This is a genomic window from Hyphomicrobium sp. CS1BSMeth3, assembly GCF_900117415.1.
GTDB lineage: Bacteria > Pseudomonadota > Alphaproteobacteria > Rhizobiales > Hyphomicrobiaceae.
In genome coordinates, this window is the sequence record NZ_FPEI01000006.1 from 2,150,375 (window position 1) to 2,207,916 (window position 57,542).

The 57,542-nt window shown below is 62.6% G+C and carries 50 protein-coding genes (2 of these 50 running past the window's edge); 31 read left to right on the top strand and 19 right to left on the bottom strand.

Features of this window, described 5'->3' with window-relative positions; genetic code table 11:
• A protein-coding gene (locus CS1BSM3_RS24995) for a M20 family metallopeptidase (RefSeq protein ID WP_072392433.1) crosses the window boundary here: on the bottom strand, positions 1–302 show its 5' portion. The gene continues 1,117 nt to the left of window position 1, outside the view; the window shows 302 of its 1,419 coding nt (coding positions 1–302); it begins with the start codon at positions 300–302; its stop codon lies off the left edge, out of view.
• Positions 303–365: 63 nt separating this feature from the next.
• On the bottom strand, positions 366–1,262 hold the full coding sequence (locus tag CS1BSM3_RS25000) for a polysaccharide deacetylase family protein (protein WP_072392436.1): 897 nt from the start codon (positions 1,260–1,262) through the stop codon (positions 366–368).
• A 312-nt stretch (positions 1,263–1,574) separates the two neighbouring features.
• On the opposite strand from CS1BSM3_RS25000, the gene CS1BSM3_RS25005 reads away from it, so the two are divergent.
• The gene (locus CS1BSM3_RS25005) at positions 1,575–2,561 is read left to right on the top strand and encodes a LysR family transcriptional regulator (RefSeq protein WP_072392439.1); all 987 of its coding nucleotides are present in this window, start codon (positions 1,575–1,577) and stop codon (positions 2,559–2,561) included.
• A 158-nt stretch (positions 2,562–2,719) separates the two neighbouring features.
• Here the strand turns inward: CS1BSM3_RS25005 and CS1BSM3_RS25010 are convergent, their stop codons facing one another.
• Entirely contained in the window at positions 2,720–3,427 is a 708-nt protein-coding gene (locus tag CS1BSM3_RS25010; protein WP_072392442.1) for a GntR family transcriptional regulator, read from the bottom strand.
• Between the two features lie 85 nt (positions 3,428–3,512).
• Between CS1BSM3_RS25010 and CS1BSM3_RS25015 the strand changes: the two genes are divergently transcribed.
• The 6 genes from CS1BSM3_RS25015 to CS1BSM3_RS25040 all read left to right on the top strand — a co-directional run bounded on the left by CS1BSM3_RS25015 (position 3,513) and on the right by CS1BSM3_RS25040 (position 9,282).
• On the top strand, positions 3,513–4,523 hold the full coding sequence (locus CS1BSM3_RS25015; RefSeq protein WP_072392445.1) for an ornithine cyclodeaminase family protein: 1,011 nt from the start codon (positions 3,513–3,515) through the stop codon (positions 4,521–4,523).
• 98 nt (positions 4,524–4,621) lie between these two features.
• A complete protein-coding gene (locus CS1BSM3_RS25020) occupies positions 4,622–5,449 on the top strand; it encodes an ABC transporter permease (protein ID WP_072392449.1) in 828 nt (275 codons plus the stop codon).
• A complete protein-coding gene (locus CS1BSM3_RS25025; protein WP_072392451.1) occupies positions 5,449–6,516 on the top strand; it encodes an ABC transporter ATP-binding protein in 1,068 nt (355 codons plus the stop codon). Before CS1BSM3_RS25020 ends, CS1BSM3_RS25025 begins: the two co-directional genes overlap by 1 nt.
• Positions 6,517–6,542: 26 nt before the next feature.
• Entirely contained in the window at positions 6,543–7,577 is a 1,035-nt protein-coding gene (locus tag CS1BSM3_RS25030) for an ABC transporter substrate-binding protein (protein ID WP_174263782.1), read from the top strand.
• A 68-nt stretch (positions 7,578–7,645) separates the two neighbouring features.
• Positions 7,646–8,464 (top strand): ABC transporter permease, encoded by an 819-nt coding sequence (locus CS1BSM3_RS25035; RefSeq protein ID WP_348532920.1) that lies wholly within the window; start codon positions 7,646–7,648, stop codon positions 8,462–8,464.
• A gap of 95 nt (positions 8,465–8,559) precedes the next feature.
• Entirely contained in the window at positions 8,560–9,282 is a 723-nt protein-coding gene (locus CS1BSM3_RS25040) for a haloacid dehalogenase type II (RefSeq protein ID WP_072392455.1), read from the top strand.
• A gap of 211 nt (positions 9,283–9,493) precedes the next feature.
• On the opposite strand, the gene CS1BSM3_RS25045 is transcribed toward CS1BSM3_RS25040, so the two are convergent.
• The 7 genes from CS1BSM3_RS25045 to CS1BSM3_RS25075 form a co-directional block, all read right to left on the bottom strand.
• On the bottom strand, positions 9,494–10,267 hold the full coding sequence (locus tag CS1BSM3_RS25045) for an amino acid ABC transporter ATP-binding protein (RefSeq protein WP_072392457.1): 774 nt from the start codon (positions 10,265–10,267) through the stop codon (positions 9,494–9,496).
• A gap of 24 nt (positions 10,268–10,291) precedes the next feature.
• Entirely contained in the window at positions 10,292–10,942 is a 651-nt protein-coding gene (locus tag CS1BSM3_RS25050; protein WP_083528889.1) for an amino acid ABC transporter permease, read from the bottom strand.
• Complete coding sequence (locus CS1BSM3_RS25055; RefSeq protein ID WP_072392459.1) at positions 10,939–11,607, bottom strand: amino acid ABC transporter permease; 669 nt, start codon at positions 11,605–11,607, stop codon at positions 10,939–10,941. The genes CS1BSM3_RS25050 and CS1BSM3_RS25055 overlap by 4 nt, the downstream gene beginning before the upstream one ends.
• A gap of 24 nt (positions 11,608–11,631) precedes the next feature.
• Positions 11,632–12,480 carry a transporter substrate-binding domain-containing protein gene (locus tag CS1BSM3_RS25060; RefSeq protein ID WP_072392461.1) on the bottom strand — a complete coding sequence of 283 codons (849 nt, stop codon included), beginning with the start codon at positions 12,478–12,480 and terminating at the stop codon, positions 11,632–11,634.
• 95 nt (positions 12,481–12,575) lie between these two features.
• Positions 12,576–13,964 carry an aspartate aminotransferase family protein gene (locus tag CS1BSM3_RS25065; RefSeq protein ID WP_072392463.1) on the bottom strand — a complete coding sequence of 463 codons (1,389 nt, stop codon included), beginning with the start codon at positions 13,962–13,964 and terminating at the stop codon, positions 12,576–12,578.
• Positions 13,965–13,991: 27 nt separating this feature from the next.
• Positions 13,992–15,161, bottom strand: coding sequence for an aminotransferase class V-fold PLP-dependent enzyme (locus CS1BSM3_RS25070; RefSeq protein ID WP_143149347.1), 1,170 nt, complete (start codon positions 15,159–15,161; stop codon positions 13,992–13,994).
• Between the two features lies 1 nt (position 15,162).
• Entirely contained in the window at positions 15,163–16,464 is a 1,302-nt protein-coding gene (locus CS1BSM3_RS25075) for a serine hydroxymethyltransferase (protein WP_174263783.1), read from the bottom strand.
• Positions 16,465–16,652: 188 nt separating this feature from the next.
• Here CS1BSM3_RS25075 and CS1BSM3_RS25080 point away from each other — a divergent pair, with 188 nt between their 5' ends.
• Positions 16,653–17,552, top strand: coding sequence for a LysR family transcriptional regulator (locus CS1BSM3_RS25080; protein ID WP_072392465.1), 900 nt, complete (start codon positions 16,653–16,655; stop codon positions 17,550–17,552).
• Positions 17,553–17,577: 25 nt separating this feature from the next.
• Here CS1BSM3_RS25080 and CS1BSM3_RS25085 read toward each other — a convergent pair whose 3' ends face one another.
• Positions 17,578–18,510, bottom strand: a complete 933-nt coding sequence (locus CS1BSM3_RS25085) for a 2-hydroxyacid dehydrogenase (protein ID WP_072392468.1) — start codon at positions 18,508–18,510, stop codon at positions 17,578–17,580.
• A gap of 21 nt (positions 18,511–18,531) precedes the next feature.
• Positions 18,532–19,662, bottom strand: a complete 1,131-nt coding sequence (gene alr, locus CS1BSM3_RS25090; protein ID WP_072392471.1) for an alanine racemase — start codon at positions 19,660–19,662, stop codon at positions 18,532–18,534.
• A gap of 346 nt (positions 19,663–20,008) precedes the next feature.
• Here alr and CS1BSM3_RS25095 point away from each other — a divergent pair, with 346 nt between their 5' ends.
• From CS1BSM3_RS25095 to CS1BSM3_RS25135, 9 genes are all read left to right on the top strand, one after another.
• Positions 20,009–20,620 carry a GntR family transcriptional regulator gene (locus tag CS1BSM3_RS25095; RefSeq protein WP_244540609.1) on the top strand — a complete coding sequence of 204 codons (612 nt, stop codon included), beginning with the start codon at positions 20,009–20,011 and terminating at the stop codon, positions 20,618–20,620.
• A 34-nt stretch (positions 20,621–20,654) separates the two neighbouring features.
• Positions 20,655–21,011, top strand: coding sequence for a 2-dehydropantoate 2-reductase N-terminal domain-containing protein (locus tag CS1BSM3_RS25100; protein ID WP_072392477.1), 357 nt, complete (start codon positions 20,655–20,657; stop codon positions 21,009–21,011).
• Positions 20,962–21,729: an NAD/NADP octopine/nopaline dehydrogenase family protein gene (locus tag CS1BSM3_RS25105; RefSeq protein WP_174263784.1), complete on the top strand. Its 768-nt coding sequence runs from the start codon at positions 20,962–20,964 to the stop codon at positions 21,727–21,729. Before CS1BSM3_RS25100 ends, CS1BSM3_RS25105 begins: the two co-directional genes overlap by 50 nt.
• Positions 21,726–22,466 carry an amino acid ABC transporter ATP-binding protein gene (locus CS1BSM3_RS25110; protein WP_072392483.1) on the top strand — a complete coding sequence of 247 codons (741 nt, stop codon included), beginning with the start codon at positions 21,726–21,728 and terminating at the stop codon, positions 22,464–22,466. The genes CS1BSM3_RS25105 and CS1BSM3_RS25110 overlap by 4 nt, the downstream gene beginning before the upstream one ends.
• 91 nt (positions 22,467–22,557) lie before the next feature.
• Complete coding sequence (locus CS1BSM3_RS25115) at positions 22,558–23,391, top strand: transporter substrate-binding domain-containing protein (protein WP_174263785.1); 834 nt, start codon at positions 22,558–22,560, stop codon at positions 23,389–23,391.
• A gap of 67 nt (positions 23,392–23,458) precedes the next feature.
• Positions 23,459–24,187, top strand: coding sequence for an amino acid ABC transporter permease (locus tag CS1BSM3_RS25120; protein WP_083528892.1), 729 nt, complete (start codon positions 23,459–23,461; stop codon positions 24,185–24,187).
• Positions 24,184–24,891: an amino acid ABC transporter permease gene (locus tag CS1BSM3_RS25125; RefSeq protein WP_072392492.1), complete on the top strand. Its 708-nt coding sequence runs from the start codon at positions 24,184–24,186 to the stop codon at positions 24,889–24,891. The genes CS1BSM3_RS25120 and CS1BSM3_RS25125 overlap by 4 nt, the downstream gene beginning before the upstream one ends.
• A 24-nt stretch (positions 24,892–24,915) precedes the next feature.
• On the top strand, positions 24,916–26,256 hold the full coding sequence (locus tag CS1BSM3_RS25130; protein WP_072392495.1) for an aspartate aminotransferase family protein: 1,341 nt from the start codon (positions 24,916–24,918) through the stop codon (positions 26,254–26,256).
• Between the two features lie 27 nt (positions 26,257–26,283).
• On the top strand, positions 26,284–27,576 hold the full coding sequence (locus CS1BSM3_RS25135) for an aminotransferase class I/II-fold pyridoxal phosphate-dependent enzyme (protein ID WP_072392498.1): 1,293 nt from the start codon (positions 26,284–26,286) through the stop codon (positions 27,574–27,576).
• A gap of 122 nt (positions 27,577–27,698) precedes the next feature.
• Here CS1BSM3_RS25135 and CS1BSM3_RS25140 read toward each other — a convergent pair whose 3' ends face one another.
• From CS1BSM3_RS25140 to CS1BSM3_RS25150, 3 genes are read right to left on the bottom strand one after another with little or no spacing between them, the layout of a single operon-like run.
• Positions 27,699–30,830: an efflux RND transporter permease subunit gene (locus tag CS1BSM3_RS25140; RefSeq protein ID WP_072392501.1), complete on the bottom strand. Its 3,132-nt coding sequence runs from the start codon at positions 30,828–30,830 to the stop codon at positions 27,699–27,701.
• A 7-nt stretch (positions 30,831–30,837) separates the two neighbouring features.
• On the bottom strand, positions 30,838–33,969 hold the full coding sequence (locus CS1BSM3_RS25145) for a multidrug efflux RND transporter permease subunit (protein ID WP_143149348.1): 3,132 nt from the start codon (positions 33,967–33,969) through the stop codon (positions 30,838–30,840).
• Entirely contained in the window at positions 33,966–35,234 is a 1,269-nt protein-coding gene (locus tag CS1BSM3_RS25150) for an efflux RND transporter periplasmic adaptor subunit (protein WP_143149349.1), read from the bottom strand. Before CS1BSM3_RS25150 ends, CS1BSM3_RS25145 begins: the two co-directional genes overlap by 4 nt.
• A 516-nt stretch (positions 35,235–35,750) precedes the next feature.
• On the opposite strand from CS1BSM3_RS25150, the gene CS1BSM3_RS25155 reads away from it, so the two are divergent.
• From CS1BSM3_RS25155 to CS1BSM3_RS25190, 8 genes are all read left to right on the top strand, one after another.
• Positions 35,751–36,629: a MurR/RpiR family transcriptional regulator gene (locus tag CS1BSM3_RS25155; protein ID WP_083528893.1), complete on the top strand. Its 879-nt coding sequence runs from the start codon at positions 35,751–35,753 to the stop codon at positions 36,627–36,629.
• A 222-nt stretch (positions 36,630–36,851) separates the two neighbouring features.
• Positions 36,852–37,691: a metallophosphoesterase family protein gene (locus tag CS1BSM3_RS25160; protein ID WP_072392506.1), complete on the top strand. Its 840-nt coding sequence runs from the start codon at positions 36,852–36,854 to the stop codon at positions 37,689–37,691.
• 21 nt (positions 37,692–37,712) lie between these two features.
• Complete coding sequence (locus CS1BSM3_RS25165) at positions 37,713–38,834, top strand: ABC transporter ATP-binding protein (protein WP_072392509.1); 1,122 nt, start codon at positions 37,713–37,715, stop codon at positions 38,832–38,834.
• A complete protein-coding gene (locus CS1BSM3_RS25170) occupies positions 38,831–39,769 on the top strand; it encodes a carbohydrate ABC transporter permease (protein WP_072392512.1) in 939 nt (312 codons plus the stop codon). The genes CS1BSM3_RS25165 and CS1BSM3_RS25170 overlap by 4 nt, the downstream gene beginning before the upstream one ends.
• Positions 39,766–40,602, top strand: coding sequence for a carbohydrate ABC transporter permease (locus CS1BSM3_RS25175; RefSeq protein ID WP_072392515.1), 837 nt, complete (start codon positions 39,766–39,768; stop codon positions 40,600–40,602). The genes CS1BSM3_RS25170 and CS1BSM3_RS25175 overlap by 4 nt, the downstream gene beginning before the upstream one ends.
• A 21-nt stretch (positions 40,603–40,623) precedes the next feature.
• Entirely contained in the window at positions 40,624–41,913 is a 1,290-nt protein-coding gene (locus CS1BSM3_RS25180) for an extracellular solute-binding protein (protein ID WP_083528894.1), read from the top strand.
• A gap of 597 nt (positions 41,914–42,510) precedes the next feature.
• Entirely contained in the window at positions 42,511–44,229 is a 1,719-nt protein-coding gene (locus CS1BSM3_RS25185) for a Na/Pi cotransporter family protein (RefSeq protein WP_072392518.1), read from the top strand.
• Between the two features lie 410 nt (positions 44,230–44,639).
• Positions 44,640–45,950 (top strand): acyltransferase family protein, encoded by a 1,311-nt coding sequence (locus tag CS1BSM3_RS25190; RefSeq protein WP_072392521.1) that lies wholly within the window; start codon positions 44,640–44,642, stop codon positions 45,948–45,950.
• A 163-nt stretch (positions 45,951–46,113) separates the two neighbouring features.
• Here the strand turns inward: CS1BSM3_RS25190 and CS1BSM3_RS25195 are convergent, their stop codons facing one another.
• The 3 genes from CS1BSM3_RS25195 to CS1BSM3_RS25205 form a co-directional block, all read right to left on the bottom strand.
• On the bottom strand, positions 46,114–46,971 hold the full coding sequence (locus tag CS1BSM3_RS25195) for an alpha/beta fold hydrolase (RefSeq protein ID WP_072392524.1): 858 nt from the start codon (positions 46,969–46,971) through the stop codon (positions 46,114–46,116).
• Between the two features lie 89 nt (positions 46,972–47,060).
• Entirely contained in the window at positions 47,061–47,978 is a 918-nt protein-coding gene (locus tag CS1BSM3_RS25200; protein ID WP_072392527.1) for an MBL fold metallo-hydrolase, read from the bottom strand.
• A gap of 56 nt (positions 47,979–48,034) precedes the next feature.
• On the bottom strand, positions 48,035–49,276 hold the full coding sequence (locus CS1BSM3_RS25205; RefSeq protein ID WP_072392530.1) for an NAD(P)/FAD-dependent oxidoreductase: 1,242 nt from the start codon (positions 49,274–49,276) through the stop codon (positions 48,035–48,037).
• A gap of 213 nt (positions 49,277–49,489) precedes the next feature.
• Between CS1BSM3_RS25205 and CS1BSM3_RS25210 the strand changes: the two genes are divergently transcribed.
• Positions 49,490–51,064 (top strand): winged helix-turn-helix domain-containing tetratricopeptide repeat protein, encoded by a 1,575-nt coding sequence (locus CS1BSM3_RS25210; protein ID WP_072392533.1) that lies wholly within the window; start codon positions 49,490–49,492, stop codon positions 51,062–51,064.
• Between the two features lie 119 nt (positions 51,065–51,183).
• Here CS1BSM3_RS25210 and CS1BSM3_RS25215 read toward each other — a convergent pair whose 3' ends face one another.
• Positions 51,184–52,143 carry a LysR substrate-binding domain-containing protein gene (locus CS1BSM3_RS25215; protein WP_072392536.1) on the bottom strand — a complete coding sequence of 320 codons (960 nt, stop codon included), beginning with the start codon at positions 52,141–52,143 and terminating at the stop codon, positions 51,184–51,186.
• Positions 52,144–52,286: 143 nt separating this feature from the next.
• Between CS1BSM3_RS25215 and CS1BSM3_RS25220 the strand changes: the two genes are divergently transcribed.
• The 5 genes from CS1BSM3_RS25220 to CS1BSM3_RS25240 all read left to right on the top strand — a co-directional run.
• Positions 52,287–53,294, top strand: coding sequence for an ABC transporter substrate-binding protein (locus CS1BSM3_RS25220; protein ID WP_072392539.1), 1,008 nt, complete (start codon positions 52,287–52,289; stop codon positions 53,292–53,294).
• Positions 53,295–53,357: 63 nt separating this feature from the next.
• Positions 53,358–54,524, top strand: a complete 1,167-nt coding sequence (locus CS1BSM3_RS25225) for a UxaA family hydrolase (protein WP_072392542.1) — start codon at positions 53,358–53,360, stop codon at positions 54,522–54,524.
• 1 nt (position 54,525) lies between these two features.
• Positions 54,526–55,680 (top strand): mandelate racemase/muconate lactonizing enzyme family protein, encoded by a 1,155-nt coding sequence (locus CS1BSM3_RS25230; protein ID WP_072392545.1) that lies wholly within the window; start codon positions 54,526–54,528, stop codon positions 55,678–55,680.
• Between the two features lie 54 nt (positions 55,681–55,734).
• Complete coding sequence (locus CS1BSM3_RS25235) at positions 55,735–57,072, top strand: FAD-dependent oxidoreductase (RefSeq protein WP_072392555.1); 1,338 nt, start codon at positions 55,735–55,737, stop codon at positions 57,070–57,072.
• Positions 57,073–57,135: 63 nt separating this feature from the next.
• A protein-coding gene (locus CS1BSM3_RS25240) for an ABC transporter ATP-binding protein (protein ID WP_083528895.1) crosses the window boundary here: on the top strand, positions 57,136–57,542 show its 5' portion. It continues 445 nt past the right edge of the window; 407 of the gene's 852 nt are visible here — the first part of the coding sequence; it begins with the start codon at positions 57,136–57,138; the stop codon falls past the right edge of the window.

The window sequence follows — 57,542 nt, forward strand, 5'->3', positions numbered from 1 at the left end:
CCCTCGAGCCCGCCAACCACGTCGCCGTGCCCGTACATGAGGACGGTCGGGAGAGAGGGATCTTCGCGGCGCTCCGCAATCAGGAAGGGCCCCGTGGCATCGGGATGCCGCATGACCTCGCAGGTGAAGCCCTGTCTCTCCAGCGACAGGGAGAGATCTTCGCGCAGATAGTCTTCCAGCGCTCCCTTGCGCTCCGGATCACGACTTTCCGTCCGATAGGAGATACGACGCTTCAAGAGCGCCAGCAGGCGCCCGGATTCAAGCTCGTCCATTGCCAGGTCAATGGCTCTGTCGCGGCTCATCGGGCACCTCGACCCAACGTCGTCATTGTCGGGGGCTCAGCTCTGTAGTTGGGGTTATCCGGGTTATTCTGAATGCTCCTTGGCCCACTCCACGATCTCGGCGTGGGTCGCGAACCAGACATCGCCAAGAGCCTTGGCGTGCTTGATGATCTCCTCGACGATCCAGATCCTCGAGCGGTACGTGATCACATGAGGATGCATCGTGAGCTCGAAGAGCCCGCCCTCGGCATGGGCAGCGTCGAGCTCCCGCCGGAAGATGTCGAAGACATCGCTCGGGGGTGTATACGGTCGCAAACCCTGATGCCGGTGCATCATGAAATAGACGGCATCATCGCGAACCCACTCGAAAGGAATCTCAACGACACCGCTCGGCTTGCCGTTGAGCATCAGTTCATAGCAGTCATCGTCGGCACCGAGCGACGAGTCGTACGTGAAGCCGAGCTCCACGAGAAGCTGCAGCGTATTCTCGCTGAAGTCGGCCGAGGGACTACGAAGACCTTTTGGACGCACACCGCAGATTTTCTCCAGCGTGTCGATCGAGCGCTCCATCAGATCGCGCTCGTCCTTGTAGTTGAGGACTGAATTCAGCTCGTGAATCCAGCCATGGACGCCGATCTCATGTCCGGCTGCGGTGATGGCTCGCTGCTCGTCCGGATGAAGCAGAGCCGTCACCGCAGGAACGTAGAAGCTTGCCGGAACGCCGTGACGCTCGAGCAGAGACAGGATGCGCGGGATGCCGATGCGATTGCCGTATTGGCCCCATGCCAGCCGGCCTATGGACTTGCCACCATCCCGGAGCTCGCTCGTTTCATGATCGGAATCGAAGGCCAGAGCGACCGCGAGGCGCGCGCCGTTCTTCCACTTGGTTGGGCGCAGCCGCCTTCCGGCTCGCACGCGATCCACCAATCCCTGCCAGTGGCTGTCGGGCCACTGCCACGGCTGCATATCCGAGATTTGCATTTTTGCCTTGGCCTTGCTCGTGGAAGGAACGAGCCGACATCGGTGCGATAAAGCCATGCTGGAACATGAGCTTAGCCCCGCTCGGCACTAGAGGAAAAGAGTGCATGGCGAGCCACCCGATGTCCAATTTATTGTTTCAATGTGAGCTAGAGACGGCGCTTATATCTCAGGCAGGAAGCCGAGATCGGAATAGGGATTGCCCACAATTCCAGCCGGCCCCTGCTTGACCGGCGACTGTTTCAATGCACAGTCAGCAGAGTGCTCGGCAGGAGCCGCACGCTTGGACGCAGTATTCGTGCGGATAATAAAACCGTGGAAATCAAGCAGCTCAGGTACTTCGTCACTGTAGCGAATGCCGCCAGCTTTACGCGGGCGTCCAATATCTTGCATGTCTCGCAGCCTGCGCTCGGATTGCAGATCAAAAAGCTTGAGGATGAACTCGGCGCCTCCCTGTTTCATCGGCACTCGCGCGGCGTCGAGGTCACGGAGGCGGGCGCGGAGCTTCTCAAGCACGCCGAGCACATTCTCGAAAAGGTCACGGCGGCGACTGCTGCGCTACGCGCGCCCCGCATCCAGGCCAAACAGCGTGTCCGCATCGGCATGGCGCCCAGCATCGCGGCGATGTTCGCGCAAGAAGTGAGCGCTGCGATAGCACAACATCCGGGCGTTCAGTTGGATCTCGTCGAAGCCACTTCTACGATTCTTTCGGAGATGGTCCTTTCCGACAGCGTGGACTTCGCGTTGTCCTGTGAGACGCTGCCGCTGCCGCCGACCAATCGTGAGCATCTTCTCGACGAGCCGCTGTTCTTCGTTCGCTCCGCTCATGACGGCGTACCGCGTGAGACAAGCATCACGTTCAAGGAGGCGGCTCGGCATCCGATCGTGATCGCGGATCCGATGTTGTCACGCGTTCTGCTGACCAAGCTGGAGGCAACCGCGGCCGCGCTCAATGTCTCGCTCGATGTGCGTAAGGTTCTGCCATCCGTCGATGCCGTCAAAGCGCTCGTCGAGGACGAGGGCGCTTATACCGTCATGCCCTATGTCAATGTGCGGCGCGAATGCGAGAGGGGATGGCTGCACGCGCAGGAGATAGTTTCGCCGACATTGTCGCGCGTCGTATTCTTGCTCACGCCGCCGAACCACGGCTTATCGCACGGTGCGACCAGTTGTTGTGCGATAGTTCGGGAGGTCATGGCGGTGAACCAGATGCACTATTGTCGTCCAGCGCATCTGGCCTCAACGGCGCAGCCTGGCGCGGTCCGGGTATCTCCTCGACCGCGTGTGCCACTTCTCGTCTAGCGACTGGCACCCTGCACATAAGCCTCAGCGCGATAACCGCCTTGAGCGTGCGGCCTGTCGGCTATTTAAGCGCGTCGAATGCGTCCGACTGCCAGGCCTCCAGCAAGCCGGATCGCGCCAGGGCGGCCCGCAGGAGCACCACCTCCGCAAGCCGCTGGTCAAGATTGCTCAGCCGGCATTGATCGCATCAGGCGCGTGTACGAATTCTGGCAATGGCTTTCACACAGTCGAGCGACCAGCTTCGCGTCGCCCGCTGCAACAGCATTGAAGAGCTCCCAATGATCCTGTTGAGCGGCTGCGACAGATTTCAAGTTGGCACTCATGCGAATGTACGGCGTGAGGCTGTCATGGATGCTCAGCAGGACCCGGCAGAAGTGAACGCGCTTCGAGCACGCGAACAGTCGCTGGTGAAAGCGCCGATTGCCCTCATAGAAGGCCGAAACATCCAGCGGCTTGCGCTTAGCCGTCTTGTCGAGTGCGGTGAGGACCTCCTTGAGCTCGACTAAGTCCTGCTCGGTGCGATTCAGCGCAGCAAAATAGCCGGCCTTCTTCTCGAGCATGCTTCGGATCTCGAACAGCTCCGCTATTTCTTTCGTATCGAGAGCTGCAACGAAGTAGCCTCGTCGAGGGCGCAATACGACAAGGCCCTCGGCATCCAACCGGCGCAGCGCTTCACGCACGGGCAGGCGGCTCATGCCAAGCTCGGCGGAAACTTTTTCCTGACGTACCGGAGCTCCTCTCCGAAGTTGGCCACTCAGGATGGCCTGTAGCAACTTTTGATACGCGTAGTCCGGCAGGCTCGCGGGCAGCTCACCTGCGGCGTTGCCCAGTAGCGGGTCAGCATTTGATCGATCTGCGGGCGCCATGCGTTTTTCAGTTGTAAATTGGATCCAATTTACTAAGCTCCAATCTGTCACGGTCAGTCCCGCTTGTCGAGCCCATGGAATCCCAATGGCACTTTTCCTGAACGAGCACGATGTTGAGCAGCTTCTCGATCTGAAGTCCTGCATGGGGCCGCTGGAGCAGGCCATACGCGAACAGGGCAAGAAGATCGCAACGAACAAGCCCCGGCAGATACTCCAGACGCCGAAGGCTGGCCTGTCGGTTCTTCCCGGCGCCGTCCCGGGCCTTGGGAGCCTTGGTTACAAGACCTATACAGTCGCCCCAGACGGCGTTCGCTTCTGGCTCTTGCTGTTCAAGGAAGATGGGGAGCTGCACTGCCTCATGGAGGCCGAGCATATCGGTCTCATTCGAACCGGCGCTGCGTCGGGGATCGCAACCAAGTACATGAGCCGCGAAGACAGTAAGGTCGTCGGCATCCTCGGAACGGGCTACCAATCCCCCACTCAGCTCGAAGCTGTATGCTCAGTGCGCAAGATAGAGAAGGTTCTAGCGTACAGCCGCACCCGGGAGAAACTTCTCGAGTTCTGTACCGGCATGACCAAAAGGCTTGGCATTCCCGTGGAGCCTGCCGACAGCGTCGAGACCGTGGTGCGCAACTCGGACATCCTGAATACCGTCACGTCCTCGCCCGAGCCGGTCGTGAATGGTGCGTGGCTGAAAGAAGGCACACACGTCAATCTCGTCGGCGCCATGAAGAAGTCGAGCCGCGAAATCGATACTCTGACGATCCAGCGTTCAGACTTCATCGCTGTCGATGACTGGGTTCAGAGCCATGACGAATCCGGCGAGTTCATAAAAGCCACGCAGGAAGGTTATCTTGGCTGGCATCGCATCCAGGAGCTTTCGGATATTGTCGCAAGCGAGGGCTCGCGGCGCCCTTCCGCTGCGTCGATCTCGCTGTTCAAGTCACACGGCACAGGCCTTTGGGACATTGCCGCAGCCTCCGTCGTGTATGAGCGCGCGAAAGAGCGAGGGCTCGGCGTAGATCTTCCGATCACGCAGGAGGCCAAGCCCCTGCGACGAGGGCACTCCGACCTCGTTCGCCAATGGGCGAAGTAGTCACGGACCTCCCCGAGGCTGGCTCGCGTCCAGCCTCGGGAGGGTGTCAATAGATCCTGCGAACAGCCAGGCTGCGTCTCGAAGGCCAACTGGTGGCAATGACGAGAGAAGCACTGATAGATAGTGGGCGTATCGCGCGTTTTCTGCTCGCGGCGGTGATCGTTTTCGTATTCATCACGCTGCTGACGCCGGTTGTTCTGGTGGTCTGGGCCTCATTCTTCGATAGCTCGTTTCTCTCGTTCCCGCCCCCCGGATACACACTGAAATGGTTCGCCCAGGCAGCCGAGCACGGTGCGTTTCTGAGAGGTTTCGAGACGAGTGCCAAGGTCGCGTTCGGCGCCACCTGCCTCGGCGTATTCCTCGGTACTGCCGCAAGTCTCGCTATTGTTCGCAGTGGTCTTCCTGGGATGAAGCTGATCCAGGGGATGTTGCTCTCGCCGATGATCGTCCCCAACATCGTCATCGGCATAGCACTCTACGTGTTCTTCATCCGGATCGCGGACGGGATCGGCATCGACCTCACAAACGGTCTCTGGGGTCTTATCTTGGCGCACACCCTGCTGACCATTCCTTGGACGGTCCGCTTGGTGTGCGCCAATCTCGTCGGGCTGAATAGATCGATCGAAGAGGCCGCTGCCAATCTCGGCGCAAGTCCGCTCCGCGTCTTCACGCGTGTAACTCTCCCGATGATGCGCTCCGGCGTGATCGCGGCCGCGCTCTTCAGCTTCATCATATCCTTCGAGAACCTCGAGGTCTCACTTCTGCTGGTCCAGCCGGGCTCCACGACTTTCCCGATCGCCGTTCTGCAGTACCTGGAATTCAAGATGGATCCCGCAGTCGCCGCCGCAACGACCGTCCAGGTGCTCATTGTTGCTTCCGCTCTCCTGATTTCCGATCGATACGTCAAGTTGAGCCGAGTTGTCTGATGGGGACCTTGTCCGTTCGCAACCTGACCAAGCGCTACGGAGCAATGGCGGCCGTCGACAATGTATCCCTGGATGTAGAGGGATCGGAGCTCGTCGCGCTGCTGGGGCCGAGCGGATGCGGAAAGACGACCCTGCTCCGCATGATTGCTGGATTTATCGCGGCGAGCGAAGGGGAAATTTTCATCGGCGGGCGGGATGTCACGTATCTGCCCCCGCACAAGCGCGATACGGGTATGGTCTTTCAGAGCTATGCTCTGTTTCCGCATCTCACTGTATTCGAGAACGTTGCCTTCGGGCTTGAAATGCGTGGTGCGCCCAAGGACGAGATTCGCACGCGCGTCGGCGATGCACTCAAGCTCGTGCGTCTCGACAGCTATGGTGAGCGCTATCCGCGCCAGCTTTCAGGTGGGCAGCAGCAGAGAGTAGCCATCGCACGCGCGCTGGTCATTCGCCCGGATGTCTTCCTCCTCGATGAGCCACTTTCCAATCTCGATGCAAAGCTCCGCCAGAGCGTTGGTCTCGAGATTCGCTCGCTTCAGAAGATGCTTGGCCTCACGACCGTTTTCGTGACGCACGATCAGAACGAAGCGTTGGCGCTTGCCGACCGTCTGGTGGTGATGGATCAAGGGATTGTGCGCCAGATCGGCTCCGCCGATGAGCTGTATCTGCGGCCTAGTTGCGTGTTCGTCGCGAGCTTTCTCGGGCAAGCCAACCTGATCCGCGGCCACGTCCAGGCCCCTTCGCTGTTCCGCACGAACGACGGTCTCGCGATCAAGTGTGATACCTCGCAGTTCGGCTCGGGCAGTCCCGCCGTCCTCTGCCTTCGGCCCGAGCATATAGAAGTCGGCACGGACGCAGCGGCCTTGGATAACAGCTTTGCAGCCTCCGTGCAGGCCGCGACATATCTCGGCGCGTCGACCGATCTGACAGTTCGCACAGACGAGAACTCGACAGACCTGCTCGTGCAGGTTCCAAACAAGATTGCATCTTCGGTGGCTGTGAAGACCGGTGAGAAGACATTTGTCGGATGGAGCACGCAAGCCGCGCTCCTTATCCGAGAGGATTGACGATCACCCTACGAACGGAGAGTGGAATGAGCAGAGTTAGTCGACGCGATCTGTTGAAGTACTCAGCCGCCGCCGCTGCCATGCCGATGACGAGCATTCTTCCAGCGCTGGCCAACGACAAGCGCGTTGTTTTTGGCACATGGGGAGGAGACAGCGAGCGCATTCTGCGTGAAACGATGGCCGTGGTGGCGAAAGAGCGCTACGGCATCGAGGTCGTTTTTGACGTCGGGACGCCTTCGGCCCGCAAGACGAAGCTCATCGCGCAGGCCTCGAGACCCCGCAACACGATGGATATCCCGTGGCTCGTTGATAGCGACATGTATCAAATGAGCGCCCGGAAGATCGTCAAGAACATCGTCCCTGCCGATATTCCAAACTATGAGAACTTGATCGAGGACTTCAGGACCGACTACAGCGTACCGAACTGCTATGGCGCGCTGGTGCTTGTCTATAATAACTCCGTGACGCCGCCAGCCTCGATCAAGGATCTCTGGCGCAAGGAGTACGCGGGCCAGATCGGCGTCACTGACCTGTCCTATGACAAAATCATTCCCATGGCCTCTGTTGCATTCGGCGGCAGCACGAGCAACTACGCGCCGGGATATGAAGCTCTGCTGGAGCTCAAGAAGAATGGCGTGCGCGTGTACGCCTCGAACGAGGCCGTCGGCGCCGCGCTGAAGAGTGGCGAGGTTAAGATCGCTCTCATGTGGAAGGGGCGCGCCTATACCTGGCAGCAGCAGGGCGTGCCGATCTCATACGTCACCCCGTCGGAGGGAGCCTACCCCACGTTCTTCGTCATGGGCGTGACGAGCAATACCGGCGTTCCTGAGCTTGCGAACCAGGTGCTTGGCGCGGCGCTCGATCCTGAGGTGCAGGTCGCGGTCGCGCGCGTCATCGGACAGGTGCCGACGGTGAAGAACGCCAAGCTGCCGCCGGATCTCGAAGCCGGCATCGGTTTCAGCGAAGCCGATCGCGCCAAGTTCATCAAGGCCGATCACGCCTATGCAGCCGAGAAGGCGAGCGAGGCTAGAGAGTTCTGGAACCAGAAGTTCAAGGGTTGACGGAGAAGACGGTGGCAAACGCGCGAAATCCTTGGACCGCCGTTGCCTTGGTGGGACCAGCCTTGTTGGTGATACTGACTTGTCTGGTCCTGCCGCTCTTCACGCTGTTCCGCTACAGCCTCAACCGGTTCACGCCGAGCGAGCTGATGACCGAGGCGCTGACGGCGGAGAACTATATCAAGTTCTTCACTGAGCCATATTTTCTCGGCGTTCTCGGCACTACGCTGTTTCTTGCCACCGCAAGCACTGTGCTCGGTATCGTGCTCGGATTTCCGTTCGCATATTGGCTCGCCAGAACACATACGAGATGGAAGAGCCTGATCATCATCGCCGTTCTATTCCCGCTTCTGGTGGGCAATGTAGTGCGTGCGGCCGGCTGGACAATCTTCCTCGCGCGCGACGGGTTGCTCAATGCACTTCTTGTCGGGCTTGGGCTGACAACAGAGCCCATCCAGTTCATGTACACGTATGGAGCCGTCTTCATTGGTCTGCTCAGTGTCGTCCTGCCATTCGTCATACTGACGCTGCTCGGCGTCCTCGAGGGCATAGACTTCACCTTGTATGATGCGGCACGCAATCTCGGAGCACCTCCGCGCACGGCATTCCGCAGGGTCATTCTGCCACTGGCCATACCCGGAATATCCGCGGCCGCGGTTGTCATTTTCACCATCGGCATGAACTCCTACGCGACGGCAATCATCCTCGGTGGCGCCGAGTTCCAGATGATGGCGCCGGCTGTCTATCAGCAGTTCGCGCTGCTTTCGAACTGGCCCTTCGGCGCAGCACTAGCCTTCATTCTGGTGAGCGTGACCGCCATCGCCTCCATTGCCGCCAGCATTGTTCTGGCGCGGCAGAACAAGACATTGACGCAGCTAGCTGAGCGCTAGAGATCCGATGTGCATAGCGGGATCGCGATCGTCCACTACGTCCGAACGGTTGTTCGACGTCATGCGTCTCCGCACAAGCGAGAAGGAGGAGACCGATGCGTCTCACTGATTTCAAGGCCCTGACCTTCGACTGCTATGGCACGCTGATCGATTGGGAAAGCGGCATCATGGAAGGCCTGAAGCCTCTGCTCGAGAAAGTGACGCACCCACTGACACGCGATCAAGTGCTGCAAGCGCACGCGCGCCACGAGTCGACCCAGCAGCGGCACACACCGGCGAAGGTGTACCGCGATCTGCTTCCCATCGTTTACAAGCGCCTCGCCGAGGAGTGGGGTGTGGTGGTGAGCCACGAGGAGTGTGTCGCCTATGGGCTTTCCGTCCGGAATTGGTCCGCATTCCCGGACAGCCAGGAAGCACTGCGCTATCTCAAGAAGCACTACAAGTTGGTGATCCTGTCGAACGTCGACAACGAGACCTTCTCGTTCAGCAACAAGCGGCTTGGTGTCGATTTTGATGCAATCATTACGGCTGAGGACGTCGGCGCCTATAAGCCGAGCCCTCTGAACTTCGAATGTTTGACGGAGGTGATGGCAGGAATCGGCATCCAGAAGGCCGAAATCTTGCACACCGCCGAGAGCCTGTTTCACGATCACAAGCCTGCGAACGCCCATGGCTTGCACTCATGCTGGATCCATCGGCGACACGAGAAGGAGGGCTTCGGGGCGACCATGCATCCCGGAGATCTACCGAAGTACGATTTCTATTTCACGAGCATGGGCGCCATGGCCGCCGCCCACATGGAGCAGAGCAGGTCCTAGTCTAGGTTGCGACATGCCTAGCCTGCAAAAGCTCGGCCACATCGAGATCAAGACACTCTTCTCCCTTCACCTGGAAGACCCGACTGCTTGATACCGCCGAACGGCGCCACTTCGATCGACACCGATCCCCGTGTTGGCGGCTATCGCCAGCACTTCGCTGCGAGGCTCAGACCCGCACGCCTTCGCGAAGCGCTCCCAGTGCCGTCGACGTTCAGGTGTCCAGATAGTCACCCTGATACCGACGCAGAAATTGCTTGAAGCGATCGGACTTCGGGTTCGCGAGGATGTTCGCCGGCGGCCCTTCCTCGACGATGGCACCATGATCCATGAAGATGATGCGATCGCCGACATCGCGGGCAAAATGTATTTCATGCGTCACGATAATCATCGTCATGCCTTCTTGAGCGAGCTGACGCATCACGCGGAGCACCTCACCGACGAGCTCGGGATCTAGCGCGCTCGTCACCTCATCGAACAGCATGACCTTCGGCTGCATCGCCAGCGCACGCGCAATACCGACGCGCTGCTGCTGCCCACCTGATAGACGCGCCGGATACTGATCGGCCTTATCGAGCAGCCCGACTTTCTTCAGAAGATCGCGCGCCAGCGCCTCAGCCTCCCTTCGCGCTATCCCCTTGACCTTCAGAGGCCCCATCATGACGTTCTGAAGCACGGTCCGATGCGGGAACAGATTGAAGCTCTGGAAGACCATCCCGACCTGCTCGCGCAGCTTCGCATTCTCAGCTTCCTTGCGCCTGCGCCTCTTTCCACCTTCCGTGGTCGTATAGCCGATGGCCTCGCCGTCGATGCGAATCCCTCCGCCTTGAAATTCTTCGAGTAAATTGATGCAGCGGAGCATGGTCGATTTGCCGGAGCCGCTCGGCCCAAGGACAACAACGACCTCGCCTTTCTCGACGTCGAAGCTGATCCCCTTCAAGACCTCGAGCTCGGCATAGGACTTGCGAAGATCCCTTATCTCGATCATGGGCATCAGAAGTCCTTACCCTGCTTACTGGACGACGGCGGCACGTCGCTCCCAACGGCGCGCGAGGAGCGAGAGCGGGTAGCAGATGATGAAATAGATCGCCATGACGCCGAGAAAGATCTGAAACGATGCGAGCGTCCGCTCGACGACCTCTCGGGCAGCATATGTCAGCTCCCAGACGCCGACGACCGAGACATAGGAAGTCTGCTTGATCGCCGTCAGCGAATTGTTGAGCAGCGGCGGAATTGCGATGCGTGTCGCCTGCGGTAGTACAATCTCTTTCAGAATGCTGAAGCGGCGCATGCCGAGGCTGCGCGCGGCAGCGATCTGCCCCGAAGGCACAGACAGGATGGCGCTGCGCACGATCTCCGCGACGAAGGCACTCACATAGATGATCTGCGCGACGCCCACTGCGACGTACGCGGGCACACGATATCCGAGCGCCGGAAAGGCGTAGTATCCCAGCAGCATGATGACGAGGATGGGAATGCCGCGCAGTACGAAGATGTAGGCGGTGATGAGGCTCTGGCCGATCCGCCCAACTGACGTCGCGACGATGCCGATGACAAGGCCCAGGAGATTGCCCGCGATCAAAACTACTACCGACAGCTCGAGCGTCACCAGAGCGCCCTTGAGCAGGTAGGGGAGATTGTTGATAAGGACGTTCGGCATCATCCGATCCGCTCCAACACGCGACGCTCGATGATCCGCAAGACCGCGCCAAGTGCCCCTGTCAAGGCGAGGTAGATCAAGGCGATCGCGAGGAATATCTCCAATGTTACGGCCAATCTCTCGATCGAGACCTTCCCCACCATCGTCAGATCGACCACGCCGATAGCCGACACCAGCGATGTGTCCTTGACCAGGATGATGAGCTGATTGCCGATCGGACCGAGAATGCGAAGGCCCGCTTGCGGCAGGATGACATTGCGGAGCGCCGTGGCCCACGTCATGCCCATTGCGCGGGCTGCATCCCATTGGCGCTGACTGATGGACTCGATGCCGCCACGATAGATCTCGGCCAGAAACGCGGCGTGCTGCATGGCGATGCCGATCACGCCGCACATGAATTCCGAAGGGTACAATCCGAGTAGCGGCAGGCCGAAATAGATCAGGTAGATCTGCAGAAGGAGCGGCGTATTGCGCATGAACTCGATGTACGCGCCCGTCACCGCATGAATGATCGAGCCGCCCCACATTCGCAGCGGCGTGAGCAGCAAAGCACCAAGAAGCGCCAGCGGGATGGCCGCGAGCGCTACGCTGATTGTCACCGCGAAACCGGAAACAAGGCTCGGATAGAGCCTCGCCCAGATCGCGAGCAGGTTCACGAGAAAATCCATCGAGCTTGAACGCGGCTGGCTACGTCACGCTCGCGCACGCTTCGGCTCGACACCGAACCACTTCTTATAGATGGCCTTATACTCGCTGAACCGACTACCGCCCAACATCTCCGCGACGATCGTGTCGAGGAACAGCCACCACTTGAAGTCCTCATGGCGGAGGAAGATGCCGTTGCCGGTCACATCCGTCAGCCATTCGTCGAGAATCCGGTACTCGGGATTGTCCTTCATGTAGTAGAGCGCGACCGGCGCATCGAGCTGACAGGCCGTGGCGCGGCCGAGCTTCACCGCATTGAACTGTGCGGAGATCGCGTCGAACGTCAGAAACTTGGCGTTCGGATAGAGCCGCTTGCCCCGCTCCTCCTGCACCGGCGCCGTGAGATGCGCCACCGTGTGCTCGGGCTTGTTGAGGTCGGCGATGGTCTTGACCGGGCTGTCCTTGCGAACGACGAGCACGATGCCGCTGTCGATGTAGGGCCGGGTGAAGGCAACCTGAAGCACGCGATCCGGATAGATCGTCGTTACCATGATGCCGAAGTCGATCGTGCCATTCTGCGTGTTTGGCCAGCGCGCGGCAAAGCCCTGCTTGAACAACTCGATCTTCGTTTCGTCACCGAAGATGCCCTTCGCGACGAGCTTTGCCACGTCGATGTCGAAACCGACGATTTCACCCTTCTCATCGATGAAGCCGAATGGCGGCGCCTCGCTTGTCACGCCGACAATCACCTTCCCGCGCGCCCTGACTTCGTCGAGCTTGGACTTCACTGCGGAACCTGTGACCTGAGCCGATGCCGTGGGTGCCTGCGCAAGCACAATGCCGGCGCTGGCGGCCGTTCCGACGCCAGCAGCTACGAATTCACGCCTGTTCTTCATGAACTCCACCTCCACACTAAAGGCATGCCAAGACCCCGCCTCCCTCCGTAGGCGTCGAGCTTCCCTCCCATGAACGTCTCAGACTTTTATTGTTCTTATTCAGCGGCCACTGGCCGATCCCCAATCGACAGGGAACTACTCTCTCTTATGTCGACTTCCTTCGGGAAGCCGTCCATGGCGCGCTTGATGGCAATGTCCATGCGGCCCACCACATCCTTGATCTCGGCCTCGGTGATGATCAGCGGCGGCGCAAACCGGAAGTAGTTCTTCACGCAGATCGCAGCGATGCCTTCGAGCGCGCAGTTATAGCGAATGCGCTCGGCCATCAGGGGATCCGGCGCTTTCGTCTTCTGATCCTTGACGATGTCGAGCATGCGATAGAGGCCCTTGCCGCGTACATCGCCGATGCACTCGTATTTGTCCTTGAGCTTGTTGAGCTCGGCCGCGGCGATCTCGCCGAGCCGCGCCGCGCGTCCCGCAAGGTCATCTCGGATGACGATGTCGAGCTGCTTTAGGGCAACGGCCGAGACCATTGGATCCCCGGGATAGGTGCCCGACCACGGCAGTCCTGCATGTCCCCGCGTGCGCTCCGCTATCTCGTGGGTCGTGATGGTGCCGCAGATGGCAAGGCCCGCCGACAGGCCCTTGCCCCAGGTGACGATATCCGGTGTCACGCCGTAGTGCTCCATGGCCCACATCTTGCCGGTGCGTGCGGGCGCGAGCTGGCACTCGTCGAGAATGAGCAGAGCGCCCCAGCGCTTGGCCATCGCGGCAATGCGCGGGAGCCACTCCGGCGGTGGGACGATCATGCCGCCGGGCACGGGAATTGTTTCAACGATGATGCCCGCGATCTCCTGGCTCGTCGTGAACTCGAGCATTTCCTCGCTGAACTTCTGGCAGGCGATATCGCAGCTCGGATACGTGAGATTGACCGGGCAGCGGTAGCAGTAGGGCGGCTGCAGCGCGTTGGACTTGGCGGCGGGCATGAGCGGGCCAAGACCCTTGCGTCGGTTGCCGCCGACCGTCGTCATGGCCTCGACCGCAAGACTGCCGCCGTGAAGGCCGCGGACCATGGAAACGATGTCGAACTTGCCCGTGTAGGCGAGCGCCATGCGCATGGCGATCTCGTTGGCTTCCGAGCCCGTGACCGCGAAGTTGACCACTTTGAGCTGGCCGGGCGCGTGCTCGGTCAGGCGTTCGGCGAACTCGACCGTCCAGGGATTCGTGTACCAGGAAGACTGGTGAATGAAGGTGCCCGCCATCTCCTTGATGACCTCGGTCAGCTCGGGATGGGAATGCCCGAGGACCATGCACATCATCCCCGAGCTCATGTCATAGTATTCGTTCCCATCCATATCGATGAGCTTTGTGCCCTTACCGCCCTTGAAGACAATGCGCGGGGTGTAGCGCCAGCCGAAGACGGACTTGGCATCGCGAGCTTGATAGTCGGCGTGCTGGTTCGAGAAGCGGAAGGATTTTTCCATGGCTGGCACCTTGCTGGCGTGAGATCCTCAGTTCGGGAGCGATGCGCTCCCCATTCCGATTGCCGCCTTCCCTCGCTTCAGAATTCCGGCGAAGCGGTCGATTTCCTCGGCAGTGTTGAACATCCCGAACGAGACGCGCACGCCGTCGCGCTCCGGCGAGACCCGTACCTTCTCGCTCGCGAGATAGGGAACCCAGGAGGCCGGCGTCAGCTTCAGCACAATGATGTGGCAGCGCTGATCGCGCGATCGCGGCCCCACGATGTCGATGCCGATCTCATCGAGATGCGCCAGCAGGCGATCACCCAGATCGAGCACATGCTGATTGATGCTCGCGCGCCCCACTCTCTCGATCAGATCCAAAGCCGCGTCGAGCGCATGGATGTCAGGAAGGTTGTAGTTGCCGATCTCGAAGCGGCGGGCGCCAGGCTTCAGCTCCATATTGTCGGCGCGTGCGACAAGATCGGATGGCGGATGAGCAAGGGAAGCAACGGCCAGATAGGCGGGCTTCAGATCGGCAAGCGCGCGGCTCACGCACAACACGCCCAATCCCTGCGGTACGAGAAGGCCTTTGTGGCAACCGAAGGCCACCATCGACGTCGGCATCGACGCCACGTCCAACGGCACGACACCGATGGACTGCATGGCATCGACGATCAGAGCGATGTTCCTCTCGGCGCACATCTGACCGATCCCGGCGATATCGAAGATCTGACCCGAATGAAACGTGACGTGCGAAAGCGAGAGCGCGCGCGTCCGCTCATCAATGTGCGGGACGAAGCTCTGCGCACCCATGGACGCTCCCATGGGGACAAACCGCACCTCGACACCCTTCGACGCGAGATTGAGGAAGGCATAAGCGTTGTTGGGATGATCCCCCTCGACGAGAAGGACGTTGTCTCCAGCCGTCAACGGCAGCGCATTGGCCGCGATGTTCAGACCTTCGGAAGTGTTCTTCGTGAAAGCGATCTCGGAAGGCTCGGCACCGATGAAGGCCGCAACGCGCGCGCGGACCTTTTCGACGCGCTCAAGCCATCTTGGTTTGGGGCCGGCCGTTTCCAGGCCTTCACTGTAGAAGCGCTCGAGCGCGGCCTTGACGCTGACCGAAAGCGGCGACTGATGGGCTGTGTCGAAGTACAACATCTGGCGCGTAACCGGAAATTCCCGCCGCACAGCCTCGATGTCGAAGTTCGCGCCCAATTCAGCTCTCCTGCGAGACGAAGGAAGGGACCGGATGAGCGAGCGCCATGGCCAAAAGGCGCTGCCGCATGGGCTCATCGAGCGGCGTATTGGGACCGCGCCCCAGAATTCGACCAATCGAGGCACCCAGCTCGCGAAACTCGCTTTGCGAGAAGCCACGGATGCTCATAGCGACGGTGCCAATGCGGAACCCGACACCGCGGCCGTCTCCAGCACGGGGAGGAAGGCCCATCGCGTTCGCCACGACGCCATACGCGCCGAATGTCGCGATGAGATCCTTCGGTATCCACGCCGTTGAGCGAGCGTCCGCGACGACCAGATGCGTGTCCGTGCCCCCGGTGTAGAGCGCGATGTCGGCTTCCTGCAGGCCCTCGCAAAGGCTCTGCGCGTTGGCGATAACCTGCGCCATGAGCGCTTTGAACTCGGGACGGCGCACCAGCTCCAACTGGACGGCACGCGCGGCAATGATATGCACGGGCGCGGGGCCCTGCATGCCAGGATAGATCGCCTGATCGATCGCACGTGCATATTCGCCGCGAGAGAAGACGAACGCGCCGTTGCGGGGGCCGCATAGGGTCTTCTGCGTCGAAGTGGTGGCAACATCCGAGAAGGGTACCGGGTTCGGATGAAGACCGGCTGCAATCAATCCAGCGACATGAGCAATATCTGCAAACAGCAACGCGCCGACCTCATCGGCAATCTGCCGCAAGCCTGCAAAGTCGATCCGCCTCGGATACGACGTCGCCCCCGCGACGATCATCTTAGGGCGCGAAGCTTTCGCTGCCTTTCGCACATCATCCAGATCGATCACGTCGCCAGCACCCACGCCGAATGTCGCGACTTCGAGGCCTATGCTGGACAGATGCCCAGGCGTGCCGTGGCTGATATGGCCGCCTGCCGTTTCGCCGAATGCCAGCAGTCGATCGCCGGGCTTCAGTACGGCGCGCAGCACGGCGACGTTCGCCAGCGTCGCCGAAAGCGCCTGAACGTTGACGGCCTCGCCACCGAAGATCGCTTGCGCGCGTTCGATCGCGATCCGCTCGATGGCATCGACGTCTTCGCAGTTGGCGACGCTCCGCCGCCCCACCCATCCGGAGGCATTCTTGTTGACGAGATGCGAGCCTTCCGCCTGACGCAGCGCCAGCGGGCTATACGAGGCCGAAGCAATAAGATTGATGGATCTTTGCTCGCGATCCGCATCGGCGCGGATGTGAGCAGCGACCGGATCGCGAAGCGCGGAGAGAGGGGCAGAGAAGAAGCTTGCGCCCGGGGCGCCGGCCCCATCGGAAATAGTCCCCGGCACTACAGCTCCCGCTCGCGACATCGAGGCCCGGCTCTGCCTGATCGGTGCAGGGCGCCTCGAATCCGAGGGTGTGCACCTTCCCGTTGATGAGAAGCGTACACTCCGCGTTCGTAAGGTCTACTTATTATAATTTGACATATACATTAGAAGGATTGCACGATTGAGCGATCGCATTTCGGGGATCGTTCATGGATTTCGTACGCCTCCGGACGCTTCGCGAGCTGTCTTTGCGCACGACGATGGCCGCCGTCGCCGACGCCCTGCATTTGTCGCCTTCGGCCGTCTCCCAGCAGATCGCTCAGCTCGAAGATGAACTGCAGGTCGAGCTGGTGGAGCGTCGCGGGCGCGGCGTCCTGCTGACGGCTGCGGGAAAACGGCTCGTTGCGCACGTCGAGCGCATCACGGCCGTGATCGAGGAAGCAAAGACGGAAATGGCCCAAATGCGGTCTGTCGTGGCCGGTGAGCTGCGAGTGGCCGCCTTTCCCTCGGTAGCGACGGTCAGCATCCCCAAGACGATCCAGCTTCTGGAGCGGCAGCACCCGCATCTGGTTGTCGTCTTCAGCGAACTCGAGCCGATCGACGGACTCGCCGCGCTCCGATCCTGGCAGGTAGACCTCGCTGTCATCGACGATCTGACGCTTCGAGGGGTGCTGCCGGTCGCGGGCATCGAAACGCAGAAGCTCGGCATTGACCAGCTCCTCGTCATGCTCCCCAAGACGCATCGCCTCGCGCGCAAGAAGTCCGTCTCTCTTGTGGATCTGAAGGACGAACGCTGGGCTTTGGATGCGCGCGGCACCTACTCGGATACGATCGTCGAAGCCTGCATGAAGGCCGGTTTCAGGCCCATGATCAACGGCAACTGCAATGGCTTTCCGGCGATCGCCGCAATGGTCGCTTCGGGCTGCTCGGTTTCAGTCATGCCGGGACTTAGGGTTTTGAGCAACCGCGGAGACTTCCGCGTAGCCAAACTCGATCCTCCGATCGTGCGAACGATCCAGGTGGCCTACCATGAAGGCGCGCAGCGCAGCCCGGCGATCTCGGCTTTCATCGAAACGATCAAGGCGAGCTCCCGCCACCTGGCCCAGTAAGCGCGGATGCAAACGGAGCGTAGGCTCAATAGCCGAGGCTTCGATCCACGGTGAGCGGCAGCGGTTCGCCTCTTCGTGCGAGTCGCAGCGCGTGCGCAATGCCTTCCACAGCACTTTCTGGCACGGTCATGCTGGCGATGTGAGGCGTAACCGTGATGTTCGGATGCGCCCAGAAGGCGTGCTCATGCGGCAGCGGCTCTTCAGTGAAGACATCGAGCGTCGCGTGCGCCAATGGCCCAGCATCCAGCGCTGCCAGTAAGTCCGTCTCGACGATATGCTTCCCTCGTCCGACATTGATCAGCGTCGCACCCGTCGGTAGCAACGCAAAGGCTGCGGCGTCGAGAATACCTTCCGTCTCAGCCGTCAGAGGCAGCAGGCAGACCAATATTTCAGTCTTCGCCAGCATGGCTCTCAGGCCGTCCGCGCCGTGATGACATTCGATCCCGTCGATATCTTTGAGCCGGCGAGACCAGCCGAGCACGCGAAAGCCGAGCGTGGTGAGGAGCCGAGCGGAAGCCTGCCCCAGCGCCCCGAGGCCCATGATACCGATCGCCCGCGCCTCCGGATCACACCGGACGGGCGTGAGCCATTTCCCGACCTTCTGTGCCGCCTCGAAAAGATGGAATTCGCGGTGATAGCGGAGCACGGCCGTAAGCACGTATTCCGCCATGCTACTTGTGAGTTTGGGATCGACGACGCGGACGATGGGAACCTCCGGCGGAATTCCATCGACGCTCCCGATCAGATGCTCTACGCCCGCACCTGTCGTGGCGATAAAGCGGAGATTGGGTAAGGAGGAGAGGTCGATCGGCAAGCGCGACGACGTCACGATAAGCTCGATGCCTGCAGGATCGCCGACGTCCGGCCAGACGCGCACGGCGCAATCCGGGATTGCGGCCTGCAGCGCAGCCTGCCAGCGTTCACGACGATCCGGCTTGCACTGAAGAAGAATATCCACTGTGCCCTGGCGCGAATTCGATCAGCCGACGTGCGTGCGCTGCAGGCGATTGCTCAGCATGAGCAGGATGTCGCTGCCGGTCGTTCCCTGCCACGCCGCGAGGTCCTTAAGCGTAATCTCCTCGCTGCCGCTGCGCCCCAGCACGACAACCTCATCGCCGACGCGCGCCTCCGGTATACCCGAGAGATCGATCACGGCATGCTCCGACGAGACGCCGAGCACCGGCGCCCTCTTCCCTGCGACGAGCATGTAGGCCTTGCGTCCCGGGAGCGGCGCCCGATTGCCATCCGCGCGCCCAAAGGGAAGTACGCCCGTCGCGCCGGTTACGCGCTCGGCGTAGCGGCTGGCGAACCCCGGCATCCGATCCGCGGCATCGGGCGCGACATGAATGAGCCGCGAGCGCACGGCCCTCGTCACAGGTCGAAAGGCTGAGGTGTCGACGACATCATCCGGGAGAGGCGATTTCCCATAGAGGATACCGCCGGGCGATACGGCATTGCAGGCATCCTTGATCCCCGCGAGGATGCCGGCACTCGAGCGCGCCTGCTGGATGGGAATTTCGAGGCCGGCGCGCTTGATATCGGCGATGAGCGCATCGAATGCCCCCGTCCTCTGCTGAGCGAAGGCCATGCCAGCCGCGTCGAAGAACGGCAGGTGCGTATAGATGCCTTCCACCAACACATTCGGCAGCCGCGCGACATCGAGCGCAAACTGCTTTGCCTTCTTGAGCGGGATGCCAAGCCGGCCCCAACCGCTGTCGATCTTGAGATAAACCTTCGTCGGCTTACGCGCTGCCGCCGATACGGCCTCCGCGAGCTCCATATTGTGCACGGTCGGGACGAGGTTATGCGCGACATAGGTCGCCATTCCTGACGGCAGCGCGCCGCCGAACATCATGATCTCGGTATCGATGCCGGCCTTGCGGATCGTCATGGCATCCGTGAAGGAGCCAGTTGTCAGAGAGTGGACGCCACCGTCGGCCAGTCGACTGGCGATCTCCGACAAACCAAGCCCGTAGGCATTGCCTTTCACGGACGCGATAATCTTCGTTCCCGGCGCCAGAAGGCCCTTAATTCGCGCCAGGTTAGCGTCCAGCGCTCCAAGATCGATCTCCATGATGTTCGGGCGTGTGTCCGAGGAGGCGTCGCTCATGAACTGATCCCCAATTGCGCACAACGACTGGATATTGGGCACGACGTGTGCATTGACGCAAAAGATATCAGCTCATATTGTCTAGGTACCAGACAAAATATGTCTATCAGGCATACGACAGAGACACAGCTTGCCACACCGCTTTCTGAACCCATTTCCGAAGTACCTGCAGATCAGGGAAATCCTGCGCAAACGTCTAGAGCGCAGCGAGGTGGGTGATCGACTCCCGACGGAGCATTCGCTCTGCGGGGAGTTCGGCGTCAGCAGAGAAACAGTGCGCGACGCTCTGCGAGGCCTTGAGGAAGACGGATATGTGAGCCGACGGCGCGGGCATGGAACTTCCGTCGTGAAAGTTCCGCGCCCCCGCACGGAGCATCGCCTGACGGGTCTGACGGAAGACTTCAGCGCACTCAAGCTCGACACGGAAGCCCGCGTCATCAAGCGGGAGGTGGAGCTGCCGCCGCCACTCGTCGCCGAGTTGATGGCGTCGTTGCCGGACGAAACCGTCTATGTCATCGAGCGCCTGCGGTTCTTTTCCCGCGATCACTTCGCGCATCATGCAGCGTATATGCCGATCGATGTCGGCGCCCAACTGGCGCGCCTCGATCTCTCGCACACCTCCATCATGCATGAGCTTCGCGAAACGCTAGCTTACGAGATCTGGGAAGATCAGCAGAGGATCGAGGCGACCGTCGCCGACAGCGACATGGCCAAACTTCTGCGCATTGATGTCGGCGCACCGCTCCTGTGCATCACGCGGCATTTCCTCGAAGGCAACAGCAACCGCACCATCGTCGTCTTCCGTTCGCACTATCGCGCAGACCGCTACTACTACACGGTCAAGACCTCGCAAGACATGCGCGAGGAGAAGTCGCGGACAGGAAAGCGGAGCGCGAAGAAAGCGACGCGTTCGCGCGCGCGTGCCAAGGGATCATCCAGAACGGGCGCAGCAAAATGACAACTCTTGATCGGCACGATAGCGGAGGCCGGCCATGAAGATTGGCATACTCGGTGCCGGAAATGTCGCTCTTGCGAATGCCGCGTGGCTCGCGAGTAAAGGCCATGACATTCATCTTTGGACGGCGCTGGATGGTGAGCGTCAAGCGCTTGCTGACGGCACGCTCTCGATAGAAGGCCTGATCAACGCCAAGGCGAAGATCAAGATCGCGTCGGACGTTTCCTCCGTCATTGCCGACGCCGAACTCGTGATGATTGCAGCACCCGCTTTTGCCCACGACACCCTTATGTCCGCGGCCTCGCCCGTATCTCACGAACGATCACGTCGTTATGGTGCATCCGGTGACGGGGCTCAGCTCGTTGCTGCTCTCGCGCATGACGGCCAAGCGTAACGTGGCGCCGCTGATCATCGATGCGTCCACGAGCCTCTTCACGGCGCGCAAGGCCGGACCGGCGACAGTCCGCATCTTAAAGATCAAGGATGTCATCGACATCGCCGCCATCCCGGCACGACGCGGTGCCGAGGCCATGATGCGCATGAGCGCGATCTACGGAGACCGCTTTCGGCTCGAGCCCAACGCGCTTGCCGTATCGCTCAACAATCACAATCCCGTTTATCACGTCCCCCCGCTGCTCTGTAATCTGAGCCGAGCCGAGCGGCAGGAGAGCTGGATGATCTGGGAGTGCATCACGCCCGGCGTCGCGAAGCTCGTGAAGCTCGCCGATGATGAGCGCCTCCTCGTCGTCCGGCACTACGGCACGACAGAGATCTCCGTCGCCGACTATTTCCGCCAGGCCCACGGCGCAGAAGGGGACGATCTGCCGGCCATATTCGCGTCCGTTGCGAAGAAGCTCAAGGGCCCCATCGGGCCGCAGGCCTTCGACCACCGTTTCATCACCGAGGACGTGCCCTACGCGCTCGTATTCTTCGACGCTCTGGCACAAGCGGCCGGCATCGAGATGCCGATCACGCGCAATCTGATCGAGCTGACGTCGGCGCTCTACGAGCGTGATTTCGTGGCCGAGGGCCACACACTCGAACGGCTTGGGCTTTCCGGCCTCAGCTCAAGCGGGATTATCGACAAGACGATGAATGGCTTTGCCGCATGAGCACACCGTTCGTCGAGTTCCGGAATGTCGTGAAGAGGTTTGGACAGCTCGAGGTACTCAGGGGTGTGAACTTGCAGATCGGGCGCGGAGAGGTCGTCGTGCTGTGCGGGCCAAGCGGGTCGGGCAAGAGCACGCTTCTTCGCTGCATCAATGGTCTGGAGAAGGTTCAATCGGGAGAGGTGGTCGTGGACGGTGTGGTGCTCGGCCGTTCTGCCTCCAAACTCGAACGCCTCAATCCGTCCGTCGGTATGGTGTTCCAGTCTTTCAATCTCTTTCCGCAGATGACGGTGCTGCAGAATCTCATCCTCGCTCCGACGCTTGTGCGAGGCGCATCGCGCGCAGCGGCCGTGGAGCTTGCCCAGAAACTTCTCACGCGCGTTGGCATCGAGCAGAAAATGGATGCCTTTCCCGACATGCTGTCCGGCGGTCAGCAGCAGCGTGCCGCCATCGCGCGAGCACTCTGTATGGAGCCAAAGGCCATGCTGTTCGATGAGCCGACGTCGGCTCTCGATCCGGAGATGATCGCCGAAGTGCTCGATGTCATGCGCGATCTCGCGCGCGAAGGCATGACGATGGTGGTGGTGACACACGAGATGGGCTTTGCCCGCGAGGTCGCGGACCGCGTCGTCTTCATGGATGAAGGCCAGATAGTAGAGGACAGTGACCCGGAGTCGTTCTTCTCCAATCCGAAGGAGGAGCGCGCGCGCAGGTTCATCAGCAAGATCCTCCGGCACTGACAGGATGGAGAGCTCAATCGAAGGCCCTTAGTCATTTCACTCGAGGCAAAAAGGGGAGTGGTCCATGAGATCGACGGTAGCAGCGTTATCAATGGCACTTGGCCTTGCCATGGTGGCAGGTATTTCGGCACCCGCATCCGCTCAGTGCAGTTGCACCAAGACAATGATCGACGAGGTCAAGGAGCGCGGCGTGCTCCGCGCCGGCGTCAAGAACGACGCGCCCTATCTCGGCTTTGTCGATGATAAGGGCGAGCTCGCGGGGTTTGAGATCGACATCGTCAAGGATCTGGCCCGCCGCCTCAACGTCAAAGTGGAGTTCGAGCCCGTCAAGGCCTCGAACCGAGTGCAGCTCCTTCAGCAGGGGCGCATCGACATTATCGTCGCCACGGTGAGCCACTATCGCAACCGCGATCGCGTCGTCGATTTCACACTGCCCTATCTCTACACGCCACAAACGCTGCTCGTGAAGAAGGCGAGCGGCATCAAAAGCATGGCGGATATGGCCGGCAAACGCTTCGGTCTCGATGCCGGTTCGGGTGCGGTGAAGAATGTGCCGCGTGCCCAGCCCAAGGCGATCGTCCAGACCTTCCAAAACTGGCCTGAGGCCTTCTTCGCGCTCGAGCGCGGCACCGTCGATGCCGTGGCCACCGACAACCTTCTTCTCGCTGGTCTGCGCGCGGCCTCTCCCGATCCGAGCGTCTACGAGGTCGTCGGCAAGGAAGGCTTCTACGGCGGCGCCTACTATGCAGCCGTCGTGCGGGAGAACGACTCGAAGTCGCGCGACGCAATCAACTTCCTTCTGCAGGACCAGTGGAAGGACGGCACCTGGATGGCGATCTTCGACAAGTGGCTCGGCAAAGACTCCGCTCTGAAGATGACGCTCGCCGACTTCAACGACTTCAGCATTCCGGTTTGGGACGAATGATCGAACGATGATGATGCGGCGGCAGTTGTATTGCCGCCGCCCCTGACGCTGCATCCGGACGCGATCGATGAATACCGACTGGAGCATATTGTGGGGTGAAGCAGGCTGGTCGATCCTGACTGGCCTCAACTTCACGCTAAAGCTCGCAATCTGCTCGTTGATCCTTGCCGTCTCGATCGGCTTTGCCATGGGAACACTTCGCTGGATCGGCTGGCGATGGGCCGAGCCCATCTGCTGGTTCTTCGTCGAGTTCTCGCGAAATACGCCGCCCGTCGTCCAGATCCTGTTCTGGTACTTCTCGGCGTCATACATCCTGCCGCAGCCGCTGTTCATCGCCCTTCGCGACTTCGGGTACGAAATGGGCGCGGCCGTCATCGCCCTTTCGATCTATCACGGCGCCTTCTTCTCGGAAGTCGTACGCGCCGGGCTCAATGCCATTCCACGCGGACAGCTCGAAGCCGCGCGCGCACTTGGCCTCGGGCTTGGGCAGGCGCTCCGCCGCGTGCTCTATCCGCAGGCTCTGCGCATTCTCGTTCCACCGCTGGTGAATGAGGCGACATCACTCGTCAAGAACACCTCCCTTGCCATGGCGATCGGAGTCACCGAGCTCACGTATCAGTATCGCTCCATCGACAACTTCCTGTTCCGCGGTCTCGAAGCTCTTACGGCCGTGACCGTCATCTACTTCATCCTCTGCCTCCTCATGGCCGGCATCGGCAATCTCGTACAGGCACGACTGTCGCGCCACATCCATGCACGCTCGGCAACCGTTGCAGCCGGGAGTGGTCTCTCATGAGCAACTGGGAGCGCGTCTGGACCCTCGCGAACTGGCAGCGGCTGCTGTTCGGCGATCTTTTCACGCGCGGCCAACTTGGCGGCATCGCGCTGACACTTACAATCGGTCTTCTGGCGATCCTGGGATCGACGCTGATCGGAGCCATCGTCGGACTGATGCGCAACTCGCCGCGCCGCAGCCTGAACGTGCCGGCGATGATCTACGTGCAAGCCTTCCGCAATGTTCCGCTGCTGATTCTGGTCTTCTGGGCCTACTTCGTGCCCCCGGCGCTCGGCTTTCAGATTTCGAAGTTCATGAGTGTGCTCATCGCTCTGACGCTGTTCACCGGCGCGTATATTGCCGAGATCGTGCATGGAGGCATCAAGTCTGTCGCCCCCGCCAACATCGAGGCCGGTCGCGCTCTCGGCCTTGCAGGCTATCAGATCCACACCAAGATCGTCCTGCCGCAGGCCTTCTTCAACATGCTGCCTGCGCTCGCGGGGCGCTATGTGGTCTCCATCAAGAACACCTCGCTCGCCTTCCTGATCGGCCTCACGGATCTGACCGAGATCGGCAAGCAGATCGGCGCCCGTCTCATGACCGCGCCGCTCGAGGTCTATCTCACGCTCCTCATCATCTACTTCGTCGTCAATCGCGCGATATCGGCGCTTGTCCGTCTCCTCGAAGACCGCAAGCGCTTCAATCGTCTCTTCCTACGCATCTAACCCAACACGAAGAAGGATTCCGATATGGAACGCGCAAAGGCCAAGGAGATCGTCTCGACGTGGGCATTCCCGACAGTCAAGACAAGCTACATGGGCGGCCTCGAGGACCGGCCGATCCTCGCCAAATCAAAAGGTACGCTCGTCTACGACACCGACGGCAAGGAATATCTGGATTTTCAGTCCGGTCAGATGGGCGCGGCCCTAGGCCACCAGCATCCGCGCATGGTCAAGGTGATCACCGAGACGATGCAGTCGCTGCTCCATGCCAGCAATACAATGCTGAATACGGCGCGCCTGCGCCTGCATGAGACCCTCGGCAAGATCCTCCCAAAGCCGCTCAAGCGTTCCCTCTTCCTCGTCAGCGGCAGCGACTCGATCGAGGCCGCGATCGATCTCGGCCGGAAGGCCACCGGCGGTTTGGACATCATCGGCTTCCACTCGGGTTTGCACGGGTCGACATCGTATCTCACGCGCTCCCTTTCGTTCGCCTGGAGCCGACGCAAGCACACGGTCGTCGCCCCCGCGACATCGTCGATCATGACGCCCAATTGCTACCGCTGCCCCCTCGCCCAGAAGCATCCGACATGCGGCTTCGCCTGCCTCAAGATGAGCATGGAGCTGGCGGACGCGAACTTCACGAGCCAGCCGGCGGGTTTCATCGGTGAGCCGATCCTCAGCGCCGGCGGTGTGATCGTCCCGCCACCCGGCTACTTCAGCGCGCTGCGCAAGGAGCTCGACAAGCGCGGCATGCTCATGATCTTCGACGAGTCGCAGACCGGTCTCGGCAAAACGGGTCATCTGTTCGGCTTCCAGCTTCATCAGAACGTCACTCCGGACATCATCACGATCTCAAAGCACTTCGGCGGCGGCCTGCCGATCAGCGCCGTAATTACGTCTGATGAAATCGCGGAGAAGGCAGTCGCCAACGGCTACTTCGCCACGCGCTCGCACGCGACGGATCCGCTGCTTTGCGCGGCCGGTGAAGAGAGCGTCAAGATCGTGGTCGAGGAGGACATGGCAGGCAAGGCGCGCCGCATCGAGAGCCGTATCAAGGCCGCGCTCGCCGAGATGAGCAAGGAAATCGAGCTCATCGGCGACGTCCGCGGGCACGGCACGCTGCTCGGTGTCGAGCTCGTCACGGATCGCGAGAAGAAAACGCCGGCCGATGCCGCGACCAGCCAGGTGGCGAAGTACTGCCTCGACAATGGCCTCATCTTCCAGATCCGCGGCTATCAGGGCACGCAGAACATCATTCGCCTCGTGCCGCCCATGGCGTCGACGGATGCGGAGATCGACCGCGGTATGGCCATCCTGTTCGATGCGCTGAAGGCGGCGCAGAAGAGCCCGGCCGCAAAGCAGCAGTGATGTGAACACGACACCATAGGTGCAGCCATGAAGACAGTTGTACAGGACAGCGCTGCTGCCCGAACGGATCGGTTTGGTAACACGATCGACCCGACGGTCGGTTATGCCCGCGGGGCCGTCATCACAGACGAAGTGGCCGAGTCCCTGCGCCAGCAGCGTGCCTACACCATCGTGCGCGATCGCTACAAAAAGTACGGCGACGATGGCGTGTTCAATCTCACCGGCCTCATCCGCGCCTTCCCCTTCGAGGAGGGAGACGCGGATGCGATGCGCTCCTATGTGCACTTCATTGCGCGTTCGGAGGGCGAGCTGGAGCCGCTGGCAATCTCGCGCATGGGCGGCAAGGCAGAGAAGCACGACGGCTTTCTTGCCACCCGCATCACCGCAGCGACGCTTGCAACGATGCTCACGGTGCTGAAGCCGGGGGACCGCGTCGTGTCGCTCGTCGCGGCCGACCGTTCGCATCCCTCGGTGCGCCAGGGCGTTGTTGTCGCTCAAGGCACGTTCGAGGAATTCACGAGCATCGATGCCTTCGAGGCGGCGGTTGCAGCCGGCGCGGCGCCGCGGGCAATCGTCGTCACGACGATATCGCCGTCCAAGAACCACCTGCCGCGTTCGTTCGTCGAGCGCGCGGCAGCCGCGGCGCGCAAGCGCGGTGCCTTGGTTATCCTGGACGACGCGCACATGGCCGCGCGCATTTCACTGTATGACGAGCCGGGCGGGCTCGAGCTTGCCGACGCGGACATTGCCGTGTGGTCCATGGACAAGCATCTTGGTGGTCCGCGCTCTGGGTTCGTTGCCGGCAAGCGTGATCTTGTTCGCGCGGTGAAGGCGCGCGCACTGGCGCTTGGCGTCGAGGCTCAGCTCGGTCAGTACATCGCCGCCGCTCATGCGGTTGCAGCCTTCGATCCGGAACCTATCCGCGAAGCGGCACGCATGTCCGTCCAGATTCGGGATGCGTTGCAGGACGCAGCCGAAGGCAAGATCTATCTCGCCGGCGCCGGCATCGCCGTCAGTGGCGAGGACTTCCTTGAGCTGGCCTTGCGCAAGACCAATCATGACACGACCAGAGTCGTCCCGATCGAAGCAGTCGCATTCGCGTCGATGCGCATTCTGGAGGAGTTCGGAGGTGTCATGATCCCGGCGGTTGGCATGCCGGGCGCCGCCTGCACGTTCCGTGTCATGTGCTACCCGGATGGCGCGCGTTTTGGCCTGAAGCGCGTCGTCGAAGCATGGCATACCGGCATGAACGAGCTGGTGGCCGCGCTGGACGAGCCTGAACGGATCGGCGGCACTCTTCTCCAAGACTATGGAGTTTGATCCGGAACATCCAGTCATCGAGCTCCGAGCCTGGCGGTTGCCGTAGCTAATCAGCGCAGCAAGACAAAGTTCCACCTCAGGCGCTTTGCGCTGCTACGGCTCGGTCTTCGGCAACGCTCTCGCTACTCGGCGGGGACTGTCGGAGGCGCGCTCTCATTGCGTACCAATCCGGCCTGGCCTTCGCCGCCAAGGCGCCGGTGCAATCTGTCCAGCAGCAGATAGATGATCGGCGTGGTGTAGAGGGTGAGCACCTGCGACACCAGCAGGCCGCCGATGATGGCGACGCCGAGCGGACGGCGCAACTCCGACCCCGGTCCCGTAGCCATGGCGAGGGGGACGGCGCCGAGCAGTGCCGCGAAGGTCGTCATCATGATGGGACGGAAGCGCTCTCGTGCCGCCTCGATGATGGCCTGCTCGGGCGAGAGCTTCTGGCCGCGCTCGGCCTCGAGGGCGAAATCGACCAGCATGATGCCATTCTTCTTGACGATGCCGATCAGCAGGATGATGCCGATGAAGGCGATCACCGACAGCTCCATGCCATAAAAGCGCAGCGCAATCAGCGCGCCGAGGCCCGCCGATGGCAGCGTCGAGATGATCGTGACCGGATGCGCGAGGCTCTCGTAGAGCACGCCGAGCACGATGTAGACCGCGAGCAGCGCGGCAATGATCAGCAGCACCTGCATGTTGCCCTGCTGCGCGAAGGCCTTGGCATCGCCGGCCGCCTCGGCGCGGATGCTGTCCGGCAGGTGCAGCTCGGCAATGGCCTGCTTGATGGCGGCCTGCGCCTCGTCGAGCGTCATGTCCGCGGTAAGGCCGTAGCTGATGGTGACGGCGGGAAAGGGGCCTTGGTGGTTGACCACGAGGGGCGCGAGCGTACGCGTTATGTTGACGACGCTGGTCAGCGGTATCTGCGCGTCGTCATAGCCAGGGACGAAGATGTGCTGCAGGTCCTCTGGATCCTGCTGGTAGCGCGGATCCACCTCCAGAATGACGCGATACTGGTTACGCTGGGTATAGATCACCGACACCTGGCGCTGAGCGAAGGCGTTGTTGAGCGCGTTGTTGATGTCCTGAATGCGCACGCCAAGACGCGCCGCCGCCTGCCGGTTGATGGTGAGGTTCGCCTGCAGACCGCCTTGCTCGCGATCGCTGTTGACGTCGGCCAGTCCCGGGATTGCCGCTATCCGGTCCGCGACCCTCGGCGCCCAGGTATAGAGGTCACCGGCATCGGTGCTCCACAGCGTGAACTGATAGTCTGAATCGGCCTGCCGCGCGCCCGTGCGGATGTCCTGCGCGGCGGCCAGGAAGACACCGAGGCCCCTCACCTGCGAAAGCTCGCGGCGCAGCCGGTCGATGACGCGGGCGGTCGGCAGATTGTTCCGCTCAGCGAGCGGCTTCAGGCTGATGAACATGCGGCCGCGATTGGCCGAGGCGCTGAAGCCCGACGCGCCGACCGAGGAGCCGACATTGGCGACGGCAGGATCAGCCAGAACGATGTCGAGCGCCTGTTGCTGGAGCCTCGCCATCGTATCGAAGGACGTATCGGTGTGAGCGCGCGTCCCCGCGAAGATCAGGCCGGTATCGTCGCGCGGGAAGTAGCCCTTCGGGCTCTTGATGTAGAGGTCCGCCGTAAGCACCACCGTGGCGATCAAGGTGGCCAGCATCACCACCTTGTGGCGGATGGCGATGGTCAGCGTGACCGTGTAGATGCGCAGGGCCCAGCCGAACACCGTTTCGACGATACGGTCGAGCCAGGTGGCGTTGGGGCTCGGCGGCGAGCGCACGAAATGCGCGCAGATCATCGGCGTCACGGACAGGGAGACGACGAGGGACACGGCGATGGCAAACACCAGCGTGACCGAGAACTCGCGCAGCAGACGCCCCATGACGTCGTTCATGAACAGCAACGGGATGAAGGCGGCAATGAGCGAGATGCTGATGGAGACGACCGTGAAGCCGATCTGCCGGGCGCCCTCCAGCGCCGCACGCATCGGCGACCAGCCCTTCTCGAGATTGCGGAACACGTTCTCGATCATGACGATGGCATCGTCGACGACGAAACCGACCGAGACAGCGAGCGCCATCAGCGTCAGGTTGTTGATCGAGAAGCCGGCGAGCCACATGGCGGCGCAGGTGCCGGCCAGTGACAGCGGCACGGTGACGCCTGCAGCGATGGTCGGCGTCGGGCGGCGCAGAAAGACGTAGACCACCACCATCACCAGCGCGATGGACAGCCCGAGCGTGATCTGCATGTCATGAACGCTGGCCCGCAGTGTCGCCGTGCGATCGGAGAGCACGGAAAGCTCCATGCCCGCCGGCACCCACCGCTTGATCTCGGGCATCAGATCGAGAACGCGGTCGACCGTTTCGATGACGTTGGCATCGGCGCTCTTGACGATGGTGAGAAGGATCGCCGGCCGCCCGTTGAACATGGCCTGCGAACGCGAGTTGCGCGTACTTTGCTCGACAGTGGCCACGTCCTTGAGACGCACGACGGCACCGCCGGCAACCGACTTGACGATGATGCTCTCGTAGTCCTCGACGCTGCGGAGCTGGCTGTTCGCCTCCAGCGCGATGACATTGCGGTCGCCGTCGATGATCCCGAGCGGAGCAACGGCGTTGGCGCGCGTGATCGCCAAACGCACAGCCTCGATGCTCATGTTCATGGCTGCGAGCTGGCGGGGATTGACGCGGATGCGGATGGCGGGCTGCTCGGCACCGGCGATGGTCACCTCGGCCACGCCGTCGATCTGCGAGATGCGCTGCGCGATGACGGTGTCAGCGGCATCGTACATGTCGCTCGCCGCGATGGTCTGCGATGTGAGCGCGAGGATCAGGATCGGCGCCGCGGCCGGGTTCGACTTTCGGAATCTGGGCAGCGAGGGCATGTCGGCCGGCAGCTCGGCAGCGGCCGCGTTGATGGCGGCCTGCACGTCCTGGGCTGCGCCCTCGATGCTGCGGTTGAGCGCGAACTGGATGGCGATGCGCGTGCTGCCGAGCGCGTTCGTCGAGGTGATCTCGGTAACGCCGGGGATCTCACCGAGCCGCCGCTCGAGCGGCGCGGCCACGCGTGCCGCCATGGTCTCGGGATCGGCCCCCGGCAGGCTGGCAGTGACGCGAATGGTCGGGAACTCGACCGAGGGCATGCTCGCGACAGGGAGGAAGCGATAGGCCACGCAGCCGAGCAGCACCAGCCCGATCGCAAGGAGGATGGTGCCGATCGGCCGCTCGATGAAGGGCTGGGAGAAGTTCATCGCCTTCTCACTCCGTCGGCTGACGCGACAGCGGCACCGGCTCCTCGGGTACGTGGAATGCTCCGTTCGAGCCGGGCGCGAGGCGGACGCGCACGCGCTCCATGGCGAGGTAGATCACGGGCGTTGTGTAGAGGGTCAACAACTGGCTCAGCAGCAAGCCGCCGATGATGGAGACGCCGAGCGGGTTCCTGAGCTCCGAGCCGGTTCCGCTCTCGATCGCCAGCGGCAATGCGCCGAACAGCGCCGCGAGCGTGGTCATCATGATCGGCCGGAAGCGAAGCAGACACGCCTGCACGATCGCTTCGCGCGGGCTCATGCCCTGCTCACGCTCGGCCTCCAACGCGAAGTCGATCATCATGATCGCGTTCTTCTTGACGATGCCCATCAACAGAATGATGCCGATGAGCGCCACCAGCGAGAGGTCCATGCCGCATAGCATCAGCGCGAGCAGGGCGCCGATGCCGGCTGACGGCAGCGTGGTGAGAATGGTGAAGGGGTGGACGAAGCTCTCGTAGAGCACGCCGAGCACGATGTAGATGGTGATGACGGCAGCGAGGATCAGCCAGGGCTGGCCAGCGAGCGAGCGGGTGAACTCGTCGGCATCGCCCGAGAAGGTGCCTGTCACCGACGAAGGCATGCCGATCTCCTGGCCGGCCGTTTGGACCGCATGGACGGCATCCCCGAGGGAAGCGCCCGGCGCCAGGTTGAAGCTGATGGTGACGGAGGGGAACTGGTCCTGGTGGTTGATGACGAGCGGCGCGGTGTGACGCTCGATCCTCGCCACGGCGCTCAAGGGCACCTGGGCGCCGCCGGCGCCGGGCACGTACACTTTGGTCAGGGCTCCGGCATCGCCCTGATATTGCGGCATGGCTTCGAGCACGACGCGATACTGATTGGCCTGGGCATAGATGGTCGAGATCTGGCGCTGACCAAAGGCGTCGTTCAGGGCATCGTTGACCGCCTGCATCGAGACGCCGAGCCGGCTCGCGGTCTCGCGGTCGACGTTGACGAGGGCACGCAGGCCGCCGTCCTGCGCCTCGGACACGACCTCGCGCAACGCCGGTGAATTGCGCAGTTTGTCGGCGAGCTTCGCCGACCAGAGGGCGACATCGTCGGCGTCGCTGCCGACCAGGGTGTACTGGTACTGGGCGCGGCTGGTGCGCGTGCTGATCTGGATGTCCGGCACGGGCTGGAAGTAGAGGATCACTCCCGGGATCCGCGCCACCTTGGTTTGCAGTCGCGCGACAATCTCGTCGGCCGTTGCCTGACGACCGTCGCGCGGCTTCAGGACAATCTTGAGATGGCCGGCGTTGGGCGTCGGATTGATGGCGCTGACGCCGATCACGCTGACCACGCCTTCCACGTCCGGATCGGTGCGCAACTCGGCCGCGACCTTGGCCTGCAGACGCTCCATCTCGGCGAAGGACACCTCAGGGCCGGCTTCCAGCACGGCGTTGACGAGGCCGGTATCCTGGGGTGGCAGGAAGCCCTTCGGCACGATCACGTAGAGACCAATGGTGATGACAAGGGTGGCGACGGTGGTCAGGAGCGTTGCGGTCTCGTGGCGGAGCACCCATTCCAGGCTGCGGTGGTAGCCTCCGAGCACCCACTCGATCATGCGGTTGAAGGCGCGCGCGATGGCTCCCCCGTCGCCGTTTTCCGTATGACGCAGCATCCGCGAGCACATCATGGGCGTGAGCGTCAGCGAGACCACGGCGGAGAGCACCACCGCAATGGTGAGCGTCAGCGCGAACTCGCGGAACATGCGGCCGACGAGGCCGGTCATGAACAAGAGCGGGATGAACACCGCGATCAGGGACAACGTCAGCGAGATCACGGTGAAGCCGATCTCGCGCGCGCCCTGCAATGCCGCCTCGATCGGACGCAATCCGCGCTCGAGGTGACGGACGATGTTCTCGATCATCACGATCACATCGTCGACGACAAAGCCGGTGCCGATGGTCAGCGCCATCAGCGACAGGTTGTTGAGGCTGAAGCCGCAGAACCACATCACGCCGAACGTCGCAACCAGTGAGAGCGGCAGCGCGACGCCCGCAATGATGGTGGCGCGCAGGCTGCGGAGGAACATGAATACGACGAGCACCACCAGCGCCACGCTGAGCACCAGGGTGAACTGCACGTCGTGCACGGAGGCGCGTATCGTACCGGTGCGGTCGGTCACTACAGTCAGCTCGGCGCCGCTCGGGATGGTGCGCTGCAGCCGCGGCAGCTCGGCGCGAATGCGTTGCACCGTCTCGATCACGTTGGCGCCGGGCTGGCGGTACACGTCGATGATGACGGCGGGCACATTCTTGTACCAGCCGCCGACTTTGGTGTTCTCGAGGCTCTCGACGACCTCGGCCACGTCGCTCACCACGATGGGCGCGTTATTGCGATAGGTGACGATGACAGAGCGATAGGCTTCCGCGCTGGTGATCTGGTCGTTGGCGGCAATGGTGTAGGACTGGTGGGGGCCGTCGATCGAGCCCTTGGGACCGGACACGTTGGCGGCGACGATGGCGGTACGCAGGTCCGCCATGCTGAGCCCGTAGGCCGCCAGCCGCGCCAGATCCGCCCGGATGCGCACGGCGGGCTTGATGCCGCCCTCGACCGACACGTGGCCGATGCCGGGCACCGAGCTCAGACGCTGGGTCATCAGCGTGTCGGCGAGGTCGCTCAAGGCCCGTAGCGGGATGTTGGGCGAGGTCAGCGCCAGCGTCATGATCGGCGCGTCGGCCGGGTTCACCTTCGAGTAGGTCGGCGGATAGGGCAGGTTGCGGGGCAGAGTGGAGCCCGCCGCGTTGATGGCGGACTGCACGTCCTGAGCAGCAGCGTCGATGTCGCGCGTGAGCTGGAACTGCAGCGTGATCTGGCTGATGCCGTAAGAGGAGGACGAGGTCATGGTGGCGAGCGCGGGGATCTGCCCGAGCTGCCGCTCGAGAGGCGCCGTCACCAGGTTGGCCGTGGTTTCCGGATTGGCGCCCGGGAGCTGCGTCGTCACCTGGATGGTGGGAAAATCGACTTGCGGCAGGGAGGCCACCGGCAGCAGCCAGTAGCCGAGCGCGCCGCCGAGCGCTACCGCAAAGCCGAGCAGCGAGGTCGCGATCGGACGCCGGATGAAGGGGGATGACACGCTCATTGAAGGACCGTGTTATCCGCCTTGCGTTGGCTCCTGCCGGCCGCGAGCGCGGCGGCCTTGCACGTATCCGAGAGCTGCCCGGCATTGGCTCGCAAGCAGCCGCGAATGCCTTGCCGCTCGACGCCAGGACAGAGCTTCTGCACATCAGCGGCACAGGCGGTCGCGACGACGTTGCGCGGATCGGTCTTGGCCTCGGGCTTCGCGCTGATCGGCGCGGGGCTGCCCGGCGTCTCGGGTGCGCTGACGTCGACGCGTGCGCCGTCCTTGAGGCGGGCAAACCCGGTCGTGACGATACGGTCGCCGGCGGCAACACCCGTGGCAACCACCGCTTCGCTCTCGTTCTGCATGGTCAGCGCCACGGGCTTGAGCGCCACCTTCTCATCGGCCTCCACGACATAGACGAACGTGCCGTTGGGGCCGCGCTGAACTGCCGGAGTAGGAACGACCACGACCCGCTCGAGCGTGTCGATCAGGATGCGCACGTTGACGAACTGGCCGGGCCAGATCTGCAGGTTCGCGTTGGGAAACTCTGCCTTCATGCGGATGGTGCCGGTGGCCGAGTCGACCTGGTTGTCGATCACCTGCAGTGTGCCGTGGTCGAGCACGACCTGGTTGTTGGAATCGAGCGCATCCACGCTGAGGACCCTGCTGGCGAGCGCCTTGTTGACCTGAGCGAGCTGCTGCTGCGGCAGGGTGAACAGCACCGAGATCGGCCGCACCTCCGTGATCATGACGATACCGGCATCGGCCGCGCGCACGAGGTTGCCCTGGTCCACCATGCGAATGCCGGTGCGCCCGTCGATGGGAGAGATGATGGTGGTGTAGTCCAGGTAGGCGCGGGCGTTGGCGATCGCCGCATCGTCCTGCTTGAGCTGAGCGGTGAACTGAGCAACCAGCGCGTTTTGCGTATCGATGGTCTTTTGCGCCACGACGTTGCCCCCGAGCTGGGAATAGCGCTCGAGGTCGCGCTTGGCATTCTCGAGCTGGACCTCATCGAGAGCCTTCTTGGCGATCGCCTGGTCGAGCTGCGCCTGATACGTCGCGGGGTCAATCTTGGCCAGCACGTCGCCCTTCCTGACCTCCTGGCCCTCCTTGAAATTGATGCTCAGGATGCGGCCATCGACCTGCGGCCGCACGACGACTGAATTGCGCGCCTTGGCGGTGCCCACGCCATGGAGATAAACCGGAACATTATCCAGTCGAGCCGACGCTGCGAGCACCGGCACCGTGCTGATCCCGCCCCCCATGCGACGTGCGCCGCTCATTTTTTCCTGAACGGCCGGCAGGGTAGTCACATAAAAGACGCCACCTCCGATTGCGCACACAATGGCAACCGCCAGCAATCGCTTGAGCAGCTTCAACACCTTGAATCCTTTCACAGATGGCCGGCCGGCTTAGTGCGATCCGTAGGATAGCGCCGCTGGAGCTGGCGGAGCATAGCCTCGGGACCGCAAAGAGATATAACGCGCCAGCCGGAACAAACCGTCGCGGCGCATCTCCGGTACGCCCTCCCCCTCGTTCACATTCAATGTCCGGTTACAACCCCGGCCGGCATCATGCTCGGGCTCGCGCGCTATTGATGCGGGGGGGTGAAAAGTGGCGGCACCGAGATGCCTTTATGATGGCGCGGCTCGCCGGGCCAACAGACTGGAGCGTCCCCCCCGCGGGGCATCCTGATAGGGATGGCTATAAGATGCTCTCACCGTATATATGAGTGAGAGTGAGCTTGTCTCATTTCCGGCCATCTCCCATTTTTGCAAATCCGATCGGGGATTCGCAGCATGAGCCAAACCAGCGCGGGCGTCGAAAACCAGGCAGCCGGCCGCTTGCTCGCCCGGCTGCGCCATCTACAGGCGGACCTGCCGCCGACAGCCCGACGCATCGCCTCCTATATCGACACGCATGCGGAAGAGATCATCCGCATGTCGATCACCGAGCTTGCCGACCAGGTGGAGGCGAGCGAGGGCAGTATCGTGAGCCTGTGCCGCCGGCTCGGCGCAAGCGGCTTCCAGGAGCTCAAGATCCTGATCGCCAGGGAACTCGTCGAGCCGATGCAGTTCATCCAGGAAGATCTGCACGAGGGCGACAGCATCAGCGAGGTCAGCGGCCGCATCTTCGCGGCGCACGCCAACTCCCTTGCAGACACCCGCAAGCTGCTGTCGACAGAGGCGCTCGGCCAGGCGGTGGAACTCATCCGTGCCGCGGCGCGCATCGACGTCTACGGCATCGGCAGCTCGGGCCCGATCGCAGTCGACCTCGCCTACCGACTCATGCAGCTCGGACTTCGAGCAGCGGCGACCATCGATTCACACATGCAGGCGGTCAATGCCGCCATGTCCGGGCCGGATGTCACCGTGGTCACCGTCTCGCACTCCGGGAGCACAGTCGAAACCGTGCTGGCGACACGGCTAGCAAAGGAGGCGGGTGCCAAAGTGATCGGCATCACGCGTCTCGGCAGATCCCCGCTGCAGCGCTACTGCGACGTGGTGCTGCATACCGTCGCCAACGAGACGCGCTACCGCCCCGAGGCCATGAGCAGCCGCGTCGCGCAACTCGCAATCGTGGATACGCTGGTGAGCTGCTGCGCCCTCGCGGATCCGGAGCGGTCCGTCGCCAAGCTGCAGCTCAGCGCGCGCGTCATCGCCGAGAAAAGATATTGAGCAGCGAGCTCGCGAGCGCCGGGCCGGAGAGAATGTCGACGCCCCTCGTCGGTGAGGCTTGGCGAGGCCGAGGCAGGGCGCGACAAGGGTGGCTATCGGCGCGCGCCGTCCGACACGAGTCGCGTGAGACAATCTCACTGTATCTCCTAAGAATATTGAAATAAATTCATTAGACTGTCACACGTCGCCCCTACGTTGCAGCGCAGAAAGCGCGAGGGGCAGATGAAGATTGCGATCATTGCGGACATCCATAACGGCACCGAGACCAGGAATTGTCCGCTCAAGGACCCAGATTTCCCCGTGGTCGAGGCGGTGGAACAGTTCGTGGAGCGGGCGATCAGTGGGGGCGCGGATCTGCTGCTCGAGCTCGGCGATCGCATCAATGACGTCGATCACGAGACCGACACGGCCCGGGCAAAGGAACTGGCGCCAGCCTTCAAACGCTTCCCGCGCCATCGCGTGCACCTGCTGGGCAACCACGACGTCATCAATCTGACGGCGGCGGACAACGAGGCCATTTTCGACTGCTCGTTTGCAAGCCGCGTCGTCGATCTCGGCGACGTGCGCCTGATCGCCTGGCAGCCGAACGTGGCATTCGACTACGAAAAGGGCAGCTTCCGGCCGACGGCGGGACATCTCACCTGGCTGGTGCAGGCCCTGCTCGAGGATGAGCGCCCGGCCATCATCGCAACGCACGTGTCGCTCGCGGGACGCGCCCAGACCGGGAACTTCTATCACCACTTCCATCCAACCTACTCGACCTATCCCGACCACGAGGCGGTCCGCAACGCCGTGGAAAGGACCGGGCGGGTGGCGATCTGGCTGGCCGGCCACTCGCACTGGAACACCTGGACCAATATCGCCGGCATCCATCACTTCACCGTTCAATCGCTGTCGGAACGGTTCACGACCTACCCCAGGACCGCGGCAGCGTTCGCCGACCTCACCATCGAGAAGGGGCAGTTCACGCTCGAGGTGCACGGCAACGATCCGCTTTACCTGCGTCTGCCGTTTCAGAAATCCAGCGAGCAGTTCTGGGTGTCCCCGATCGTTCGCCGATAGGCCCGCTGCGGAGTTCAAGTCATGGCGACGATCGAGATCTTGGGCATTGAGAAGCGCTACGGCGACACGAGCGTCTTGAAGAACGTTTCGCTCTCGGTCGAGGACGGCGAGTTCCTGACCCTGGTGGGGCCATCCGGGTGCGGGAAGTCGACCCTGCTTCGTATCATTGCCGGGCTGGAGGCGCCCGATGCCGGCGCGCTGCGTATTGCCGACCGCGACGTGGCCAAAGACCGGCCCAAGCAACGCAACGTTGCCATGGTCTTCCAATCCTACGCGCTCTATCCCCATCTGACGGTCCTCGACAATATCGTCATGCCTCTGCGCATGCGGCGCCTGACTGCAGCGCAGCGCTTCCCCCTGCTCGGCCGATGGATGCCGGGAACGCGGCGGATCGAGCGGGAGATCCGCGCCGAAGCCGAGCAAGTCGCCTCGATTCTCGGCGTCGAGCCGCTGCTCGCCCGCAAGCCGGGGCAATTGTCGGGAGGACAGCGCCAACGCGTTGCGCTCGGACGCGCCATGGTTCGGCAACCGGCGGTTTTCCTGATGGACGAGCCGCTGTCCAACCTCGATGCCAAGCTGCGGGTGCAAATGCGCAGCGAGATCATGGCCCTGCATCGCCAGATCGGCGCCACCTTCGTGTACGTGACGCACGACCAGGCCGAAGCCATGACGATGTCAGACCGGGTCGCGGTCATGATGGAGGGCGAGCTGCTGCAGGTCGCCGCGCCAGAGCAGCTCTATTCCGATCCGGATGACTTGCGGGTAGCGGAAATGATCGGCAGCCCGCAGATCAACGCCGTTCCCGTCCATGCGCTGAACCGGCAGCTCTGCCTCGCCTGGCAGCTCTCGCAAGACACGGCGGTGGCCGCGTTCCGTCCGGAAAACGCCATCATCACCCGCCCGGCCGATGCGATGCTCAACGGCACCGTGGCCGTGTCCGAGCATCTCGGGGCTGATGTCTTCGTCCATGTCCGCCTGGATGGCGACGCCGGCACCATCGTGATCCGCACCGATCGTACCAGCCCGCGGCATACCGCTGGGACTGCCGTAGGCGTCAGCGTGGAAGGCCGGCACGTGCTGCGGTTCGACGCGAAAAAGAAGCGCTGCCGTCCGAGCCAGGATCACGGGGCTCTGGTCGCATGACGGCGCTATCGTCCCCGCGCAACGCCATCAGCGCAGCCGGAGCCAGGCCGGCCTCGGCCAGCAAGCAACGCGGCGATCGGCGCGGCTGGCTCTACAGTGCGCCCGCCGTAGTTACGATGGGCGTGCTGCTGTTCGGACCGCTGCTTGCGGTGATGCTCTTCTCGCTGACCGACTGGCAGCTCGGCCAGGAACAGTTCTCGTTCATCGGTGCGCGCAATTTCCAGGAGCTGTTCGCCGATACCGTGTTCTGGAAATCGCTGCGCAATACCTTCCTCTATGTGCTGCTGGTCGTGCCCGGAACAGTCATCCTCGGGCTCATCGTCGCCGTGCTGCTCGAGTCGAGCAACGAGCTGAAAGGCTTGTACAGGACGGCGCATTTCATCCCTGTGATGGCGGCAACATCGGCGATGGCCATCGTCTGGGGAACCATGCTGCATCCGACGATCGGCCTGTTCAACCACATCCTGTACGGGCTCGGATATTCTGGCGTGAGCTGGCTGCGCGACGAGCACACGGCACTCCTGGCCCTGGTCCTGATCGGCATCTGGCAGGGCTTCGGCTACGCCATGGTCCTGTTCATCGCCGGACTGAAGGCGATCCCGCAGAACCTGTACGATGCGGCCGAGATCGACGGGGCCGACAGCGTCATGGACCGGATGCGGCTCGTCGTCCTGCCGATGATCGGACCGGTGCTGATGTTCGTCATGGTCGTCACGGCCGTGCGCGCATTCTCCGTCTTCGACACCGTTCGCGTCCTGACGGCGGGCGGTCCGAACTACAGCACCGATGTCCTGCTGTACCGGCTCAACACGGAAAGCTTCGACTACCTGCGGACCGGCTACGGCGCGGCTCTGACGGTGGTGTTCCTCGGCATTGTGATCGCGATCACCCTGCTGCAGGCCAAGATCATGGATAGACGAGTACATTACTCATGACACCGCTGTCGTTAGGAACGAAGGGCAAGGTCCTTCGCTGCGTGATCCTGAGCGTGACTGCGCTGTTCGCGCTGCTGCCGTTCATGTGGATGCTGAGCCTGTCGATCAAGACGACGCCGGAGATCTACCAGGCGCACTTCCATATCCTGCCCGAGAGCTTCGCCGGTTTCGACAACTACCGGGTGGTGTTTGCCAGCGCACCCATGCTTCGCTTTCTGCTTAACGGCGTGCTGGTCTGCGCAGCGATTTTCATGGTGCAGCTCCTGGTCTGCATTCCCTGCGCTTACGCGCTGGCCAAGCTGCGCTTCCGGGGCCGAGATACGCTGTTCTCGGCAGTACTGATCGCGCTGCTGATCCCGCCGCAAGTGCTGTCGATCCCCCATTTCGTTCTGCTCTACTACGCGCAACTGATCGACAGCTACGGCGCGCTGATCCTCCCGTGGATCTTCTCCGCCTTCGGCGTATTCCTGCTGCGGCAATTCTTCAGCACGATCCCCGACGAGCTCATCCAGGCAGCCCAGCTCGACGGCATGAGCGAGGCGGACATCATCTGGCGGGTCATGATCCCGATGAGCGCGCCAGCCATCGCCTCGTTCGGCATCTTCTCGCTGGTCTCGCACTGGAACGATCTGTTCTGGCCGCTGATCGTGCTGCGGCGCGCTGAGCTGGCCACCCCGGCGCTCGGCATCCTGCTGTTTCGCGACGACGAGACCGGACGGCAGTTCGGCCCGCTTATGGCTGCGACCGCGACGATCGTCGCACCGTTGATCCTCGCGTTTCTCCTGGCTCAGCGCCGCTTCATCGACGGCCTGACCATCCACTCGGTCAAATAGTCCACCTCAGGAAGGGAAAACATGCTGACTGCCCAAAACAGATTCATGGCCGGCACGATCGCCGCGATCATGGTCGCGTCGGGTCTCGCCACGAGCGCGGCGCACGCAGAGACCAAGCTCCAGGTCGCCTATTCCAACGCGGCGGTCTACAAGGCCGTGCAGGAAGCCATTGCTGCCAAGTTCATGGAGCAGCGCCCCGACATCAAGATCGAGTTCCGCACTCCGCCGGCGAGCTACGAGGAGCTTGCCCAGCAGTTGATGCGCGACAAGATTACCCGCACGCTTCCCGACGTGGCGTTCAATGGCATCAACCAGCTCGGCCTGTTCACGGATCAGAAGCTGCCCGTGGCGGTCGATGCCCATGCCAACGCCGACGGCGGCATGGAGAAGCTCGGCTATCATCCCGCACTCGCCGCGCTCGGACAGCGCAACGGCGCGCAGTACGGCATGCCCTTCGCGGTGTCGATGCCCATCGTCTACGTCAATACCGACCTGATGGCGAAGGCAGGCGTCGACGTCGCCTCTCTCACCACATGGCCGAACATCCTGGCGGCCGGCAAGGCCGTCGACGCGAAGGTCGGCCAGCCCACGGCCGGATTCTACTTCGATTGGGAGCAGACCGGAAACTGGCTGTTCCAGGGCCTGGTCACCAGCAACGGCGGCCGGATGCTCGCCGACAACCGCTGCGACTTCGCCTTCGGCGACGCGCACGGGATGGCGGCGCTGAAGATCCTCGAGTCCTTCCCCAAAGCCGGCATGCGCAATCTCGGACAGGTGCCGGGCCGCATGGCTTTCGTCGCCGGGACGGTCGGCATCTGGGTGTCGTCGTCCGGCTTCGCGGCGACGGCCGAGAGGATGATCGGCGATAAGTTCAAGCTCAAGACGCTGCCCTTCCCCATCAGCGCGGAGAAGGCCCAGTTGCCCGGCGGCGGTGCCATGGCCATGATGCTGACCACCGACAAGGCGCGCCAGCAGGCGGCGTGGGAATACTTGAAATTCGCCACCGGCGGTGTCGGTCAGGCCATCATGGCCAAGGGTACGGGCTATATGCCAGTCAACCAGGCAGCGGCCACGACGCCAGAGCTGCTCGGTGACTTCTACAAGACCTATCCCAACCAGGTGACGGCGCTCATGCAGTTGCCGCGGCTGACCGAGTGGGCGTCGTATCCGGGGCCGAACTCCCTGAAGATGATCGAGGTCATCAAGAGCCACACGGAGGGGCTGATCAGCGGCGCGAAGACCGCCGAGCAGACGATGCCTGAGCTGATCAGAGACGTGAAGGCGCTGGCGCCTCCCTGCAATGCCAAGTAGGTGAGGCTCGACTTTCGCTGATCCCCTATAGCTTCTGATCAAACGGACGTGACCCGCCGACGACGAGCGCGCGCTCTCAGAGCCGACGCATCGCCGAGGCGGGTCACGCTGTGCACGAGCGCACAGCATAATGTTCCTGATCGGGAACATGAATAGATGCGATAGCTGGAGGGATAGAACTCGGTCCGTCGCTTCAGGATTCGACGAGAGTTCGAACCATCGCCCGTCAGGCTAGCGACTTAGATCGATGGTCGATCGCAGAAGTGGACATCCCGCTCGTCGGAAGACAACACACCGGGGTGCGGTTGATAAAGTCAGCTCTCGATTGAGGAGCGGAAAAGAGGACGCGCTCAAAGTTTCGCCCGACGAAACCTCCGCCTCCTTCTAAATTAACGTGCCCCAGCCTGCTCCAATGGCTTCAAATCCACGCTCCCCGGCCGTTCCACGACTGAGCGCGAAGCGCGAGGAAATCGGGAATTTCTAGTTAGGGAAAATTCAGACGAGCGTCGAATTTTGTGAGGAGGCTATCGGATCGGGTCGGCTGGCGGTACGACTCCAACGAACTCGAGGCCTAAGCGTAGACGGGGCGAGACGTGCATGTCGACAGCGATTGCCATTCTCGGGGGCGTCGGATTGTTCCTGCTCGGCATGACCGTCATGACCGACGGCCTGAAGGCGATGGCTGGATCTGCTCTGCGCACCGTCCTCGGCAAGGCGGCGGACACGCCGCTCTCGGGTGCCTTCTGGGGCGCGATCGTCACGCTGCTCGTGCAATCGTCGAGCGCGGTGACGATGACGACGATCGGCCTCGTCAGCGCCGGCCTGCTCACCTTTGCGCAGGGGCTCGGCCTCGTGTTCGGCGCCAATGTGGGAACCACCGGCACGGGCTGGCTGGTGGCGCTGATCGGCGTGCGCGTCTCGCTTTCCACTTATGCGCTGCCGATGATCTTCATTGGCGCGCTGGCCAAGCTGCTGGCGGGCGGTCGGATCGCGGCCGCGGGTGGCGCGCTCGCAGGTTTTGCGTTGGTCCTCTATGGGCTGACGACCCTCCAGCAGGGCATGGGCGGGCTCGCCGAGAGCTTGCATCCGTCCGACCTGCCTGCGGTCCTCGGCGCGCCGGGGGTCGGCTGGCTCGCAGGGTCGGTCGGCCTCATGACCTTGATCGCTGTCGGCCTGGCGATGACCGCGGTCATGCAGTCCTCGACGGCCGCCATCGCCGTCACCATTTCGGCTTTCTACGCCGGAGCGGTGAGCCTGGAGCAGGGCGCGGCGCTGATCATCGGGCAGAATATCGGGACGGCGACGAGCTCCGCGCTGGCGGCCATCGGGGCCAGCGCGACGGCCAAGCGCCTCGCCCTCGCCTATGTGCTGTTCAAGGTCATCGCGGCGCTCATCGCCATCATCGCCTTTCCGTTCACGGCAGCGCTGATGAAGGCGCTCACCTCGTCGGTCGACGGAACGACGCTCCTTGCTGCCTACCACACGGCGTACAACGTCGTGGGTGTCGCAGTGCTCCTTCCGGCGACGCAGTGGTTCACCCGCGTCGTGGAGCGGCTCCTGCCTTCCGAGCAGACCGCACTTCAGCGCGCGCTCGATCCCAGCGCGCTCGCCAGTCCGGTAATCGCGGTCGAAACCGCTCGGCGCGTCGTCGCGGACGTCCTCACGTCAACTGCCGCCTCGGTCTCCGCGGCCCTTTCAAGCGGGACCGGCGCGGTGGCGCAAAACACGACGAGAGCCGCTGCCGTACTGGAGAAGGTGCGGGATTTCCTGTCCGAATTGAAGGAGCCTCCCGAGACGGACGCCGAGCGGCTCCGCATGGCAAGCACACTGCACGCGCTCGATCACGCCTCGCGTCTCGTGGAAGTTCTGGCACCCGGCGGGCTGCCGGGACGGCCGGCCGGAGCGCCCCATGACCTTCGCGCCGCCGAGCTGTGCAATAAGGCCATGCGCGCAACACAGGTGGTTGGCGGCTCGATCATTTCGGAATCCGCCCTCAGCGCGCGGGCCGCCCCCATCAGTTGGAGCGTTTCGTCCGAAGTCGCAGCGGCGCTCGCCGAGGTGGAGGGCGCAGCGAGAGCACTCGACGCTCTGCAGCGTGACCATCGCGCCGCGACCCTCGCCTCTGTCGCGTCGGGAAAGCGGACGGCCGCGGATGCCCTCGAGCAGATCGAGACCGTTCGGCGGCTCCACCAGATGGCGCATCATGCCTGGCGTTCGGCAGCGCATCTCCTCGGCCGCGGCGCGCATGATGACCTGGGCCCGCTCTCCCAACCAGCAAGCACTGCGAGCGGCGGGATCGAGGACGAGCCCAACTAAGGCCGTGGCTTCAGGCGCAACGTCGCGGCAAGCGATGCCGGCGAAAGCGATCGGAGGCTGCTTCGCGTCGATCTCACGGACGCTCCTGCAGCCGGAATTCGTTCCGCCGATCCCGGCTCGACAAGACATGCTTTCAGGTTTCCTATGAGGTGCCGAGCGAGCTCGTGACGTCTAAGGCTTACACAAGCGCTCGTTCTGCTTTCCGCCTAGCGGCGTACGATCACAGTTCGTCAGGCCTCATTGCCCCGCTACAGAGGATGGACTGGAACCCTGCCGATGCTGCGTCTGTTTCGGCAACGCGATCCTCGGAATGAAAGTCGAGCCCGCATGCCCGCTTGTGGCAACGACGAGGTGATCGGGGACGTGTGCCGCAGGGTCACGCGGTCTGAGCGACACGCCGGTGAATAGTCATGGCCGCCTGGTCCCGCGCTGCCGAGCTCGCTGACCGCACACCCGCCTCCCGCAACCGCTATGTCGATTTCCTGCGGGCGATGTCGATGTTGGTCGTGATCGTCGGGCATTGGCTCGCTGCCGCGCCCCACATCGACGCGCGCGGGACGCTCGTCACCGCTCACATCTTGACGCTCGCTCCCTGGACCGCCTGGCTCACATGGATCCTCCAGGTGATGCCGATCTTCTTCATGGTCGGCGGGTACGCAAACGGCATCAGTTGGCGCGCCACGCGGCGGGACGGCAAATCGTATGCCGCCTGGCTTGAAGGCCGATTGCGCCGCATTCTCTGGCCCCTCCTCCCGCTACTCGTCGTCTGGGTGATGATCGTCGGCGTCGAGTACGCCCGCGGCGTGCGGCCGGAGCTGATCAGCTATGGCTCGCGCGTGGCCTTCATTCCAATCTGGTTCCTCGCGGTGTACGTCGTGATCGTTCTGCTCGTGCCGCTCATGGAGGTCGCCTGGGCCCGCTTTGGGATGGGATCGTTCTGGGCCCTGACGGCTGCCGCAATCGTCGGCGACGTCATGTACTTTGCCTTCGACCTGCGCTGGCTCGGCTTTGCCAACTATCTGTTCGTCTGGGGCGCGATCTCCCTCCTCGGCTTTGCGTGGCTCGACGAGCGGTTCTCCGACCGCTCGGTGATGCTTTTCTGCGGTGCTTTGGGCTTCGCTGCGCTCGTCTTGCTCGTCCACTTCGGGCCGTACCCCGTCGCCATGATCGGCGTCCCCGGCGATCCCGTCAGCAACACGACACCGCCCAAGGTCACGCTGATACCGCTCGCGATACTGCAGGGCGGGTTATTGCTCGCTGTACAGGCGCCCGCCCGCCGCTGGCTGGCTGGACGCGGCGCATGGACCGCCACCGTGGCAATCAACAGCAGCATCATGACGCTGTTCATCTGGCATTTGACGGCCACCACACTCGTGGTTCTCGCAGCTTATCTGACAAATGGCTTCGGTCTGCGGCTGGACCCAGGGAGTGCCCAGTGGTGGTGGGCGCGGATCCCCTGGATCATAGCCAACACCCTTGCGCTAGTTCCTCTTGTCGCCGCGTTCGGGCGCTTTGAACGCCCCGGCGTGCCCGAAGGCCCACCGGCGCTTGCCTGGCGCCACGTACTCGGCGCGCTGGTGACGGCCGCTGGTCTTGCCCTGCTCGCCGCCCACGGAGTTGGTGGTTACGGATGGTTTGGTCTGAACCTATGGGGACTGGCGCTGGCCTTCGCCGGCATTGGCCTTGTCGCACGCCGACCCGACAGCGCTCGCACAAGCTGAAAGACGCCTCTGCAAAGCCTGTAGGGCGTGTTGCTCATCGGAGCCGGCGGCGCGAAGCGCGATGGCGCTCACCGAGAAGGTCTCCTGCAAGAACTGCCAAGTGCTGATTCTCCCGACGGCCGAGTTCAACAGCAAACGGTGCATGGTGCCGGCAAGCCGTGCTCTAAGCGACTGCGGCTTTGCCCGACGTCTCGACGAAGGCAAGCAAATCTGGGTTCACCGTATCGGCGTGGGTGGTGCACATGCCGTGCGGGAAACCCTCGTAAACCTTGAGCGTTGCCTTCTTCACAAGCTTGGCCGAAAGCAATGCCGAAGCGGCGATCGGCACGATCTGGTCATCGTCGCCATGCATGACGAGCGTCGGAACGTTGATGACCTTCAGATCTTCGGTGAAGTCGGTTTCCGAGAAGGCCTTGATGCCCTCGTAGTGCGCCTTGGCACTGCCCATCATGGCCTGCCGCCACCAATTCTGGATGACGCCCGGCATCGGCTTCGCGCCAGAACGATTGAAGCTGTAGAACGGGCCGCCTGCGAAATCGAGATAGAACTGTGCCCGGTTAGCGGCGAGTTCTTTGCGCAAGCCATCGAACACCTCGATCGGCAGACCTCCCGGATTGGCCGGCGTCTTCACCATGATCGGAGGCACGGCGCCAATGAGCACGAGCTTCGCGACACGACCCAGGCGCTGGCCGTGCTGCGCGACGTAGTGCACCGCTTCGCCGCCGCCGGTGGAATGACCAATGTGGACTGCACTTCTCAGATCGAGATGCTCGACCACGGCAGCAACATCGGCGGCATAGTGATCCATGTCGTGACCATCGCTCACCTGCGCCGAGCGGCCATGGCCTCGCCGATCATGGGCGATGACGCGGTAGCCCTTGCCGACGAAGTAGAGCATCTGGTTGTCCCAGTCGTCGGCGCTCAGCGGCCAGCCGTGGTGAAAGACGATCGGCTGAGCGGTCTTCGGGCCCCAGTCCTTGTAAAAGATGCTGGTGCCGTCCTTCGTTGTGATGACGCTCATTGCCTCGTTCCTTTCCTTGTGTTGGCTCCTGCGTGCGAGCCGCGCTTTGTGCGGTCCGGCGTCAGCGGGCACCGAAACCCGACAAGCGGTCAGTAGTCCCACCAGGCCGGTATCCAGCGGAAGACGTCGCCGGCGGCCGCTACCCGGCCAATGGACGGGAACGACAGGTGCGTGGCCGTCAGCGGCTCGCCACTGGCCGCCAGTTCCCGCAAGAGACTGACCCGGACGCGGGCCGCCTCCTCAGGGTCGTGTTCGAAGCCGTTGTGCCAGTCGGAGTGCTCGAACCCGACCGCGAACACGGCGTCGCCGGCGAACATCAAGCGGTCGCCGCCGGACGCCAGGCGGACCACGCTGTGCCCGGGGGTGTGGCCGCCTGTGCGCGTGACGAGCACCCCCGGCGCCACCTCGTATTTGTCGTCGAACGGACGTATCTGACTTTGGTATTCGTTCAAGAACCGCTTGGCGGCCGACCGAAGCGCGTCGGGGAACCCTTGCGGCATGAAGACGTGGGAGAAATCGGGCGACGCCCAGAACTTGACTTCGGCGGCCGCCACGTGGACCCGCAGGTCCGGACGAAGCCGCTCCTTCACGCCGTCGAGGAGCAGCCCGCCAACGTGATCCATGTGCATGTGGGTCAGCACCACGTCGGTCACGGAGCGAAGATCGATGCCGGCGGCCTCCAGTCGCCGGACCAGCTGCCCGGCCCGCGGCAAGTCCAAGCCTGGGTCCGACCCTATCCCGGCGTCAATCAGTATGGTCCGGCCGCCGCTACGCACCACGACCGCGTTCAGCGGCCAGTCAAGCATCTCCGCCGGCAGGCCCATGTCGCGCAGCCAGGCTGCCCGGACGGACGGGTCGGTGTCGTGTGCCAACATCCTGGTTGGGAGCGATAGCACCCCATCGCTGACCACCATGACGTCAATCTCGCCGACCTTCAACGCGTAGCGCGACGGAACCAGCTCGTCGCGCGCCGGTTTAAAACCGCCCTTTGTTGTGATCGCGTCCATTGTCTGTGTTCCTTTCGTTTGTGTCGCAATTCGCGGCTTGTCGCACGCGCGCCGCTTTACGCGGCTGCGGCGTTGATCGGCACCGAGAAATCCGAGAGATCCATCACCTGCGCCGGCGCAGAGGCGAACAACTTGTCCAGCTCAGGACGCGGCGGATAAATCCAGACGGTGTTGATTTCCCGCTTGGTCGCCTTCGCCAACTCTCCGATCTGCTCCAGTTGCGGTTTCCATCCCCGCGCGAAAATCGCGCCCGAAGACCCGAGATCGAGGCACACCACGTAGGTCTTCTGATCATAGGGCTCGGTCGGCAGGCCCAGCAGATCGGCGGCCGCGTTGTGGCCGGCAAAGGCCCCAAGCCGGATGGCGAACTGACAGGTCATCGGGGCAACGTTGCCCAGATCGTCAGCAGCGACCTTGGCAGTGTCGCCGGTCGCAAACACATTCCTGACGCCAGGCACGCGCAGGTCGGGGTCGACGATCAGGCGGCCCAGATTGTCGCGCGATGTTGAAATCTGCGCAGTCAGCGGCGACGCGCGCATTCCTGCCGTCCAGATCACGGTCGCACTCTCGATGCGCTGTCCATTGGAAAGCGTCACACCGGCCTCATCCAGTGCCGTGACACCCACGCCGAGGATTGTTTCCACGCCGCTGTCGCGAATCGCATTCGCAATGACCGGACGCGGGTTGTCGCCGGTCTGAGGTGCAATCAGCTCGCCACGCTCGACGAGCACGACTCGGATATCGGCGTCTTTTCCGAGGATGGTACGCAGCCGCCGGGGCATCTCGGTCGCGGTTTCGATTCCAGTGAAGCCGCCTCCGGCCACGACCACGGTGTTGCGGGCTTGTGAAGGCGGCTGCTTCGCCAGCGCGTGGAGGTGGTGATCGAGCTTGATGGCTTCATCCATCAGGTCGACGCCAAATGCGTGCTGCGCAAGGCCAGGAATGCGGGGGCGGAAACCGGTGCTGCCGGTAGCCAGGACCAATCGGTCGTAGGCCAGTGTCTCGAGCTTGCCCTCGGGCCCGACGAAGGTCGCCAAGCCGGACGCGCTGTCGATCGTCTCGACCGACCCTTGCACGTAGCGGACATCGATCTCGCGGAAGAGCTCCGAGAGCGGCGCCTTCATCGTCTCCGGTTTGGGTTCGTACAGCCGCGGCCGGATCACGAGGAAGGGCTCGGGTGAGATCAGCGAGATTTCGAGGTCCTTGGGCGATACGCCCTGCAGGTGGCGGAGGCGGGCGGCGGATATGGCTGCATACATTCCTGCAAATCCGGCGCCGACGATGAGAAGTCGCTTCATGGTCAACGTCCCCTGGTGGGTGTTTCGATGGGAACGTTTCTGCCAGCGGCCGGGTTGAAAGACTTTGTAGTGGCCTTGTCAGGAGCTTGGATCTGTCTTGGTTTTCAGTCCAAGCGGCCGCAATCGGGACCTACGTGTCACGCAATGATCGCTGTGCTATCAATGGCTTGGCTGGACTGACGGTTTCATGCTCCCCGGCGACGGAGCGCGAAAGTGCAGTATTTGTTCGAAGACTATTCGCTCGACCCTGATCGACGGGAACTGACCCGGCATGCCGAGGCCGTTGCCATCGGGCCGAAGGTCTTCGACCTGCTGCTCTACCTCATCCAGAACCGCGAGCACGTCGTCAGCAAGGACGACTTGCTGGAGGCGGTCTGGAGTGGCCGCATCGTCGCTGAATCGACCTTGACCAGCCATATCAACGCTGTTCGCAAGGCAATCGGCGACAGCGGCGAAGAGCAGCGTTTGGTTCGGACCATCACGCGCAAGGGATTTCGTTTTGTCGGCGAAATCAAGGAAGCGTCGGCTGGCGCCTCCCCGCGCGCAGAACCCGCGAAATCGGAAGCGCCGCCTGCGCCGGCGCTGACCCTGCCCGACAGTCCCTCCATTGCCGCGCTCCCGTTCCTGAACCTGAGCGACGACATCGAGCAGGAGTACTTCACCGACGGCGTGGTGGAGGACATCATCACGGCCCTGTCGCGCAATCGCTGGCTGTTCGTGATCGCGCGCAATTCGAGCTTCACCTACAAGGGCCGCGCGGTCGACGTGAAACAGGTCGGCCGCGAGCTCGGCGTGCGCTATGTGCTGGAAGGCAGCGTGCGCAAAGCGGCGCACAGGGTGCGCATCACCGGGCAGCTCATCGACGCGACCACCGGCGCGCATCTGTGGGCCGAACACTTTGAAAGCGCGCTCGACGATATTTTCGAATTGCAGGATCAGGTTACCGAGGCCGTCGTCGGCGCGATTGCGCCGCAGCTTGAGCGTGCCGAGATCGAGCGCGCGAAGCGCAAGCCAACCGAAAGCCTCGACGCCTACGACTATTATCTGCGCGGCATGGCGCACCTCCATCTGGGATCCAGGGCGTCGATCGACACCGCGCTCGGCCAGTTCAACCACGCGCTCATGCGCGACCCGAATTTCGCGTCGGCCTATGCGATGGCGGCTTGGTGCTATTTCTGGCGCAAGGTCAACGGCTGGATGACCGATCGCCCAGGCGAGATCGCCGAGGGCGCCCGCTTGGCGCGTCGGGCTGTCGACCTCGGCCGGGACGATGCGGTCGCGCTCACCCGCGGCGGGCATGCGCTCGCCCACCTCACCGATGACGTCGCCGGCGGCATCGCCTTGCTCGACAGGGCGCTCGTGCTCAATCCCAATCTCGCGTCAGCCTGGTTCCTCGCCGGATTCCTGCGAACCTGGAACGGCGAGCCGGACGCCGCCATCGAGCACTTCGCACACGCCATGAGGTTGAGCCCACTCGACCCCGAGCAGTATCGCATGCAGGCCGGACTGGCGGCGGCGCATCTGTTCGCGGGGCGCTTCGACGCCGCGTCGTCGTGGGCGGAGAAAGCCTTCCGGGAGTTGCCGAGCTTCCTGATGGTCGTCAGTGTCATCGCGGCGAGCCATGCGCTCGCGGGCCGGCCCGACGAGGCGCAGCGCGCGATGAAGCATTTGCGCGAGCTCGACCCCGCGCTGCGCGTCTCCAATCTCGCGGATTGGCTCCCGATCTGCCGGCCGGAGGACCTCGCGACCTTCGCGGATGGCTTGCGGAAGGCGGGGCTGCCGGAATAGGGGCCGCGCTGTTCAGAGGGGGCGCGCGATCGAGTAGCGCCGCCAACCACGTCTGATATGTGCGGCGCCGATCCTGACGAGGTCTTAGGCGACACATCGATGCGCCCGTCGGTGCCCAGCTACCGGGACCTAATTTGGCGCGTGCCGATCGCCTTCGGGAGGCGAGCCTTCCATCTGCCTGAAGTGACGAGCTCCAGTACAAGCGTCCGTATCTCGGCCATCAGCAAGCGCGTCGGGACCGTCAGTGGCTTGTGAAACGTCGCGGACATGACAAGAAGGCGCTCCAGCGCCGGGGAGACAATGCGTGCCGCCTGCAATCGCCCGGTGATGACATCATGAGACACCATATCGAACGACGCGATGGTGTATCCCCCGCCTGATGCTGCGACCGCTTTCATGGTGGACATGGAATCCACCTCCAGCGGCACCAGCAGTTTGATGCCGCCGCGCGCATAGGCGTCCTCCACCAGCGCGCGCAGCGCGTGAGGAAGGCCAGGGAGAATGAGCGGCAAACCGTTCATTGCCGACAGCCTCACGCTCTTCTGAGATGTCGGCCGGTCTCCTGGAGGCCCGATCAAGTACAGATCGTTGACGCACAGCGGCGCGTCGCCCCTCCTGGTGTTCGGCTTCTTGGCAAAGAAAAGGCCGATGTCGGCGCGCCCGTCGGCCAATAGCTCTTCGATCTGGCCACTCAAGCCTTCGACAAGGCGAATACGAACCTGCGCAAACCGTGCCTGCACGCGCTCGAAAAGCGGGCCGGCGAGAAGCTCCGCAACCGATGCCGGAAGCCCGATGACCACGGTCCCAGTAGGCGTACCGACGGTTGATCTCGCCTCGTCCTCGAGCTGCTGAGCATCGGAGAGAAGCTGCTTCGCACGAGGCAGGAGTTTCTTTCCGTTATCGCTCAGCAACATGCCGCGCCCGGTTCGATGGAACAGCTTGTGCCCGATTTCACCTTCGAGGTCCTGAAGCTGTCGACTGACGCCGGAACGGGCCAAGTCCAAGACGATGGCAGCCTTGGTGAGGCTGCCGCTTTCCGCGACGCGCACAAATACCGCGAGTTGCTTGAGATCCAACATGATTCCTGATGTCACGAAATCGCAATTCAGATTCCATGCATCACATCTAGCAGACGGCTGCAACTCTGGACAACATGTCCGCAACCAAGCAAAGCCCGTGCCTTTTCGAGCAGGGCGACAATCAGGCCGGGGAGGCTGTTAAGATGAAGAAGTCCATCTCATTGCTCGGTGTCACACTTGCTCTGGGCGTAGCATTAGCGCCGGCGGAAAGCCGCGCCGAGGCGACGGAGGTTCGCTTCGCGAAGCAATATGGCATCGCCTACCTCCAGCTCATGGTCATGGAGGATCACCAGCTCGTCGAGAAGCAGGCGAAGGCTGCCGGGATCCCACTAAAGAGCGTGTCTTGGAATACGTTCACAGGCGGAGCGGCCGTAAACGACGCGCTGTTGTCCGGCGCCGTTGATTTTGTCGGAGGAGGCATCGGCGCCTTCGTGACCATGTGGTCGCGGACCAAGGGCATACTCGACGTCAAGGCGGTCGGCAGTCTCGTGAAGATGCCGATGCTCCTCAACACCCGTAATCCGAACGTCAAGTCGATCGCGGACTTCACGGACAAGGATAGGATCGCGCTGCCGGCGGTCAGGATTTCTCCGCAAGCGGTCACGCTGCAGGCCGCTGCAGCGAAAATGTTCGGCGACAAGAGCTTCGACAAGTTCGACTCGCTGACCGTCAGCCTTGGGCACCCGGATGCGATGCAAGCGCTCTCCTCGGGCTCCAGCGAGATCACCGCCCACTTTACGACACCCCCCTACCAGTATCAGCAGCTGCGAATGCCCGGCGTTCGCACTGTGCTGAACTCGTACGACGTATGGGGTCCTCAAACGGCAACCATCGTGTGGGCCGGCAGCAAATTCGTGAAAGAGAACCCGAAGCTGTACGCCGCCAGTGTGAAGGCTCTCGAGGAAGCCACGGACTGGATCAACAAGAACAAGACCGAGGCGGCCAAGCTCTATCTGCGCATGTCCAAGGACAAGGAAACGGTCGAGAACATTCTGGCGATGCTCAACGATCCGCAGATCGAGTTCACGATGACGCCGCACAACCTGATGGCATTCGTGAACTTCAAGCACAGAACGGGCACCATGAAGGTCGTTCCCGCCACGTGGAAAGATCTCTTCTTCCCGAACGCGCACGCCCTCTCGGGGAGCTGAGTTGATAGGGGAGCACCTCCTGGCGAGCGGCTCCAAAAGCAAAAACAAAAAGGGGCGTCCTCGATGTCGGAGCTGTCGACCTTTCGCGGATACAGACGTCCGGATGGCCGCGTGGGAATACGCAACCACGTGATCGTGCTGCCGGTCGACGATATCTCAAACAGGGCGGCTGAAGGGGTGGCAGCCAGCGTAGCAGGAACGCTGGCGCTGCCGCACGCCTACGGGCGCCTCCAGTTCGGGGCTGATCTGGATCTCTTGTTTCGAACCTTGATTGGTACCGGCCGAAATCCAAACGTCGCGGCTACGGTTGTCATCGGCATCGAGCCACAATGGACGGAACGCGTGGTCAAGGGGATCGCTGCCAGCGGAAAGCCCGTCGCAGGGTTCTCCATCTCCGGTCTCGGCGATCTGGACGTGGTGGCGTTGGCGTCGAAGTGTGCGCAGCAGTTCGTCCAGGATGCCTCCGAGTACGAGCGGACGGAATGCTCGCTGTCGGAGCTGGTCGTTTCAGCCAAATGCGGTGAGTCCGATACGACGACCGGCCTCGGCTCCAACCCGGCCGTTGGCTGGGTTTTCGATCGGCTCGACGAGCTGAAGGCCACGCTCATTTTCGGGGAGACGGCGGAGCTCACCGGCGGCGAGACGATCGTCGCCGCGCGGTGCGTCAATGCCGATGTAAGAGAGAGGTTCCTCGAGGCACACGCGGCCTATGATCGGGAGATCATCCGCTACAAATCGAATGATTTGATCGAATCCAACCCGACAGCAGGCAACATCAGGGGCGGCATAACGACCATCGAAGAAAAGGCGATGGGTGCGCTCACGAAAATCGGGCGAAAAGCCCGCATCGTCGGCGTCGTGGATACGGCGGAAGCTCCAGCCGGGCCGGGCCTTTGGTTCATGGATTCATCGGGTGCCGGGGCGGAGATGCTGACGGCCTGCGCCGCGGCCGGTGCGACGGTCCATCTTTTCTCGACGGGACAGGGGAACGTGGTCGGAAACCCGATCCTCCCCGTGATCAAGATAACGGCCAATCCGCTCACTGCCAGGACAATGGCTTCCCACATCGACGTCGATGTCTCGGGCATACTCCAGCGTAGCATCACCCTGGATCAGGCAGGCGAGGCAATTCTCGGCACGATGATACGAACCTGCGCCGGTCGCCTTACGGCTGCGGAGGCGCTCGGGCATCGTGAATTCGTGATGACGCGCTTGTTCCGGACCGCCTGATATGACCCTGTCGGAAGACATCACATCGTCGGGACGCGAGGCTCTCGTGAAGAACCTCACCGTCTGCATCGCGACAAAGCGCTACCCGCCCGGTTTGCGCAACACGTTGCACGCTTGGAATGAGAAGCACGCCGTTTTGGCTTTCGTTGAAACGCGAGGCGGAGTGATCGGCGTTGGCGAAGCCTGGTGCGACGGCGGTGCGCCGGAGACTGTCGCGAGCCTTATTGCCAAGGATCTGAAAAGTATCGTCGTCGGTCAGCCCGTGTGGGCCATCGAGCAGTTTCACGCGCGCGCCCTTGCGACGAACCTGATGAGCGCGAAGGGCGGCATCCTCTATGCGGCGACGAGCGCCATCGATATCGCAATGTGGGATGCTCTAGGGCGCCTGGCGGGAATGCCCGTATACAAGCTGCTTGGCGGCTTCTCGACCTCGGTGCCCCTTTATGCCAGCGGCGGCATGTACCGGGACGGACACGGTCCAGATGCTTTGGGCAAGGAGATGGCCGATGCCGTAGGGCGCGGCTTTGGCGGCGTCAAACTGAAGGTCGGCGGAGCCCCCCTGCGCCAGGATGTCGAGAGGGTATCCGTGGTTCGCGAGGCGATCGGAGCGGAAACGCGCATGATGGTCGATGCGATGTTCTCCCCGACCGTGCCTGAAGCCATCCGGCTGGGCCAAGCGCTGCTCCCTTTCGATCTCCACTTTTACGAAGCCCCGACGGCGCGCACAAATCTGCCGGGCTGGTCCGAGGTCAGAAGGGCCGTCGGGATTCCGATCGCAGGACCGGAATTGGAGGCCGGCCTTCACGTCTTTCGGCAGGCACTCGAGCTCGGCGCGGTGGATTATCTGCAGGCCGATGCCTGTGTGTGCGGGGGGATAACCGAGATCCGAAGGCTCTCCGGCCTCGCTCAGGCTTTCCATCGGCTCACAACACTGCACTGCTCGGGCTCAGCCATCGCACTCGCGGCAAATGCTCATGCCGCAGCAGCCCTTCAGAACTGCGAGAGCGTGGAAATGCACATGCTTCATCAAACACTGTTCGAGCGGCTCTGGCAGGCAGGCTATCGTATCGCTGGCGGACGGCTTCATCTGCCCGATACTCCCGGCCTGGGGATCGATCTAACACCAGATGACCCGGAGCTGCAGAGGATCGCCTAGCGCTCGTTCATATGCAGCAGGTCGCGGGCTGCACGAAAAATGTCAGGACATCACATGCTCGGCTTTGATCAACGCGCCGCCACTCTCCACGATACGGACATCCTGGTCGTTGGCGGCGGCGCGGCCGGCGTCGCAGCGGCCGTTACAGCCGCTCGGCAGGGCCTCCGCGTTACCCTCGTCGAAAAGTATGGCTTCTGCGGTGGCGGGGCAGTCGCCGGCATGTCCGGCACGATTTGCGGGATGTATGAGGCGTCGGACGCACCGGATTCGCGCCCCGTTCAGGTGGTCCATGGTTTTCTCGACGAGTTCGTCAGACTGATGGAGACCAGGGGCGGTCTCGCGCCGCCGGTGCGGTACGGCAAAACCTTCACGCGTGTGCATGATCCTCTGATCTGGCGCGACGTCGCCGATGCGCTTCTGGAAGATGCCGGCGTCACCGTCGTCTATCACGCGGTGGCGACCTCGGTGCTCGTGGAAGGCGGCGAGCACATGGAGGGAGCCGTTATCTTCACGAAGGAAGGTCCGCTGCGCGTCCGCGCCAAACTCACCGTGGACGCGAGTGGTGATGCCGACCTCGTCGCGATGGCGGGGTTCCCTTCGTTCGTCGGGCAGAACGGCAAGGTCCAGAACCCAACGATGATCTTCCGCCTGCTGGGCGTGGACGTCGATCGCTTTGTCGGCCGCTATGGCACCGACACCATCATGCCGGATGAAATATCGGAACTGATCCGGGAGAAGAACGTCGGCAACGAGTATCGGCTTCCGCGTACCAAGATCTGGCTGTTTCCCACTACCCGGCCAAACGAGCTGCTCTGCAATTGCACCCGGATCGTCGGCAAGGACGGGCGGGAGCTCAACGTGCTCTATGCGAAGGACTTCACCGAGGCCGAGATTGAGGGGCGCAAGCAGATCCGTGAGTACGCGAGGTTCTTCCGGGACAACCTTGCTGGTTGCGAGAACAGCGTGATCAACGACAGCGGCGTCCAGGTCGGCGTCCGGCAAACGCGTCAGGCCAAGGGCGTGGCAATGCTCCGGAACGTGGATGTAACGCAGGGCACGAAGTTCAAGGACGGCATTGCCCGATCGCCATGGCCCATCGAGTTGCACACTGGCACCAAGCCCAAGGTGGAATGGCTGATCAATGATTTCTACGAGGTGCCCTATAGCTGCTTCGTGCCGGAGAGGGGCGAAGGTCTGCTCGTCGCCGGCAGATGCCTTTCGGCGGAGCACGAAGCGGTCGCCTCCGCACGCGTGACCGCGCAGTGCTTCTCGTATGGTCACGCGATCGGTCACGCCGCCACTCTTTGTGTCAGAAATGGCTTGGCTCCCAGGAAACTCTCGGGTGCCGACCTGCGCGACGTGCTGAACCGAGATGGCGCACGACTTGATTGATCAGCGCGAGGAGCCCGGCGGTGTCAGCGAAATTCCTCAGCCTTGGAAAGGAGCACTTTTAGGATGACGGTAGCTCATGCGGTGGATGGCTTATTGAAGCCGGACACCTCAGCTCACTCACCACTCCTTTCCGTGAAGGATGTAACGCTCCAGTACAAGACGCGGGAACATATCGTCACGGCCACCTTCCGGGTGAGCTTCGACGTCTTCCAGGCCGATCGCTTCGTATTGCTCGGGCCATCCGGCTGCGGCAAGTCGAGCTTGCTGAAAGGCGTCGCAGGCTTCATGGCACCGGTCGAGGGCTCCATGCAGCTCAACGGCCAAACAATCGACCGGCCGGGCCCTGACCGGATGATGGTGTTTCAGGAGTTCGACCAGCTGATGCCCTGGAAGACGGTGCAGCAGAACGTGATGTTCCCGATGCTGGCCAGCGGCCGCTGCACACGCAAGGAAGCGCAAGAGCGCGCTTT

What these genes read in the sequence shown, in the direction of transcription:
- CS1BSM3_RS25000 (WP_072392436.1), bottom strand. Translation starts at nt 1,262, where the DNA reads ATGCAAATCTCGGATATGCAGCCGTGGCAGTGGCCCGACAGCCACTGG.
- CS1BSM3_RS25010 (WP_072392442.1), bottom strand. Translation starts at nt 3,427, where the DNA reads ATGGCGCCCGCAGATCGATCAAATGCTGACCCGCTACTGGGCAACGCC.
- CS1BSM3_RS25015 (WP_072392445.1), top strand. Translation starts at nt 3,513, where the DNA reads ATGGCACTTTTCCTGAACGAGCACGATGTTGAGCAGCTTCTCGATCTG.
- CS1BSM3_RS25020 (WP_072392449.1), top strand. Translation starts at nt 4,622, where the DNA reads ATGACGAGAGAAGCACTGATAGATAGTGGGCGTATCGCGCGTTTTCTG.
- CS1BSM3_RS25025 (WP_072392451.1), top strand. Translation starts at nt 5,449, where the DNA reads ATGGGGACCTTGTCCGTTCGCAACCTGACCAAGCGCTACGGAGCAATG.
- CS1BSM3_RS25030 (WP_174263782.1), top strand. Translation starts at nt 6,543, where the DNA reads ATGAGCAGAGTTAGTCGACGCGATCTGTTGAAGTACTCAGCCGCCGCC.
- CS1BSM3_RS25040 (WP_072392455.1), top strand. Translation starts at nt 8,560, where the DNA reads ATGCGTCTCACTGATTTCAAGGCCCTGACCTTCGACTGCTATGGCACG.
- CS1BSM3_RS25045 (WP_072392457.1), bottom strand. Translation starts at nt 10,267, where the DNA reads ATGATCGAGATAAGGGATCTTCGCAAGTCCTATGCCGAGCTCGAGGTC.
- CS1BSM3_RS25050 (WP_083528889.1), bottom strand. Translation starts at nt 10,942, where the DNA reads ATGATGCCGAACGTCCTTATCAACAATCTCCCCTACCTGCTCAAGGGC.
- CS1BSM3_RS25055 (WP_072392459.1), bottom strand. Translation starts at nt 11,607, where the DNA reads ATGGATTTTCTCGTGAACCTGCTCGCGATCTGGGCGAGGCTCTATCCG.
- CS1BSM3_RS25060 (WP_072392461.1), bottom strand. Translation starts at nt 12,480, where the DNA reads ATGAAGAACAGGCGTGAATTCGTAGCTGCTGGCGTCGGAACGGCCGCC.
- CS1BSM3_RS25065 (WP_072392463.1), bottom strand. Translation starts at nt 13,964, where the DNA reads ATGGAAAAATCCTTCCGCTTCTCGAACCAGCACGCCGACTATCAAGCT.
- CS1BSM3_RS25080 (WP_072392465.1), top strand. Translation starts at nt 16,653, where the DNA reads ATGGATTTCGTACGCCTCCGGACGCTTCGCGAGCTGTCTTTGCGCACG.
- alr (WP_072392471.1), bottom strand. Translation starts at nt 19,662, where the DNA reads ATGAGCGACGCCTCCTCGGACACACGCCCGAACATCATGGAGATCGAT.
- CS1BSM3_RS25100 (WP_072392477.1), top strand. Translation starts at nt 20,655, where the DNA reads ATGAAGATTGGCATACTCGGTGCCGGAAATGTCGCTCTTGCGAATGCC.
- CS1BSM3_RS25110 (WP_072392483.1), top strand. Translation starts at nt 21,726, where the DNA reads ATGAGCACACCGTTCGTCGAGTTCCGGAATGTCGTGAAGAGGTTTGGA.
- CS1BSM3_RS25115 (WP_174263785.1), top strand. Translation starts at nt 22,558, where the DNA reads ATGGCACTTGGCCTTGCCATGGTGGCAGGTATTTCGGCACCCGCATCC.
- CS1BSM3_RS25120 (WP_083528892.1), top strand. Translation starts at nt 23,459, where the DNA reads ATGAATACCGACTGGAGCATATTGTGGGGTGAAGCAGGCTGGTCGATC.
- CS1BSM3_RS25125 (WP_072392492.1), top strand. Translation starts at nt 24,184, where the DNA reads ATGAGCAACTGGGAGCGCGTCTGGACCCTCGCGAACTGGCAGCGGCTG.
- CS1BSM3_RS25130 (WP_072392495.1), top strand. Translation starts at nt 24,916, where the DNA reads ATGGAACGCGCAAAGGCCAAGGAGATCGTCTCGACGTGGGCATTCCCG.
- CS1BSM3_RS25135 (WP_072392498.1), top strand. Translation starts at nt 26,284, where the DNA reads ATGAAGACAGTTGTACAGGACAGCGCTGCTGCCCGAACGGATCGGTTT.
- CS1BSM3_RS25140 (WP_072392501.1), bottom strand. Translation starts at nt 30,830, where the DNA reads ATGAACTTCTCCCAGCCCTTCATCGAGCGGCCGATCGGCACCATCCTC.
- CS1BSM3_RS25145 (WP_143149348.1), bottom strand. Translation starts at nt 33,969, where the DNA reads ATGAGCGTGTCATCCCCCTTCATCCGGCGTCCGATCGCGACCTCGCTG.
- CS1BSM3_RS25150 (WP_143149349.1), bottom strand. Translation starts at nt 35,234, where the DNA reads ATGAGCGGCGCACGTCGCATGGGGGGCGGGATCAGCACGGTGCCGGTG.
- CS1BSM3_RS25155 (WP_083528893.1), top strand. Translation starts at nt 35,751, where the DNA reads ATGAGCCAAACCAGCGCGGGCGTCGAAAACCAGGCAGCCGGCCGCTTG.
- CS1BSM3_RS25160 (WP_072392506.1), top strand. Translation starts at nt 36,852, where the DNA reads ATGAAGATTGCGATCATTGCGGACATCCATAACGGCACCGAGACCAGG.
- CS1BSM3_RS25165 (WP_072392509.1), top strand. Translation starts at nt 37,713, where the DNA reads ATGGCGACGATCGAGATCTTGGGCATTGAGAAGCGCTACGGCGACACG.
- CS1BSM3_RS25170 (WP_072392512.1), top strand. Translation starts at nt 38,831, where the DNA reads ATGACGGCGCTATCGTCCCCGCGCAACGCCATCAGCGCAGCCGGAGCC.
- CS1BSM3_RS25175 (WP_072392515.1), top strand. Translation starts at nt 39,766, where the DNA reads ATGACACCGCTGTCGTTAGGAACGAAGGGCAAGGTCCTTCGCTGCGTG.
- CS1BSM3_RS25180 (WP_083528894.1), top strand. Translation starts at nt 40,624, where the DNA reads ATGCTGACTGCCCAAAACAGATTCATGGCCGGCACGATCGCCGCGATC.
- CS1BSM3_RS25185 (WP_072392518.1), top strand. Translation starts at nt 42,511, where the DNA reads ATGTCGACAGCGATTGCCATTCTCGGGGGCGTCGGATTGTTCCTGCTC.
- CS1BSM3_RS25190 (WP_072392521.1), top strand. Translation starts at nt 44,640, where the DNA reads ATGGCCGCCTGGTCCCGCGCTGCCGAGCTCGCTGACCGCACACCCGCC.
- CS1BSM3_RS25195 (WP_072392524.1), bottom strand. Translation starts at nt 46,971, where the DNA reads ATGAGCGTCATCACAACGAAGGACGGCACCAGCATCTTTTACAAGGAC.
- CS1BSM3_RS25200 (WP_072392527.1), bottom strand. Translation starts at nt 47,978, where the DNA reads ATGGACGCGATCACAACAAAGGGCGGTTTTAAACCGGCGCGCGACGAG.
- CS1BSM3_RS25205 (WP_072392530.1), bottom strand. Translation starts at nt 49,276, where the DNA reads ATGAAGCGACTTCTCATCGTCGGCGCCGGATTTGCAGGAATGTATGCA.
- CS1BSM3_RS25215 (WP_072392536.1), bottom strand. Translation starts at nt 52,143, where the DNA reads ATGTTGGATCTCAAGCAACTCGCGGTATTTGTGCGCGTCGCGGAAAGC.
- CS1BSM3_RS25220 (WP_072392539.1), top strand. Translation starts at nt 52,287, where the DNA reads ATGAAGAAGTCCATCTCATTGCTCGGTGTCACACTTGCTCTGGGCGTA.
- CS1BSM3_RS25225 (WP_072392542.1), top strand. Translation starts at nt 53,358, where the DNA reads ATGTCGGAGCTGTCGACCTTTCGCGGATACAGACGTCCGGATGGCCGC.
- CS1BSM3_RS25230 (WP_072392545.1), top strand. Translation starts at nt 54,526, where the DNA reads ATGACCCTGTCGGAAGACATCACATCGTCGGGACGCGAGGCTCTCGTG.
- CS1BSM3_RS25235 (WP_072392555.1), top strand. Translation starts at nt 55,735, where the DNA reads ATGCTCGGCTTTGATCAACGCGCCGCCACTCTCCACGATACGGACATC.